At 75.7% G+C, this 56,688-nt stretch carries 55 protein-coding genes (1 of these 55 only partly in view); 19 read left to right on the top strand and 36 right to left on the bottom strand.

All coding sequences use genetic code 11. The features are described from left to right. The 7 genes from AAHH18_RS01770 to AAHH18_RS01740 form a co-directional block, all read right to left on the bottom strand. Positions 1–1,233: the 5' portion of an MFS transporter gene (locus tag AAHH18_RS01770; RefSeq protein WP_343300349.1), read on the bottom strand. It extends 96 nt beyond the left edge of the window; the window shows 1,233 of its 1,329 coding nt (coding positions 1–1,233); it begins with the start codon at positions 1,231–1,233; its stop codon lies beyond the left edge, outside the window. A gap of 87 nt (positions 1,234–1,320) precedes the next feature. Continuing rightward, on the bottom strand, positions 1,321–3,366 hold the full coding sequence (locus AAHH18_RS01765) for an ABC transporter ATP-binding protein (protein ID WP_459349061.1): 2,046 nt from the start codon (positions 3,364–3,366) through the stop codon (positions 1,321–1,323). Continuing rightward, complete coding sequence (locus AAHH18_RS01760) at positions 3,363–5,096, bottom strand: ABC transporter ATP-binding protein (RefSeq protein ID WP_343300348.1); 1,734 nt, start codon at positions 5,094–5,096, stop codon at positions 3,363–3,365. Before AAHH18_RS01760 ends, AAHH18_RS01765 begins: the two co-directional genes overlap by 4 nt. 136 nt (positions 5,097–5,232) lie before the next feature. Further along, positions 5,233–5,970, bottom strand: coding sequence for a TetR/AcrR family transcriptional regulator (locus AAHH18_RS01755; protein WP_343300347.1), 738 nt, complete (start codon positions 5,968–5,970; stop codon positions 5,233–5,235). A gap of 484 nt (positions 5,971–6,454) precedes the next feature. Further along, positions 6,455–7,651, bottom strand: coding sequence for an SPFH domain-containing protein (locus AAHH18_RS01750; RefSeq protein ID WP_283320142.1), 1,197 nt, complete (start codon positions 7,649–7,651; stop codon positions 6,455–6,457). Positions 7,652–7,777: 126 nt separating this feature from the next. Continuing rightward, the gene (locus tag AAHH18_RS01745) at positions 7,778–8,296 is read right to left on the bottom strand and encodes an NfeD family protein (RefSeq protein WP_283320141.1); all 519 of its coding nucleotides are present in this window, start codon (positions 8,294–8,296) and stop codon (positions 7,778–7,780) included. Between the two features lie 168 nt (positions 8,297–8,464). Continuing rightward, a complete protein-coding gene (locus AAHH18_RS01740) occupies positions 8,465–9,250 on the bottom strand; it encodes an ABC transporter ATP-binding protein (RefSeq protein WP_283320140.1) in 786 nt (261 codons plus the stop codon). 55 nt (positions 9,251–9,305) lie between these two features. Between AAHH18_RS01740 and AAHH18_RS01735 the strand changes: the two genes are divergently transcribed. Next, a complete protein-coding gene (locus AAHH18_RS01735; RefSeq protein WP_343300346.1) occupies positions 9,306–10,112 on the top strand; it encodes a hypothetical protein in 807 nt (268 codons plus the stop codon). Positions 10,113–10,145: 33 nt separating this feature from the next. Here AAHH18_RS01735 and glgA read toward each other — a convergent pair whose 3' ends face one another. After that, positions 10,146–11,366 carry a glycogen synthase gene (gene glgA, locus AAHH18_RS01730; RefSeq protein ID WP_343300345.1) on the bottom strand — a complete coding sequence of 407 codons (1,221 nt, stop codon included), beginning with the start codon at positions 11,364–11,366 and terminating at the stop codon, positions 10,146–10,148. Between the two features lie 71 nt (positions 11,367–11,437). On the opposite strand from glgA, the gene AAHH18_RS01725 reads away from it, so the two are divergent. Further along, positions 11,438–12,679, top strand: a complete 1,242-nt coding sequence (locus AAHH18_RS01725) for a glucose-1-phosphate adenylyltransferase (RefSeq protein ID WP_283320137.1) — start codon at positions 11,438–11,440, stop codon at positions 12,677–12,679. A gap of 79 nt (positions 12,680–12,758) precedes the next feature. Beyond that, positions 12,759–13,394 carry a phosphoserine phosphatase SerB gene (serB, locus tag AAHH18_RS01720; protein ID WP_343300344.1) on the top strand — a complete coding sequence of 212 codons (636 nt, stop codon included), beginning with the start codon at positions 12,759–12,761 and terminating at the stop codon, positions 13,392–13,394. A gap of 15 nt (positions 13,395–13,409) precedes the next feature. On the opposite strand, the gene AAHH18_RS01715 is transcribed toward serB, so the two are convergent. From AAHH18_RS01715 to fabG, 3 genes are read right to left on the bottom strand one after another with little or no spacing between them, the layout of a single operon-like run. Then, entirely contained in the window at positions 13,410–13,925 is a 516-nt protein-coding gene (locus AAHH18_RS01715; RefSeq protein ID WP_343300343.1) for a SixA phosphatase family protein, read from the bottom strand. A 19-nt stretch (positions 13,926–13,944) separates the two neighbouring features. Beyond that, positions 13,945–14,712, bottom strand: a complete 768-nt coding sequence (gene fabI / locus AAHH18_RS01710; protein WP_283320134.1) for an enoyl-ACP reductase FabI — start codon at positions 14,710–14,712, stop codon at positions 13,945–13,947. Positions 14,713–14,745: 33 nt separating this feature from the next. After that, positions 14,746–15,480, bottom strand: a complete 735-nt coding sequence (fabG, locus tag AAHH18_RS01705; protein WP_343300342.1) for a 3-oxoacyl-ACP reductase FabG — start codon at positions 15,478–15,480, stop codon at positions 14,746–14,748. A gap of 287 nt (positions 15,481–15,767) precedes the next feature. Here fabG and AAHH18_RS01700 point away from each other — a divergent pair, with 287 nt between their 5' ends. Genes AAHH18_RS01700 through AAHH18_RS01690 form a run of 3 tightly spaced genes read left to right on the top strand, consistent with a single transcriptional unit; the run spans position 15,768 to position 17,427 of the window. Further along, on the top strand, positions 15,768–16,160 hold the full coding sequence (locus tag AAHH18_RS01700) for a DUF3099 domain-containing protein (RefSeq protein WP_343300341.1): 393 nt from the start codon (positions 15,768–15,770) through the stop codon (positions 16,158–16,160). Then, positions 16,157–16,450, top strand: a complete 294-nt coding sequence (locus tag AAHH18_RS01695) for a hypothetical protein (protein ID WP_343300340.1) — start codon at positions 16,157–16,159, stop codon at positions 16,448–16,450. Before AAHH18_RS01700 ends, AAHH18_RS01695 begins: the two co-directional genes overlap by 4 nt. Beyond that, complete coding sequence (locus AAHH18_RS01690; RefSeq protein ID WP_343300339.1) at positions 16,447–17,427, top strand: SURF1 family cytochrome oxidase biogenesis protein; 981 nt, start codon at positions 16,447–16,449, stop codon at positions 17,425–17,427. Before AAHH18_RS01695 ends, AAHH18_RS01690 begins: the two co-directional genes overlap by 4 nt. A gap of 113 nt (positions 17,428–17,540) precedes the next feature. Here the strand turns inward: AAHH18_RS01690 and AAHH18_RS01685 are convergent, their stop codons facing one another. Next, positions 17,541–19,139 (bottom strand): ABC-F family ATP-binding cassette domain-containing protein, encoded by a 1,599-nt coding sequence (locus AAHH18_RS01685; protein ID WP_283320129.1) that lies wholly within the window; start codon positions 19,137–19,139, stop codon positions 17,541–17,543. A 375-nt stretch (positions 19,140–19,514) separates the two neighbouring features. On the opposite strand from AAHH18_RS01685, the gene AAHH18_RS01680 reads away from it, so the two are divergent. From AAHH18_RS01680 to AAHH18_RS01670, 3 genes are read left to right on the top strand one after another with little or no spacing between them, the layout of a single operon-like run. Continuing rightward, positions 19,515–20,216, top strand: coding sequence for a biotin transporter BioY (locus AAHH18_RS01680; RefSeq protein WP_343300338.1), 702 nt, complete (start codon positions 19,515–19,517; stop codon positions 20,214–20,216). Next, a complete protein-coding gene (locus tag AAHH18_RS01675) occupies positions 20,213–21,067 on the top strand; it encodes an energy-coupling factor ABC transporter ATP-binding protein (protein ID WP_459349060.1) in 855 nt (284 codons plus the stop codon). The genes AAHH18_RS01680 and AAHH18_RS01675 overlap by 4 nt, the downstream gene beginning before the upstream one ends. Next, positions 21,064–21,666 carry an energy-coupling factor transporter transmembrane component T gene (locus AAHH18_RS01670; protein WP_343300337.1) on the top strand — a complete coding sequence of 201 codons (603 nt, stop codon included), beginning with the start codon at positions 21,064–21,066 and terminating at the stop codon, positions 21,664–21,666. The genes AAHH18_RS01675 and AAHH18_RS01670 overlap by 4 nt, the downstream gene beginning before the upstream one ends. A 24-nt stretch (positions 21,667–21,690) precedes the next feature. On the opposite strand, the gene AAHH18_RS01665 is transcribed toward AAHH18_RS01670, so the two are convergent. After that, the gene (locus AAHH18_RS01665; protein WP_343300336.1) at positions 21,691–22,365 is read right to left on the bottom strand and encodes a hypothetical protein; all 675 of its coding nucleotides are present in this window, start codon (positions 22,363–22,365) and stop codon (positions 21,691–21,693) included. 273 nt (positions 22,366–22,638) lie between these two features. Between AAHH18_RS01665 and ypfJ the strand changes: the two genes are divergently transcribed. Further along, entirely contained in the window at positions 22,639–23,529 is an 891-nt protein-coding gene (gene ypfJ / locus AAHH18_RS01660) for a KPN_02809 family neutral zinc metallopeptidase (protein ID WP_343300335.1), read from the top strand. Between the two features lie 108 nt (positions 23,530–23,637). Here the strand turns inward: ypfJ and AAHH18_RS01655 are convergent, their stop codons facing one another. The 8 genes from AAHH18_RS01655 to AAHH18_RS01620 form a co-directional block, all read right to left on the bottom strand. Continuing rightward, positions 23,638–23,985 carry a metal-sulfur cluster assembly factor gene (locus AAHH18_RS01655; RefSeq protein ID WP_283320125.1) on the bottom strand — a complete coding sequence of 116 codons (348 nt, stop codon included), beginning with the start codon at positions 23,983–23,985 and terminating at the stop codon, positions 23,638–23,640. Next, on the bottom strand, positions 23,982–24,491 hold the full coding sequence (gene sufU / locus AAHH18_RS01650) for a Fe-S cluster assembly sulfur transfer protein SufU (RefSeq protein WP_343300334.1): 510 nt from the start codon (positions 24,489–24,491) through the stop codon (positions 23,982–23,984). The genes AAHH18_RS01655 and sufU overlap by 4 nt, the downstream gene beginning before the upstream one ends. Next, on the bottom strand, positions 24,488–25,852 hold the full coding sequence (locus AAHH18_RS01645; protein ID WP_343300333.1) for a SufS family cysteine desulfurase: 1,365 nt from the start codon (positions 25,850–25,852) through the stop codon (positions 24,488–24,490). The genes sufU and AAHH18_RS01645 overlap by 4 nt, the downstream gene beginning before the upstream one ends. Positions 25,853–25,954: 102 nt before the next feature. Then, positions 25,955–26,722, bottom strand: coding sequence for a Fe-S cluster assembly ATPase SufC (gene sufC, locus AAHH18_RS01640; RefSeq protein WP_343300332.1), 768 nt, complete (start codon positions 26,720–26,722; stop codon positions 25,955–25,957). Positions 26,723–26,745: 23 nt separating this feature from the next. Next, a complete protein-coding gene (locus tag AAHH18_RS01635; RefSeq protein WP_222169592.1) occupies positions 26,746–27,078 on the bottom strand; it encodes a non-heme iron oxygenase ferredoxin subunit in 333 nt (110 codons plus the stop codon). Continuing rightward, positions 27,075–28,436, bottom strand: a complete 1,362-nt coding sequence (sufD, locus tag AAHH18_RS01630) for a Fe-S cluster assembly protein SufD (RefSeq protein WP_343300331.1) — start codon at positions 28,434–28,436, stop codon at positions 27,075–27,077. The genes AAHH18_RS01635 and sufD overlap by 4 nt, the downstream gene beginning before the upstream one ends. Then, positions 28,436–29,878 carry a Fe-S cluster assembly protein SufB gene (gene sufB / locus AAHH18_RS01625; RefSeq protein ID WP_283320120.1) on the bottom strand — a complete coding sequence of 481 codons (1,443 nt, stop codon included), beginning with the start codon at positions 29,876–29,878 and terminating at the stop codon, positions 28,436–28,438. The genes sufD and sufB overlap by 1 nt, the downstream gene beginning before the upstream one ends. Before the next feature lies 1 nt (position 29,879). Then, positions 29,880–30,713, bottom strand: a complete 834-nt coding sequence (locus tag AAHH18_RS01620) for a helix-turn-helix transcriptional regulator (RefSeq protein WP_283320119.1) — start codon at positions 30,711–30,713, stop codon at positions 29,880–29,882. A gap of 160 nt (positions 30,714–30,873) precedes the next feature. Between AAHH18_RS01620 and AAHH18_RS01615 the strand changes: the two genes are divergently transcribed. The 4 genes from AAHH18_RS01615 to AAHH18_RS01600 all read left to right on the top strand — a co-directional run bounded on the left by AAHH18_RS01615 (position 30,874) and on the right by AAHH18_RS01600 (position 34,712). Next, positions 30,874–31,866: an ABC transporter ATP-binding protein gene (locus tag AAHH18_RS01615; RefSeq protein ID WP_343300330.1), complete on the top strand. Its 993-nt coding sequence runs from the start codon at positions 30,874–30,876 to the stop codon at positions 31,864–31,866. Beyond that, positions 31,863–32,663 carry an ABC transporter permease gene (locus AAHH18_RS01610; protein ID WP_343300329.1) on the top strand — a complete coding sequence of 267 codons (801 nt, stop codon included), beginning with the start codon at positions 31,863–31,865 and terminating at the stop codon, positions 32,661–32,663. Before AAHH18_RS01615 ends, AAHH18_RS01610 begins: the two co-directional genes overlap by 4 nt. Positions 32,664–33,049: 386 nt before the next feature. Further along, the gene (locus AAHH18_RS01605) at positions 33,050–34,036 is read left to right on the top strand and encodes a COX15/CtaA family protein (protein ID WP_459349059.1); all 987 of its coding nucleotides are present in this window, start codon (positions 33,050–33,052) and stop codon (positions 34,034–34,036) included. 19 nt (positions 34,037–34,055) lie between these two features. After that, entirely contained in the window at positions 34,056–34,712 is a 657-nt protein-coding gene (locus AAHH18_RS01600; protein WP_343300328.1) for a GAP family protein, read from the top strand. A gap of 18 nt (positions 34,713–34,730) precedes the next feature. On the opposite strand, the gene AAHH18_RS01595 is transcribed toward AAHH18_RS01600, so the two are convergent. Further along, positions 34,731–35,474, bottom strand: a complete 744-nt coding sequence (locus AAHH18_RS01595; protein ID WP_343300327.1) for a M15 family metallopeptidase — start codon at positions 35,472–35,474, stop codon at positions 34,731–34,733. Positions 35,475–35,679: 205 nt separating this feature from the next. On the opposite strand from AAHH18_RS01595, the gene AAHH18_RS01590 reads away from it, so the two are divergent. From AAHH18_RS01590 to AAHH18_RS01575, 4 genes are read left to right on the top strand one after another with little or no spacing between them, the layout of a single operon-like run. Beyond that, positions 35,680–36,909: a sensor histidine kinase gene (locus tag AAHH18_RS01590; RefSeq protein ID WP_343300326.1), complete on the top strand. Its 1,230-nt coding sequence runs from the start codon at positions 35,680–35,682 to the stop codon at positions 36,907–36,909. Beyond that, positions 36,906–37,604 carry a response regulator transcription factor gene (locus AAHH18_RS01585; protein WP_343300325.1) on the top strand — a complete coding sequence of 233 codons (699 nt, stop codon included), beginning with the start codon at positions 36,906–36,908 and terminating at the stop codon, positions 37,602–37,604. The genes AAHH18_RS01590 and AAHH18_RS01585 overlap by 4 nt, the downstream gene beginning before the upstream one ends. Before the next feature lie 38 nt (positions 37,605–37,642). Next, positions 37,643–38,614 (top strand): ATP-binding cassette domain-containing protein, encoded by a 972-nt coding sequence (locus AAHH18_RS01580; protein ID WP_283320112.1) that lies wholly within the window; start codon positions 37,643–37,645, stop codon positions 38,612–38,614. Next, the gene (locus AAHH18_RS01575) at positions 38,614–39,420 is read left to right on the top strand and encodes an ABC transporter permease (protein WP_283322026.1); all 807 of its coding nucleotides are present in this window, start codon (positions 38,614–38,616) and stop codon (positions 39,418–39,420) included. Before AAHH18_RS01580 ends, AAHH18_RS01575 begins: the two co-directional genes overlap by 1 nt. 34 nt (positions 39,421–39,454) lie before the next feature. Here AAHH18_RS01575 and AAHH18_RS01570 read toward each other — a convergent pair whose 3' ends face one another. From AAHH18_RS01570 to AAHH18_RS01505, 14 genes are all read right to left on the bottom strand, one after another. Then, positions 39,455–40,423 carry a GGDEF domain-containing protein gene (locus AAHH18_RS01570; RefSeq protein WP_343300324.1) on the bottom strand — a complete coding sequence of 323 codons (969 nt, stop codon included), beginning with the start codon at positions 40,421–40,423 and terminating at the stop codon, positions 39,455–39,457. A gap of 82 nt (positions 40,424–40,505) precedes the next feature. Next, positions 40,506–41,120, bottom strand: coding sequence for an NUDIX hydrolase (locus AAHH18_RS01565; protein WP_343300323.1), 615 nt, complete (start codon positions 41,118–41,120; stop codon positions 40,506–40,508). Next, complete coding sequence (locus AAHH18_RS01560) at positions 41,117–42,814, bottom strand: CTP synthase (RefSeq protein ID WP_283320109.1); 1,698 nt, start codon at positions 42,812–42,814, stop codon at positions 41,117–41,119. Before AAHH18_RS01560 ends, AAHH18_RS01565 begins: the two co-directional genes overlap by 4 nt. A gap of 102 nt (positions 42,815–42,916) precedes the next feature. Further along, on the bottom strand, positions 42,917–44,005 hold the full coding sequence (locus AAHH18_RS01555) for a glycosyltransferase family 4 protein (protein WP_343300322.1): 1,089 nt from the start codon (positions 44,003–44,005) through the stop codon (positions 42,917–42,919). Then, the gene (murJ, locus tag AAHH18_RS01550) at positions 44,002–45,828 is read right to left on the bottom strand and encodes a murein biosynthesis integral membrane protein MurJ (RefSeq protein ID WP_343300321.1); all 1,827 of its coding nucleotides are present in this window, start codon (positions 45,826–45,828) and stop codon (positions 44,002–44,004) included. The genes AAHH18_RS01555 and murJ overlap by 4 nt, the downstream gene beginning before the upstream one ends. Then, a complete protein-coding gene (locus tag AAHH18_RS01545) occupies positions 45,825–46,688 on the bottom strand; it encodes a hypothetical protein (protein WP_343300320.1) in 864 nt (287 codons plus the stop codon). The genes murJ and AAHH18_RS01545 overlap by 4 nt, the downstream gene beginning before the upstream one ends. A gap of 62 nt (positions 46,689–46,750) precedes the next feature. Further along, on the bottom strand, positions 46,751–47,815 hold the full coding sequence (locus AAHH18_RS01540; protein WP_343300319.1) for a copper transporter: 1,065 nt from the start codon (positions 47,813–47,815) through the stop codon (positions 46,751–46,753). Positions 47,816–47,930: 115 nt separating this feature from the next. Further along, positions 47,931–49,121: a putative cytokinetic ring protein SteA gene (steA, locus tag AAHH18_RS01535; RefSeq protein WP_343300318.1), complete on the bottom strand. Its 1,191-nt coding sequence runs from the start codon at positions 49,119–49,121 to the stop codon at positions 47,931–47,933. Between the two features lie 6 nt (positions 49,122–49,127). Next, positions 49,128–50,858 carry a DNA repair protein RecN gene (recN, locus tag AAHH18_RS01530; RefSeq protein WP_343300317.1) on the bottom strand — a complete coding sequence of 577 codons (1,731 nt, stop codon included), beginning with the start codon at positions 50,856–50,858 and terminating at the stop codon, positions 49,128–49,130. Positions 50,859–50,861: 3 nt separating this feature from the next. Continuing rightward, positions 50,862–51,902: an NAD kinase gene (locus tag AAHH18_RS01525; protein ID WP_283320102.1), complete on the bottom strand. Its 1,041-nt coding sequence runs from the start codon at positions 51,900–51,902 to the stop codon at positions 50,862–50,864. Next, the gene (locus AAHH18_RS01520) at positions 51,899–52,714 is read right to left on the bottom strand and encodes a TlyA family RNA methyltransferase (RefSeq protein WP_343300316.1); all 816 of its coding nucleotides are present in this window, start codon (positions 52,712–52,714) and stop codon (positions 51,899–51,901) included. Before AAHH18_RS01520 ends, AAHH18_RS01525 begins: the two co-directional genes overlap by 4 nt. A 5-nt stretch (positions 52,715–52,719) precedes the next feature. Continuing rightward, entirely contained in the window at positions 52,720–52,863 is a 144-nt protein-coding gene (locus AAHH18_RS01515) for a hypothetical protein (protein WP_343300315.1), read from the bottom strand. A 50-nt stretch (positions 52,864–52,913) separates the two neighbouring features. Continuing rightward, complete coding sequence (locus tag AAHH18_RS01510; RefSeq protein ID WP_343300314.1) at positions 52,914–53,963, bottom strand: HAD-IIA family hydrolase; 1,050 nt, start codon at positions 53,961–53,963, stop codon at positions 52,914–52,916. Beyond that, positions 53,960–54,742, bottom strand: coding sequence for a hypothetical protein (locus tag AAHH18_RS01505; protein ID WP_343300313.1), 783 nt, complete (start codon positions 54,740–54,742; stop codon positions 53,960–53,962). The genes AAHH18_RS01510 and AAHH18_RS01505 overlap by 4 nt, the downstream gene beginning before the upstream one ends. A 45-nt stretch (positions 54,743–54,787) precedes the next feature. Between AAHH18_RS01505 and AAHH18_RS01500 the strand changes: the two genes are divergently transcribed. Further along, a complete protein-coding gene (locus AAHH18_RS01500; protein WP_343300312.1) occupies positions 54,788–55,591 on the top strand; it encodes a hypothetical protein in 804 nt (267 codons plus the stop codon). Positions 55,592–56,688 lie beyond the last annotated feature (1,097 nt).

The raw sequence follows: 56,688 nt of genomic DNA, 5'->3' as shown, positions 1-56,688 counted from the left end.
GACGAACGCCGTGTGCGACCCGACGGCGTCGGCCAGCGCCCCCAGCAGGAACGGCGCGATGCCGATGGCCAGCCCGCCGGCCACCGTGGCGCGGGCCTGCGCGGAGTCGGTGGCGCCCGCGGACGCGCCGAGCAGCAGCGAGATGCCGAGGGGGTAGTGCGCGCCGTACCCGAGCCCCGCGAGGAACAGCCCCGCGAGCGCCACCGACGCGCTGGTGGCCGTCCACAGCACCGCCCAGCCGGCGACCGCGACGCCGAACGCCCCCGCCAGCAGCCGCGCCGGCGACACCCGCAGCGACAGCGGCCCGACGACGAACCGGATGAGGGTCATGCCGGCGACCAGGCCCGCGGTCGTGGCGGTCGCGATGCCCGCGCCGGCCCCGGTGCGCTCCCGCACGAGGTCGGTGGCCCAGTACGTGGTGGCGTTCTCGATCGCGATCGCGGCGACGATGGTGACGAGGAACCAGCGCGAGGCGTGCACGGCCCGCTGCGTCGCGGCGGCGGGGACGGCCCGGGCCGCGTCCGCGGCGGGTGCGGCGTCCGCGGCGGGTGCGGCAGCCGCGGCGGTCGCCGGCACGGCGTCCGCGTCCGGGTCCGTCGCGGGGGCGCCGGTCACGACCGCGGCCGGTGCGGTCCGGCCCCGGCCGAGCGCGCCGTCGGCGGGCAGGCGCCGGATGAGCAGCGCGGTCACCAGCGCGATCACGCCGGTCACGGCTACCGCCGGGCGCCAGCCCCAGCCGATCGCGACGCACGCGCCGACGGCGAGCGGCCCCAGCAGCCCGAGCCCCGACCCGACGCCGTTCGCCTCCGTCACCGCGGCGGACGCGGCGCGGCCGTGGTGGTCGGCCAGCCCGGTCTGCGAGGCGCTGATGAGCATGTTGCCGCCGACGGCCAGCACCACGACGGCGGCCAGGGTGAGGGCCAGCAGCGTCCCGGTCGTCAGCAGGGCGGTGCCCACGGCGACGACCGCGCCGGCGCCGACCGCGACCGCGCGACGCCCGAACCGCCGCACGGCGCGCGGCGTGAGGGCCGCGGCCACCACCGCCCCGACGGCCATCGCGGTGCCGTGCAGACCCGCCTGGGCGTGGGACACGTCGAGCTCGCGCGCGAGCAACGGCACGCTCGGGTTGAACGAGTAGAGGAACCAGCCCCACGTGACGAACGACCCGTAGAGGGTGAGCGTGAACCGGTCCCGGTGGAGCCGCGGCGCGTCCGCCGCGGTGCGTGTCGTCACGCGCCGACCCTACTGGTCACGGCCGGGCGGGCGGCGGGCCCTCCGGCCCGGTGGCACGTGGGCGCCACCGGGCCGGGAGCGGTCGGCTCAGTCCTCGACGGACGCGGCCGCCGCGGCGAACTGGCTGGCGTACAGCCGGGCGTACGCCCCGCCCGCGGCCAGCAGCTCGTCGTGCGAGCCCTGCTCGACGATGGCGCCGCGCTCCATCACGAGGATCACGTCGGCGTCGCGGATCGTCGACAGCCGGTGCGCGATGACGAACGACGTCCGCCCGGAGCGCAGCGCGTTCATCGCCTGCTGCACGAGCACCTCGGTGCGGGTGTCCACCGACGACGTCGCCTCGTCGAGCACGAGGATCGCCGGGTCCGCCAGGAACGCCCGGGCGATCGTCAGCAGCTGCTTCTCGCCGGCCGAGAGGTTCGCGGCCTCGTCGTCGATCACGGTGTCGTAGCCGTCGGGCAGCGCCCGCACGAACTGGTCGACGTGCGTGGCGACCGCGGCCTCGACCAGCCGGTCCTCGTCCACGTCCTCGACCCCGTAGGCGATGTTGTCGCGGATCGTGCCGCCGAACAGCCACGTGTCCTGCAGCACCATGCCGACCTGCGAGCGCAGGTCGTCCCGGGTGAGGCTCCGGGTGTCGACGCCGTCGAGCGTGATCCGGCCGCCGTCGATCTCGTAGAACCGCATGAGCAGGTTGACCAGCGTGGTCTTGCCCGCCCCGGTCGGGCCGACGATCGCGACCGTCCGCCCCGGCTCGGCGACCAGCGACAGGTCGTCGATGAGCGGCGTCTCCGGCACGTACCGGAACGACACGTCCTCGAAGACGACGCGCCCCGCGACGCGCTCCGGCAGCCGCTCGGGCCGGGCCGGGTCCGGGTCCTGCTCCGGCGCGTCGAGCAGGTCGAACACCCGCTCCGCCGACGCGACGCCGGACTGCAGCAGGTTCATCATCGACGCGATCTGCGTGATGGGCTGCGTGAACTGCCGCGAGTACTGGATGAACGCCTGGACGTCGCCGAGCGTCATGGACCCGGACGCGACCCGCAGGCCGCCGACCACCGCGACGATCACGTAGTTGAGGTTCGCGATGAACCCCATCGCCGGCTGGATCACGCCCGAGATGAACTGCGCCCGGAACGACGCGGCGTACAGGTCGGCGTTCTGGTCGTGGAACTCCTGCACCGCCTGCTGCTGCCGCCCGAACACCTTCACCAGCGCGTGACCGGTGTACATCTCCTCGATGTGGGCGTTCAGCGTGCCGGTCACCCGCCACTGCCGGACGAACTGCGGCTGCGAGCGCTTGGCGATCGCCGTGGTCACGACCACCGACAGCGGGATCGTCACCAGCGCCACCACCGCGAGCAGCGGCGAGATCCAGAACATCATCGCCAGCACACCGAGCACCGTCAGCACGGAGGTGATGAGCTGCGACAGGGTCTGCTGGAGGGTCTGCGCGACGTTGTCGATGTCGTTGGTGACCCGGCTCAGCACCTCGCCGCGCGGCTGCCCGTCGAAGTACTTCAGGGGCAGCCGGCCGAGCTTGGCCTCGACGTCGCGCCGCAGGCCCGCGACGGTGCGCTGGACGGCACCGGTGGTGATGTAGCCCTGCAGCCAGCTGAACAGCGCCGACCCGACGTAGATCGCGACGACCGCCAGCAGCAGCGTGCGCAGCCGGGTGAAGTCGACGCCCTGGCCGGGGACCACCTGCATGGCGCCGAGCATGTCGGCGAGCCGGTCCTGCCCCTGGGCGCGCAGCCCCTCGACGGCCTGGGCCTGCGTGGTACCCGCCGGCAGCCGCTGGCCGATGATGCCCTCGAAGATGACGTTCGTGGCGTTGCCCAGCACCTTCGGCCCGGTGACCGCGAGGGCCACCGAGACGACGCCGAGCACCATGACGAGCGCCAGGCGCCACCGCTCGGGCCGCAGGACGCCCAGCAGGCGGCGGCCCGAGGCCTTGAAGTCGAGGGACTTCTCCCCCGGCATCCCCATGCCGCCCATCGGACCCATGCCGCCGCCGCGGGGGCGGGGCAGGCGCGCCGCCGGTGCCGCCGCGGCGGACGCCTGGGCGGGCGGCTCGGTGGCGGTGTCGGGGGCGGTCCCGGCGGGCCCGCGGCCCTCGTTCTCGGCGCTCATGCCGCCTCCTCCGCGCTGATCTGCGAGTACACGATCTCCTGGTAGGTGCGGCAGCTCTCCATCAGCTCCGTGTGCGTGCCGGTGCCGACCACCGCGCCCTCGTCGAGCACGACGATGCGGTCGGCGTCGCGGATCGTCGCGACGCGCTGCGCGACCACGACCACCGCCGAGCGCCGCGTCTCCGGCACCAGGGCGGCCCGCAGCGCGGCGTCCGTGGCGAAGTCGAGCGCGGAGAACGAGTCGTCGAACAGGTAGACGGCCGGCCGGCGGACCAGCGCCCGCGCGATCGCGAGCCGCTGCCGCTGACCTCCGGAGACGTTCGTGCCGCCCTGGGCGATCGGGGCGTCCAGGCCACCGGGCATCTCGGCGACGAACGACCGCGCCTGCGCCACCTCGAGCGCGTGCCACAGCTCCTCGTCGGTGGCGTCGGGGTTGCCGTACCGCAGGTTCGAGGCGACCGTCCCGCTGAACAGGTACGGGCGCTGCGGCACCAGCCCGATCAGGCTCCACAGCGTGTCCGGCGCGAGCTCGCGCACGTCGACGCCGTCGATGTGCACCGAGCCGCCGGTCACGTCGAAGAGCCGCGGCACGAGGTTCACCAGGGTCGTCTTCCCGGAACCGGTCGAGCCGATCACGGCAGTGGTCTGCCCCGGCTCGGCCACCAGGTCGACGCCGTGCAGCACGGCCCGCTCGGCCCCCGGGTAGCGGAACTCGACGTCCCGCAGCTCGAGGCGGCCCTCCGGGCGGAGGAGCTCGACGGGCGCGGCGGGCGGGACGACCGAGCTCTCGGTGTCGAGCACCTCGGTGATGCGCTCCGAGGACACCACGGCGCGCGGCACCATGACGAACATCATCGAGGCCATCATCACGGCCATGAGGATGTACATGATGTAGGACAGGAACGCCGTCAGGGCGCCGATCTGCATGTCCCCCGCGTCGATGCGCTGGGCGCCGAACCACAGCACCCCGACGCTCGTCACGTTCATGATGAGCATGACGACCGGGAACATCAGCGCCATCAGCCGGCCGGCGCGCAGCGACGTGTCGAACAGCGCGTCGTTCGCGACCTCGAACCGCTCCGCCTCCCGGCGCTCGCGCACGAACGCCCGGATGACGCGCAGGCCGGTGATCTGCTCGCGCATGACCCGGTTGATCGCGTCGATGCGCTGCTGCATCGTGCGGAAGTACGGGACCATCCGCGACACGATGAAGCCGACCACCGCGGCGAGCACCGGCACGACCACCAGCAGCAGGCTCGACAGCGCGACGTCCTGCTGCAGGGCGAGCACGATGCCGCCGACCAGCATGATCGGCGCCATCAGCATGATGGTGAAGGACAGCAGCGCCACCATCTGCACCTGCTGCACGTCGTTGGTGGTGCGGGTGATGAGCGACGGCGCGCCGAACTGCCCGACCTCGCGCGCCGAGAACGTCTGCACGTGGGTGAACAGTCGCTCGCGCACGTCGCGGCCGAACGACATCGCCACCTGCGCGCCGAAGTAGACGGCGCTGACGGAGCAGATCACCTGGAGCAGGCTGATGCCGAGCATGACGGCGCCGATGCGCATGATGTAGCCGGTGTCGCCGACGGCGACGCCCTTGTCGATGATGTCCGCGTTGAGCGTGGGCAGGTACAGGGTGGCGACGGTCTGCGCGAGCTGGAGCAGCAGCACGGCGGCCACCTGGGCTCGGTACGGCCGCAGGTGCTCGCGGAGCAGGCGGAGCAGCATGGGACTCCTGAGGTTCCGGACGGGGTGGGGGCGGGTCGTCCGGCACGGCGGCCGGGCGGTTCGGCGTCCGCGGGCGGGCGTCGTGAGGTCGCGTCGACGGGGGCGAGCCCGGCACGACAGGGGGTGCGACGTGCCGTCAGGTGCGGGCGGCGCCGTGCAGCAGGACCTCGACGAGGTCGGCGACCATGGCGTCGGCGTCCTCGGGCAGGAACGGGAAGCCGTGACCCATCACGGCGGCCAGGAGGACCCCGGCGAGCCGCTCGGGCTCCACGCGCAGGTCGTCGGCGTACGCCGCGAGCCGCCTCGTGACGACCGCCTTCTCCTCGGCGAGCGCGCGCGTGAGGGCGTCGCGTCCCGGCATCGCGGGGTGGCCGCGGCCGTGCGGGACCGGCGGGCGGAACGCACCGGTCTCGGCGTCCGGCCCGGTCGCGCGGCCGGCGTGGCGCGGGGCGTCCCGGCCGGTGACGTCCGCACCGCGCGCCTCCCGGATCCGCTCCGCCCGCCGGCCCTCGTCCGACGCGAGCAGCGTGTGCAGCCCGACCATGACGCGCCGCGCGCGACGGCCGTGGTCGAGGACGACCCGGGCGACCTGCGCCAGCTCGTCCGCGAGCGACGCCGCCTGCGGCAGCGCCTCGATCTCCCGGACGCCGACCTGCGGGTCCAGCGCTCGCTCGGCGGCGGTGCGCAGCAGCTCGACCTTGTCGTCGAACGCGCGGAACAGGGTGCCCTCCGCGACGCCGGCCGCGAGGGCGATCTGCCGGGTGGAGACCTGCGAGCCGTGCTCGACGAGCAGGGGGATGGTCGCGGTCGCGATGGCGTCGCGACGCTCCTCGCGGCTCATCGGCCGCGCGCGCCCGGTCCTGGTCTCCTCCACGCCGCCGATCGTAAATGAGTGAGCACTCACTCGTCCAATCCGCCGCGCCCGCATCCCGCGCCCACCCGCACCCGCCCGTGCACCCGCACCCCACGCTCACCCGCGCCCGCACCCGCAACCCGCGCTCATCCGCGCCCGCCCGCGCTTGCCCCGGCCCGTTCGCCGAGAGGCCAGGACACGCCCGGGAACCGCGCTCAGCCTCGGCGTGTCCTGGACTCTCGCCGCGCGGAGCACCCGGGACCGCGACGCACGCCGAACCCGCGCGCACGCCCCAGCGCGGTCAGCCGCCTGCGCTCGCGTCCTCTCCCCGCACCGAGATGCCAGGACACGCCCAGGCCCCGCGCACGACCGTGGGCGTGTCCTGGACTCTCGGCGGGCGGACGCGGGCGGACGCGGGCGGACGCGGCGACGCCCGCCGGGCCGGAGCACGACGGGCGTCGACGGGTCCCCCGGACCGCCTCGCGACGGGCCGGGTCGGGTCAGGTCAGGGCTGGGCGGGCGGCGGGGTCGTCCCGGCGTCCGGCTCGACCGGCGGCGGGGGCGTCGGCGGCACCGAACCGTGCCGCGGGCGCTGACCGGCCTCCGCGACCGGGTCGAACGGCCGGCCGCTGAACGTGCCCGCGCTGGTCGCGTCCGCGGTGGCCGCCTCGGACTCGCGCCGGGCCTCGGCCAGCGCCTCCTTCGGGTCGGTCAGCGCGACCGGCGGCAGGTCCTCCGCGGACAGCGGCGACTCCCCCGCGCGACGCCCGGACGACGGCGCCTCGCCCTCGGCACCCGGCACCACGCCGCCGAACGCCCCCGCGAACCCCTGCGCGAACTGGCTGAGCGCGCCCGTGAGCTCGGACGGGACGATCCACACCTTGTTCGCCGGGGTCGACGCGAGCTTCGGCAGCGCCTGCAGGTACTGGTAGGCCAGCAGCTTCGGGTCGGCGTCGCCGCGGTGCACGGCGTCGAACACCTGGAGGATCGCCCGCGACTCGCCCTCGGCGGTGAGGATCGCCGACTGCGCGGCACCCTCGGCCCGCAGGATCGCCGCCTGCTTCTCACCCTCGGCGGTGAGGATCTGCGACTGCTTGACGCCCTCCGCGGTGAGGATCGCGGCGCGGCGGTCGCGCTCGGCGCGCATCTGCTGCTCCATCGCGCCCTGCACCGAGGCCGGCGGGTCGATGCTCTTCAGCTCGACGCGGTTCACGCGGATCCCCCACTTGCCGGTCGCCTCGTCGAGGACGCCGCGGAGCTGGCCGTTGATCTGGTCGCGGCTGGTCAGCGTCTGCTCGAGGTCCATCGAACCGATGACGTTGCGGAGCGTCGTGACGGTGAGCTGCTCGATGCCGGTGATGTAGTTGGCGATCTCGTAGACCGCCGACTTCGGCTCGGTCACCTGGAAGTAGATGACCGTGTCGATGCTGACCACGAGGTTGTCCGAGGTGATCACCGGCTGGGGCGGGAACGACACCACCTGCTCGCGCAGGTCGACGCCGGCGCGGACCCGGTCGATGAACGGGACGATCAGGTGCAGGCCGGCGTCCATCGTGCGGTGGTACCGGCCGAGGCGCTCGACGAGCAGCGCGACGGTCTGCGGCACGATCCGCACGGCGCGGACCAGGGTCACCACCACGAAGATCGCCAGGACGGCGATGAACGCCCACCCCACGATCGTGCCGATGTTCGGGTCGTCCACAGCCGTCCTCCCACCTCGGCCCGCTCGGGCCGTCGTCGTGCTCCGCGGCGGCCGGTCGGCCACCGCCTCCCCCGGCCACCGGGCGTGCCCGGCGGCCGTCGAGGGTCCGTGCAGTGCGTGGAGCCGTCAGGCCCCGGCGGGCGTCCCGGGCAGCGGGCCCCCGGCCGGGCCGTCGGCGGTCCCTGGCGTCGTGCCTCCCGCCGGGCCCGCCACCCGGGGCACGGCCGCGATCACCGCCGTCGCCCCGTCGATCCGCGTCACGCGGACCTCCGTCCCGGTCGGGAACGACACGCCGACGTCCTCCGCGCGCGCCGACCAGACCTCGCCCGCCAGCTTCACGCGGCCCCCGACGCCGTCGGTCGGGGCGACCACCACGGCCGGCCGCCCGACGAGGGCGGCGGAGTTGGTCTCGACCAGCTCGGTCCGCTCGCGGAGCCGGCGCAGCAGGAACGGCCGCAGCGCGAACAGCAGCAGCAGCGACGCGACCGCGGCCGTCACGATCTGCACGGCGAGCGGGGCGCCGAACGCCGCCGCGATCGTGCCGGCCAGGGCACCGCCCGCGAGCATGAGGAAGATCAGGTCGAGCGTGAACATCTCGGCCACGCCCAGCAGCAGCGCGCCGCCGAGCCACCACAGCCAGCCCATCGTCGGCCCCCTTCCCTGCGGGTGCCCGCGGTCCGGGCACCGTCGTCGTCGGCGGCGACCACGGCCGCTCTCCCACCGATCCTAGACGATCCCTTGACTTCTCTGTGAGGGATACGGTCCGGATCGCCCGCTCGAGCGGCCGGGCGACGGCGCGGGCTCAGCCCCGCCTCACGCCCGCCCGCGGGCCGTCCAGCGCTCCCCGGAGCGCTCCACCGTCAGCGGTGTGCCGAACGCGTCCGACAGGTTCTCGGCGGTCAGCACCTCGTCCACCGGGCCGGCGGCGTGCACCCGGCCGTCCGCGAGCAGCAGCAGGTGCGTGAACCCCGGCGGGATCTCCTCGACGTGGTGCGTGACCAGCACCAGCACCGGCGAGCGGCGGTCGGCGGCCAGCTCGGCCAGGGCGGCCACCAGCTCCTCGCGCCCGCCCAGGTCCAGCCCCGCGGCCGGCTCGTCGAGCAGCAGCAGCTCCGGGTCGCTCATCAGCGCCCGGGCGATCTGGACGCGCTTGCGCTCCCCCTCGCTGAGCGTCCCGTACCGGCGGTCCGCGAACCGGGCCACGCCGAACGCCGCCATCAGGTCGGCCGCCCGGGCCTCGTCCACGTCCTCGTACGACTCGCGCCACCGGCCGGTCATGCCGTAGGCGGCGGTCAGCACGACGTCGCGCACGACCTCCCCGCCGGGGATCCGCTCCGCGAGCGCCGCGCTGGCCAGGCCGATGCGCGGCCGGAGCTCGAACACGTCGACCCGCCCGAGCCGCGAGCCGAGCAGGTCCGCGGTGCCGGACGTCGGGTGCATCCGCCCGGACGCGACCTGGAGCACGGTGGTCTTGCCCGCGCCGTTGCGCCCGAGCACCACCCAGCGCTCGCCCTCCCGGACCGTCCACGAGAGCCGGTCGAGGATCGTCGTCGTCCCGCGCCGGATGGTCACGTCCTGGAGGTGGAGCACGTCGGTCATGGACACCAGACCCTAGTCGCCCGGGACCGCCCGGACGTGGTCGTACGTTGGTGCGGTGGACCACGCACCCGCCCTGCCGCGCTCCGTGCTGCTCGCCCTGTGGCTCGCCGAACCCGGGCCCGGCTCGGGTCCCGTGCAGCGCACGCTCGACGCGGTGCAGGGGGACGACGAACCGCACCGCGTCCTCGTGGGCGACGCCGCCGTCCCCGGTCTGACCGACGCCGCCGCCGAGCCGGGCGGGCCCACGCTGGCGGACCTCGTCGCGGCGTGGGGCAGCGGGCCGCGGACGGTCGCCGCGGTGCTGCCGGCCCCGGGCGACCCGGCCGGGGCGCCCGCGGCTGTGGCCGGTCCCGCCCAGGCGGCCGGTGAGGCCGTGCTGGTCAGCACCCCGGGCGGCGACTTCGCCGCGGTGCCGGAGGTCGAGCGGTTCGGCAGCGTGTACGAGGCCGGGCACCTGGTGACGTGGCGGGTGCACGCCGTGCCCGCCTGGCGCACCGCGCTGGTGGGGCACGTCGGCACGCTCGCGGACGCCGAGCGCGACCTCGCCTCGGCGCTGACGCGGGCGACGGAGGCCCTGGTCGCCCTGGACGTGGCCCGCTGGCGGGAGGACGCCGCCGAGCGGATCGCCGCGCTGCGGACGCCGCCCGACCTGCGCCCGCTGGTGCCCCCGGGGCTCGAGCCGCGCCGCGTCCGCGTGCTCGGGACGGCGCTGCGCCTGCGCGCGATCATCGACCTCGCGACCGCCGACGACGGCGCGGCGGTCAACCTCTGGCAGGCCGACCAGCGCTCCACGGCGCTGCGGGACGTCGACCGGGCGGCCCGCCGGGCGCTGGCCGCCGCGACGCACCCCGGCCCGGGCTGAGGCGGCCCCGCCCCGCACGCGCCGCGCACGGCCTCAGGCCAGGACGGACCGGTAGACGTCGAGCGTGCGCTCCGCCACGGCGTCCCACGAGAAGTGGTCCTCGACGCGCCGGCGTGCCGCGACGCCCCACTCCCGCGCGCGCACCGGGTCCGACACGGCCCCCGCGAGCGCCGCGCCCAGGTCGGCGACGAACCGGTCGGGGTCGACGGGGGTGCCCGTGCCGTCCTGCACCTGCTCGATCGGCACCAGCCAGCCGGTGGCCCCCTCGTCGACGACCTCGGGGATGCCGCCGGTCGCCGTGCCCACCACGGGGAGCCCGACGGCCATGGCCTCCAGGTTCACGATGCCGAGCGGCTCGTACACCGACGGGCAGGCGAACACGGTGCCCGTCGCGAGCACGGCCACCAGCTCCTCGCGCGGCAGCATGCGCTCGATCCAGACCACGCCGTCCCGCTGCGCGCGCAGGTCGCCGACCAGCTCGGTGACCTCCACGAGGATCTCGGGCGTGTCGGGCGCCCCCGCGCACAGCACGAGCTGCACCTCCGGCGGCAGCGACTCGGCCGCGCGCAGCAGGTACGGCAGGCCCTTCTGCCGGGTGATCCGCCCGACGAACACCACGGCCGGCCGGTCCGGGTCGATGCCGTTGGCCTCGGCGACCCGCCGGGCGGCCGCCCACTGCTCGTCGCCCTCGGGCCGGCGCCACCCGGACAGGTCGATGCCGTTGTGCACGACGCGCACCCGCTCGGGGTCGATCGCCGGGTAGCTGCGCAGGATGTCCGCCCGCATGCCGGCGCTCACCGCGATCACCGCCGCCGCCGACTCGAAGGCCGTCCGCTCCGCCCACGACGACAGCGCGTAGCCGCCGCCGAGCTGCTCGGCCTTCCACGGCCGCAGCGGCTCCAGGCTGTGCGCCGACACCACGTGCGGGACGCCGTGCAGCAGCGAGGCGAGGTGCCCCGCGAGGTTCGCGTACCAGGTGTGCGAGTGCACCAGGTCGGTCGCCGGCCCGTCGCCGCGCCCCACCCCGTCGACGATCGACAGGTCCACCCCGAGCGTCGCCAGGGCGGGATTCGCGCCTGCGAGGTCGGCGGGCACGTCGTAGCCCGTCACGCCCGGCTCGTCGCGGCGGCCGTCGAAGCAGTGGACCCGCACGTCGACGCTGCGCCGCAGCACCGCGGCGAGCTCGGCGACGTGCACGCCGGCCCCGCCGTAGACGTGGGGCGGGTACTCGCGGGTCAGCAGGTCGACTCTCACCTCGGACACGCTAGCGCCACTCCGGGGGTTCGCCTCGCCGTCGGGGCCGTCCTGCCTCTAGGGTTCGGGTCATGGCAGCGCCGCGCATCCTGGCAATCGTCCTCGCAGGTGGAGAGGGCAAGCGGCTGATGCCGCTCACCGAGGCCCGCGCCAAGCCCGCCGTCCCGTTCGGCGGCATCTACCGGCTCGTCGACTTCGCGCTGTCGAACCTCGTGAACTCGCGGTACCTGCACATCATCGTGCTGACGCAGTACAAGTCCCACAGCCTCGACCGGCACGTGTCCAAGACGTGGCGGATGTCGACCCTCCTGGGCAACTACGTCTCCCCCGTGCCCGCGCAGCAGCGGGTCGGCAAGCACTGGTACCTCGGCAGCGCCGACGCGATCTACCAGTGCCTCAACATCCTCGACGACGAGCGGCCGGACATCGTCGTGGTCGTCGGCGCGGACCACGTGTACCGCATGGACTTCTCGCAGATGGTCGACCAGCACATCGCGACCGGCGCGGAGATCACGGTGGCCGGCATCCGGCAGCCGATCGGGATGGCCGACCAGTTCGGCGTCATCGAGACCGACCCGTCCGACCCCACGAAGATCGCCGCGTTCCGCGAGAAGCCGACCGACCCGGTCGCGCTGCCGGACTCCCCCGGCGAGATCCTCGCGTCGATGGGCAACTACGTCATCAACACCGACGCCCTGCGCCGCGCGGTCACCGAGGACGCCGAGAACCCCACCAGCCGGCACGACATGGGCGGGGACCTGGTGCCGGCGTTCGTCGAGCGCGGCACCGCGTCGGTGTACGACTTCATCCACAACGACGTGCCGGGCTCCACGGACCGCGACCGCCAGTACTGGCGGGACGTCGGGACGCTCGACTCGTACTACGAGGCCAACCAGGACCTCATCTCGATCGAGCCGGTGTTCAACCTCTACAACGACGCGTGGCCCGTGTACACCGGCTACACCGGCCTGCCGCCGGCGAAGTTCGTGCACGCCGGCGCGGGACGCCTCGGGCACGCCGCGGACTCGATCGTGTCGCCCGGCGTGATCGTCTCCGGCGCGACGGTGTCGGGGTCGGTCCTCTCGCCGGGCGTGTACCTGCACTCGTGGGCCCAGGTCACGGACTCGGTGCTCATGGACGGCGTCGTCGTCAACCGGTACGCGCAGGTGCACCGGGCGATCCTCGACAAGAACGTCGTCGTGCACGAGCGGGCGCGGGTCGGCATCGACCGGGAGCAGGACCTGGCGCGCGGCTTCACGGTCACGGAGTCGGGGATCACCGTGGTGCCGAAGGGCGCGGTCGTCAGCCTCTGACCCGGGCCCCGCGGCTCCCGGCGGTGCCGGGCGTGGACGCGTCCGGCGCCGGGCGCGCGCGTCCGGCTAGCCTGCCCGCGTGACACCCACCCGCCTCGTCGTCATGGACGTCGACTCGACGCTCATCACCCAGGAGGTCGTCGAGCTGCTCGCGGCCCACGCCGGGTCGCGGGACGAGGTCGCCGCGATCACCGAGCGGGCGATGCGCGGCGACCTGGACTTCACCGCGTCCCTGCGGGCGCGCGTCGCGACCCTCGCGGGGCTGCCCGTCTCCGTGTTCGCCGAGGTGCTCGAGGAGGTCGTCGTCACGCCGGGCGCCGTCGAGCTCCTGGCCGAGCTCGACCGCCGCGGCTGGCCCGTCGGGCTGGTCTCCGGCGGGTTCGTGGAGGTCGTCGGCCCGCTCGCCGCGCGCCTCGGGATCCCGCGGTACCGGGCGAACGCGCTGGAGGTCTCCGGCGGCGCGCTCACCGGCCGGGTCGCCGGCGAGGTCGTGGACCGGGCCGTGAAGGCGCGCACGCTCCGCGAGTACGCCGCCGAGACCGGGGTCCCGCTGGAGCGCACGGTCGCGATCGGCGACGGCGCGAACGACCTCGACATGCTGGCCGCCGCGGGGCTCGGCGTGGCGTTCAACGCCAAGCCCGTGGTCTGCGAGCAGGCCGACGCCGTGGTGCGCGGCCGGCTGGACGCCGTGCTGGAGCTGCCCCAGCTCCGCTGACCGGGGCACGGGTCGTCAGGCCGGGCTGACCACCCGCACGAGCCGCGCCGCGTCGGGGACCAGGTCGGCCCAGGCGCCATCGACCTCCAGCACGCTGTAGGTGGCGGTCGGCACGCCCACCCGCACGCGGGCCGTCGCCGCGTCGTCCGACCCGGGGCCCGCGAGCGCCGCGGCGGTCTGCGACACCGTCGGCTCGTGGCCGACGACCAGCACCGTCGCCGCCTGCTCCTCGACCTCGCGCAGCAGCCCGATGAGCGACCGGACCCCCGCCGCGTACAGCTCGTCGCTCAGGCGCGCGACGTCGGCGGGCAGGCCCAGGCCCGCGCGCACCAGGTCCCACGTCTGCCGGGTCCGCAGCGCGGACGAGACGAGCACCAGGTCGGGCACCAGGCCGGCGGCCCCCATCCCGGTGCCGACCTCCGACGCCTGGCGACGTCCGGTGAGCGCCAGCGGGCGCAGGTGGTCCTCCAGGGAGGCGGAGTGCTCCGCCTTGGCGTGGCGGAGCAGGACGAGGCGGTGCGGGTGGGTCACGCGCACCAGAGTCGCACGACTACTGGCCCATCGCGTGCACGCCGCCGTCGACGTGGATCATCTCGCCGGTGGTCTTGGGGAACCAGTCGGACAGCAGCGCGGCCACCGCGCGGGCGGTCGGCTCCGGGTCGGTGACGTCCCACCCCAGCGGCGCGCGACCGTCCCAGCCACCCTCCATCGCCTCGAAGCCGGGGATCGACTTCGCGGCGGTGGTGCGGATCGGGCCCGCGGACACGACGTTGACGCGCACGCCGGACGGCCCGAGGTCGCGGGCGAGGTAGCGCGAGGTCGCCTCGAAGGCGGCCTTCGCGACACCCATCCAGTCGTACACCGGCCACGCGAAGCGCGCGTCGAACGTCAGGCCGACGATCGAGCCGCCCTCCGTCAGCAGCGGCTGCGCCGCCACCGCCAGCGACTTCAGGGAGAACGCCGAGACCTCCAGGGCGGTGGCGACGTCGGCCCACTCGCCGGACAGGAAGTTGCCGCCCATCACCGACTGCGGCGCGAAGCCGATGGAGTGCACGACGCCGTCCAGGTGGTCGACGTGCTCGCGCACGCGGTCCGCGAGCGCCGCCAGGTCCTCGGCGTCGGTGACGTCGAGCTGCACGACGGGGGCCTCCTTCGGGAGGCGGCGGGCGATCGCCTGGGTGAGGCGGAACTGCCGGCCGAACGAGCTCAGCACGACCTCGGCGCCCTCCTCCTGCGCGAGGCGCGCGACGTGGAAGGCGATCGAGCCGTCGGTGAGGACGCCGGTGACGAGGAGCTTCTTGCCGTCGAGGAGGCCCATGGGGTGTTCCGTTCCGTTCGTGGGGGCGGGAGGTCAGTGGCCCATGCCGAGGCCGCCGTCGACCGGCAGCACGGCGCCGGAGATGTACCCGGCGGCGGGCGAGGCGAGGAACTCGACGGCAGCGGCGATCTCGTCGACCGCGCCGAACCGGCCGGCGGGGATCGACGACAGGTACGCGTCCTGACGGTCCTGGGGCAGCTCGGCGGTCATCTGCGTCTCGATGAAGCCGGGCGCGACGACGTTGGCGGTGATGCCGCGCCCGCCGAGCTCGCGCGTCACCGAGCGGGCCATGCCGACGAGGCCGGCCTTCGTGGCGGTGTAGTTGACCTGACCCGCGTTGCCGTACAGCCCGACCACCGAGCCGATCATGACGATGCGGCCGCGGCGCAGGCGGATCATGCCCTTCGACGCCCGGCGCACGCAGCGGAAGACGCCGGTGAGGTTGACGTCGAGCACCTGCTCGAAGTCCTCGTCGGTCATCCGCATCAGCAGGCCGTCGCGCGTGACGCCGGCGTTGGCGACCAGCACCTCGACGGGCCCGTGCTGCGCCTCGACCTCGGCGAACGCGGCGTCGACGGACGCCGTGTCGGTGACGTCACCGGTGACGGCGAGCACGCCGTCGGGCGCCCCGCCGCTGCGGACCAGGGTGGCGACCTTGTCGCCGTTCGCCACGAACCGCTCGGCGATCGCACGGCCGATGCCGCGGTTCGCGCCGGTCACCAGGACGCTGCGCGGCTCCGGGCGGGAGGTCTGGGAGTTCTCGGACACGGAAGTCGACGCTATCCGACCGCCTCGCGCCCCCGGTGCACCGCCGCGGCACAGGATGGCGCGCACCAGTTGTGCGGATCGCACAATCCCCACCCTCACCACCCCGCTCTCCCCCACCCTCCCCATCCCCTCGGAGGCTCCGAACGTGGTCGGAGGCGTGCGCGCGGCATCGGAGGGCCCCGCGGACACCTCCGACCGCACGTCGGAGCCTCCGAGTCGTCCCGGACGGCTGCGCGAGGGGGTGGGTGGCCGGGGGCGGGGTGGGCGAGGGGCGCCTACGATCAGGTGTGAGCAGGCGGACCCCCGACGAGGCGCAGAGCATCACCAGCGCCCCCGAGCCCCTGGGCGCCGACCAGGCGCGCCGGGCACGCCGCTACCTGATCCAGATGGGCGTCCGGGTGGCGTGCTTCGTGCTCGCGGTGCTCACCTGGACGCACGTCCCGCTCTGGCTGAGCCTCGTGCTGATCGTCGGCGCCGTCGTGCTGCCGTACATCGCGGTGCTGTTCGCCAACGCCGGGCGGGAGCGGCGCGACGACGCGCCCGCGGGCTACGTGCCCCACCTGATCGACGCCGCTCCACCCGTGCGGCCGGTCGGGCCCCCGCCGCCGGGCGCGCCCCGCGGGGACCAGCACAGGCCCGACGACGACCACCACGACGGCACCCCCGGAGGACCCCGATGACCGCCCCCGCACCCGACCCCGTCGGCGACGAGCTCGGCTGCAGCGCCCGCGGCTGCCGCGCCGAGGCGTCGTGGGGCGTGCTGTGGAACAACCCGCGCCTGCACACGCCGGAGCGTCGCAAGGTGTGGCTCGCGTGCGACGAGCACCGCGCGCACCTCGAGGAGTACCTCGGCGTCCGGGCGTTCTGGAAGCAGACCGTGCCGGTCGACGAGCTGCCGCGGCTGGAGCTCGGCGCACGGCCGGGGCTGCCGGGGGCGCCGGGGTCGCCGGGGCTGCCGGGGCTGCGATGACCGCGGCACCCACGAGCCCGGCGCCGACCTCCGAGGGCGGGCGGGTGCGGCTGCGCGGCAACCCCGCCGCGAGGCGCGCGGTCGGCCTGCTGGTGCTCGCGGTGGTGCTGGCCGTCGCGTGCGTGTTCCTCGGGCGGTGGCAGTGGCACCGGCACGTCGCGCGCGACGCGGCGATCCGGCTGGTCGAGCAGAACTACGAGGCCGGCCCGGTACCGCTCGCCGAGCTGCTCCCCGACGCCGGTGCCACGCTCGACCCGTCCGACGTGTGGCGGCAGGCCACCGTCACCGGCACCTACGACGCCGACGCCGCCGTGCTGCTGCGGAACCGGCCGGTCGACGGGCAGCCCGGTTTCCACGTGCTCGTGCCGCTCGTGCAGGACGACGGCACCGTCCTGGTCGTCGACCGCGGCTGGGTCGCCTGGGACCGGGACGCGAGCGGTGAGGTCGACGTGCCGCAGCCGCCCCCGAGCGAGGTCGAGGTCACCGTGCACCTGCGGCCGGACGAGCCCGCGAGCACCCGCGAGGCGCCGGCGGGGCAGGTGCAGGCCGTGAACGTGGCGCAGGTGCTCGCCGCGGGAGGCGTCACGGCGCCGTCCTACGCGGCGTACGGCGGCGCGGTCGCCGAGGCGCCCGCCGCGGCCACGACGCTCGGCGCGCTGCCCGCCCCCAGCACGGACCCCGGGTCGCACCTGTCGTACGCGTTCCAGTGGTGGACGTTCGCGGCGGGGTCGCTCGTCGCGTTCACGTGGCTCGCCCGGCGCGAGCTGCTGGAGGGCGCGGCACCGGGCGGGTCGAGCGGACCGGCCGGACCGGTCGAGCCCGTCGGCCCGGCGGAGGGACCCGGCACGGGCACCTCAGCGGGCGGCGCCACGGACCGCGACCCCGGCCGTCCCGCCGCCCAGCCAGGGCGGGCACGCCGACGCCGGCCGTCCGACGAGGAGACTGAGGACGCGCTCATCGACTCCCAGCTGGGCTGACCGGTGCGACGCGACCCGGGCCGGTCGGTGCCGTCGGTGCCGGTCGGTTCGGATCCGAACGGACGGGCACGCCGAGCGCGCCGGTGCGTTCGGATCCGAACGCCGAACGCAGGTCAGGCCAGCGTCACCAGATCCAGGTACGACGGGTTCCACAGGTCCTCGTCGCCGTCGGGCAGCAGGACGACCCGCTCCGGGTTGAGCGCCTCGACGGCCCCCTCGTCGTGGCTGACCAGCACGACCGCGCCCGTGTAGCCGCGCAGCGCCGCGAGGATCTCCTCACGGCTGGCGGGGTCGAGATTGTTGGTCGGCTCGTCGAGCAGCAGCACGTTCGCGCTCGACACGACCAGGGCCGCGAGCGCCAGGCGGGTCTTCTCGCCGCCGGACAGCACCTTCGCGGGCTTGTCGGCGTCGTCCCCGGAGAACAGGAACGACCCGAGCACGGAACGGACCTGCGTGTCGGTGAGGTCCGGGGCCGACGACCGGAGGTTCTCCACGACGGTGCGGTCGAGGTCGAGGGTCTCGTGCTCCTGGGCGTAGTACCCGAGCTTGAGGCCGTGCCCCGGGGTGACCTCGCCGGTGTCGGACTGCGCCAGCCCCGCGAGGATGCGCAGCAGCGTCGTCTTGCCGGCGCCGTTCAGGCCGAGCACCACGACGCGGGAGCCTCGGTCGATCGCCAGGTCCACGCCCGCGAAGACCTCCTGCGACCCGTACGACTTCGACAGGTCGGAGGCGGTGAGCGGCGTGCGGCCGCACGGCGCCGGCTCGGGGAACCGCAGCTTGGCGACCTTGTCCGACACCCGGACCTCGTCGAGCCCCGACAGCATCCGCTCGGCACGCCGCGCCATGTTCTGCGCCGCGACCGCCTTGGTGGCCTTCGCGCGCATCTTGTCGGCCTGGGCGAGCAGCGCGGAGGCCTTCTTCTCGGCGTTCGCCCGCTCGCGCCGGCGTCGCTTCTCGTCCGTCTCGCGCTGCAGCACGTAGGCGTCCCAGCCGAGGTTGTACTGGTCGAGCTCGCCCCGGTTGGCGTCCAGGTGGAACACCTTGTTCACGGTGGCGCGCAGCAGCTCGACGTCGTGGCTGATGACCACGAACCCGCCCGGGTACACCTTGAGGTAGTCGCGCAGCCAGGCGATCGAGTCGGCGTCGAGGTGGTTCGTCGGCTCGTCGAGCAGGAGCGTCTCGGAGCCCGAGAACAGGATGCGGGCCAGCTCGACGCGCCGGCGCTGCCCACCGGACAGCGTGCCGATCTCCTGGGCGAGCACCCGGTCGTCCAGCCCGAGGTTCGACGTGATGCGGTGCGCCTCGGACTCCGCCGCGTACCCGCCGGCCGCCAGGAAGCGGGCCTCGAGCCGGGCGTACCGCTCCATCGCGGCCTCCCGCGTGGCGTCGTCCACCGACGCCATCGCGCCCTCGGTCTCCCGCATCGCGGCGACGATCTGGTCGAGGCCGCGCGCCGACAGCACCCGGTGCAGGGCGAGCGTCGACAGGTCGCCCGAGCGGGGGTCCTGCGGCAGGTACCCGACGTCGCCGCTGCGGGACACCTGCCCGCCGGTCGGCTGCGACTCCCCGGCGAGCGTCTTGGTCAGCGTGGTCTTGCCGGCGCCGTTGCGACCGACGAGGCCGATCCGGTCGCCCGGCGCCACGCGGAACGTCGCCGCCGACAGCAGCACGCGCGCACCGACGCGCAGCTCGACGCCCTGGGCTGTGATCACTCTGGTCCCTGTCCCTCCACCGTGCCCGGACGTGGCTCGACCCGGCTGCTTGCCGCGCGCCCCGTCGCCGACCCGGCACAAACGCCGGCCATTCTACGAGCCCCAGCGTCCGCCCGCCGACGAGAATTCCGCCCGCCCCCTCGGGTGCCCCGTCCGCGAGCTCGGCACTTCCCGTCGAGTTCGGCAGCTCCAGGTGCCGAGCTCGACACCGGACTGCCGAACTCGCGGGTGGGGCGGGTGGGGTGGAGGGGGTGTCGGGTGCGGAAACCTCCAGCGGGGTGGGGGGAGTGTTGGGCGGGTCGACCGGCGACCGCGTCGGGTGGGGCGAACTAGCGTGACGGCAGCACACCCGTCCGCCCCGTCCCGCGAGGTCCCATGTCCGAGCAGCACCGCCCCGAGCACGACCCGACGGCACGACCCGCCACGTCCGCCGACTCCCGGCGCGCCGAACCCCGCTCGCCGGGCGCCCCGGCGTTCGGCGCCGCCGCGACGGCCGCGTCCCCCGCTCCCGTGGCCCGCGCGTCCGTCGCGACCGACCTCGCCCTGGTGGCGACGTTCGCCGCGTTCGTCGCGGTGTGCGCGGTGCTGCCGGCGATCCCGACGGGCGGCGCCGTGCCGATCACGCTGCAGACGTTCGGCGTGGTGCTGACCGGGCTGGTGCTCGGGCCGCGCCGCGGCTTCCTCGCGCTGCTGCTGTACGTCGCCGTCGGGCTCGCGGGGCTGCCCGTGTTCGCCGGGGCGACCGGCGGGCTGGGCGTGCTGGCGGGGCCGTCGGCCGGGTACCTGCTCGCGTTCCCCGCGGCGGCGGCCGTCGCCGGCGCGCTCGGCCTGCTGGCGCGCCGGGCCGCTCCGCGCTGGCGCGTCCCCGCGCTGTTCGGCGCCGCCGCGGCGGCCACGCTGCTGACGGTCCACCCGCTGGGCATCGCCGTCATGGGCTGGCGGCTCGGGCTGTCGCCGTCGGAGGCGATCACCGCGGGCGCCGTGTTCCTGCCGGGCGACGCGATCAAGAACCTCCTCGCCGCCGTCGTCGCGGCCGCCGCGCTGCGCGCGTTCCCCGACCTGCTGCGCGGCCGGTGATCGAGCTCGACGGCGCGGTCGTCACCGCGTACGCCCCCGGTGCGGCCCGGCGGGGGCAGGAGCGGGTGGTCACGCTGCTCGGCCCGGTGACCTGCACGCTGACCGAGCGCCGCGTCGCGGTGGTCGGCGCGAACGGCTCGGGCAAGTCGACGTTCGCCCGCCTGCTGAACGGTCTGACGCTCCCGTCGGCCGGGACGGTCCGGGTGGACGGCCTGGACACCGCCCGGGACGGTGCGGCCGTGCGGCGGCGCGTCGGCTTCCTGTTCACGGACCCGGACGCCCAGGTCGTCATGCCGACCCCCGTCGAGGACGTCGCGCTGTCCCTGCGGCGCCGCGGGGTGCCGGCGCGCGAGCGGGACGCGCGGGCGCGGGAGGCGCTGGCCCGGGTGGGTCTCGCGGAGCGCGCGGACGTCCCCGTGCGGGCGCTGTCCGGGGGCCAGCGGCAGCTCCTGGCCCTCGCGGCCGTGCTCGCGACGGAGCCGGACGTGCTGGTCTGCGACGAGCCGACGACGCTGCTCGACCTGCGCTGGCGCGGCGTGGTGGACGCGCTGCTCGCGGACCTGCCGCAGCAGGTGGTGCAGGTCACGCACGACCTGGAGGCGGCGGCGCGCGCCGACCGGGTGCTCGTCGTCGACGAGGGCCACGTCGTCCACGACGGCCCGCCCGCGGCGGCCCTGGCGGCGTACCGCGCCCTCATGGCCACCCCGCCCCCCGCGGTCCCCGACGTCGCCGCCGACGCGAGCGAGGTCGTCACCTCCGGCCGAGGTCGTCAGGCCGGACGCACGACCTCGGACCGGGGTGACGACCTCGGCGCCGAGCGCGCGCAGGCCACCGGCGGGGACCGGCCGTGACGCTGCTCGGCGCGCACCGGACCGCGCGCACGCCGCTCGACCGGGCTCCCGCGGGCGCGAAGCTCGCAGGGCTCGCCGTGCTGGGCGTCGCGGTGGTGGTGACCGGCGGCGTCGTGCCCTCGCTCGCCCTGCTGGTGCTGACGGTCGCCCTCGCGGCGGTGGCCGCCCTGCCGCCGGGCCCGACGCTGCGCGGGATGCTGCCGGTCCTCGTGACGGCCGCGCTGGCGGGCGGCTACCAGGCCTGGGCCCGTGGCTGGGGTCCGGCCGTCGAGGTGGTGGCGGACCTGCTCACGCTGGTGCTCGCCGCCGCCGTCGTCACGGCCACGACCCCCGCCGACCGGCTGCTCGACGGCATCACGCGCGCGGTGCGCCCGCTGCGGCGGGTGGGCGTCCGCCCCGACGTCGTCGCGCTCGCCGTCGCGCTGGTGCTGCGGACCGTGCCGGAGATCGCCCGGACGGTGCACGAGGTGCGCGACGCGGCCCGGGCGCGGGGCGCCGAGAGGGACCCGCGGGTGTGGCTGACGCCGGCCGTCCTGCGGGTGCTCGGGCGGGCGCGCGACCTCGGCGAGGCGCTGGCCGCCCGCGGGATCGTCGAGTAGAGACGACCTCAACTGGACGAGAGCTCACCAGATCGGTTCGCCAAAATCCGACTTCGCGATGTCGACTTCGGCTCGGTGATCCGAGTTCTGCGTGCAAACAGCGTGCGGCCGACGTGACGTGATCTCTCGCGTGCGACGCCCGTCAGCGTGCCTCCAGTCGATCCACGCGATCGGCATGTCGTAGAACCGCATTCTCCCTCCGCATTCGCGGCAGCGAGCGGTCAGCCTGACAAGGAGAGGCCTGGTCCTCCCGTCTGGTCCGCGACCGCCCACGAAGACGGGTAGTGCACTCCAGCGGGGAAAGCACATCACGTGTCGACGCAGGAACCGACCCAGGCAGTACACGGTCGCCGCAGACGCGGCGAAGACGACGAAGGCGACGGCCATCCACACCAGACGAGGTACGTCGAACCAGCCCGAAGCAGAGAAGACGTCGCTCAAGCGGTCGGAGCTTCGCACGAGGTCGTATCCGCGCCAGCCCGTGACGAACGTGAGGACCGCAAGGGCAGACGCCAGGCCGTTGATCCACTCCACTGTCAGTGGGACCTTGCGCACTCGCTTGATCTGGATCGACTGGGAAGAGCCCTCAGCCGTGCGCGCACCGGCATAGATATGTATCCCCCCCGAGTTCGTCCCGCCTCCGACAAACTGCACTCCGCTGTTAAGGCCGGTGACGCTGGCAATCTCCTGATCAGGCACGAAACGACTCCCCGGTAGATCTTCTCCAGAGCGAACAACTCTGGTCGAGACGAACCGTAGGTGCGGGGTCTGACACGCTTCGACCCGCGCCGGCCTCGACTAGAGCGACAATCTCCGCATATCCATTCGAATCACCCAACAGGCTCCGACCGCTGAGTCACGGTTGATGGCGCCGCCACCGACGTCGACTGCCCGCGTGCGACGCTGCTCCCGGTTGCCGCGCCCACCTGCCTCCCCGCGCGCACCGACCCGCGCGGCGCTACCGTCCCGGCCATGACGTTCCAGGGTGGCGGCCGGTTCGAGGGCGGGCGCGTCGAGTCCCGCCGGGGTGGTCGCGGGCGCGGCGTCGCGGTGGGCGGCGGCATCGGTGGCCTGGTGCTCGTGGCCCTGGTCGTGCTGCTGGGCGGGGACCCGTCGCAGCTCCTCCAGGGCTCGACGGACGGCGGCGGCGAGCAGGTGTCGCAGGTCGGCGACTGCTCGGCCGAGCAGGCCAACAGCGACCGCGCGTGCCGGCTGTCGGCCACCGTGCAGTCGCTGGACGCGTACTGGGAGCAGGCGCTGCCGGCCGCCGGCGTGCAGGCGTCGGCGGAGCAGGTGCAGCCGGGCGTGGTCGAGTTCGCCCAGGCCACCGACACCGGCTGCGGCGCGGCGTCCGCGAGCACCGGCCCGTTCTACTGCCCGCCGGACCGCACCATCTACCTGGACCTGTCGTTCTACGACCTGCTGGCGTCGCGGTACGGGTCCTCGGGCGGCCCGCTCGCGGAGATGTACGTGGTGGCGCACGAGTACGGGCACCACGTCCAGAGCCTCACCGGCGTGTTCGACCGGACGGACCGCTCCGGCACCGGGGACGACTCCGACTCGGTGCGCGTCGAGCTGCAGGCCGACTGCTACGCGGGGCTGTGGGCCGGGCACGCGGCGACGACGGTCGACCCGGACACCGGCGTGACGTTCCTGGAGCCGGTGACGCGCGGGCAGCTCGCCGACGCGCTGTCCGCCGCGGCGGCCGTCGGGGACGACCACATCCAGCAGCAGTCGGGCGGCGGCGTGGACCCGGACACCTGGACGCACGGGTCGAGCGAGCAGCGGCAGCGCTGGTTCACGACGGGCTACGAGCAGGGCACCCTCGCGGCGTGCGACACGTTCGCGGTGGCGGAGCCGTAGCCCCGGGCGGACGTCCGGCCCGGCGCGCCCGCGCGCCGCTCCCCCGCACGACGACGGCCGGCCACCCCCCGGAGGGGCGACCGGCCGTGACGTCCGCGACGGGAGGGGTCAGATGTTGAACCCCAGCGCCCGCATCTGCGCGCGCCCGTCGTCGGTGATGCGCTCCGGCCCCCACGGCGGCATCCACACCCAGTTGATGCGGAACGAGTCGACGAGCCCCTCGAGCGACGAGCCCGCCTGGTCCTCGATCACGTCCGTCAGCGGGCAGGCCGCCGAGGTCAGGGTCATGTCGATCGTGACGTGCCGGTTCGGCTCCAGCGCGATGCCGTAGACGAGGCCGAGGTCGACCACGTTGATGCCGAGCTCGGGGTCGATGACGTCGCGCAGCGCCTCCTCGACGTCGGCGGCGTTCGCGGGTGCCTGGTCCGGCTGGCCCGAGACGGTGGTGTCGCTCATCGGCCCTCCTCCTGCGTGGTGGTGGTCGTCGCCGCGGCGGCCTGCGCCACGGCGTCCTTCATCGCGGCCCAGCCGAGCAGGGCGCACTTGATGCGGGCGGGGTAGCGCGCGACGCCGACGAACGCGACGGCGTCCTCCAGCGACTCGTCGAGCGCGTCGCCCTCGAACTTCTCCGGCAGAACGCCGCGGGAGTCCATGAGCTCGCGGAAGTCCGCGGACAGGGCGAGCGCGTCCGTCACGGAGCGCCCGGAGACGGCCTGCGACATCACCGAGGCGGACGCCTGGGAGATCGAGCAGCCCTGCCCGGTCCAGGTCAGCTCCCCGATCACCGGGCCGCCGCCGGAGTCCCCCGCGTCGAGCCGCACCCGCAGCGTGACCTCGTCGCCGCACGTGGGGTTCACGTGGTGGACCTCGACGTCGTACGCGTCCTGCGCGCCGCGGTGGGCGGGGTGCTTCGCGTGGTCGAGAATCAGCTGCTGGTACAGCTGCTCCATGCCGGTGCTCATCGGGTGCCGTCCTCGCTCGCGGGGGTCGTCGGGGTGCTCTCCAGTCCGAAGAACGCCCGGACCCCCGCCAGTGCTTCCCGGAACACCGCGATCTCCTCGTCCGTGGTGTAGACCGCCGCCGACGCGCGGGCGGTGGCGGCGACGCCGAACCGTCGGTGCAGCGGCTGCGCGCAGTGGTGCCCGACGCGGACGGCCACGCCGGCGTCGTCGAGCACCTGGCCGACGTCGTGCGCGTGGACTCCGTCGACGACGAAGGACACCGTGGCGAGGCGGTCGACGTTCTCGGTCGGCCCGATCACCCGCACGCCGGGGACGGACGCGACCGCGTCGAGCAGCAGACCGGCCAGGTGCCGCTCGTGCGCGGCGACGGCGTCCATGCCGAGCTCGGCCAGGTAGGTCGCGGCGGCGCCCATGCCCACGGCCTGGGACACCATCTGGGTGCCGGCCTCGAACCGGCGCGGCGGCGGGGCGTAGGTGGTGGCCTCCATCGTGACGACCTCGACCATCGACCCGCCGGTGGTGACGGGCGGCATCGCCTCGAGCAGCTCGCGGCGGCCGTACAGCGCGCCGACGCCGGTGGGCCCGAGCATCTTGTGCCCGGAGAACGCGGCGAAGTCCACGCCGAGCGCGGCCAGGTCCACCGGCAGGTGCGGCACGCTCTGGCAGGCGTCGAGCACCGTGAGCGCCCCGACCTCCCGCGCCCGCGCGACGAACGGCGCGACCGGGGTGATCGCCCCGGTCACGTTCGAGGCGTGCGTGAACGCCAGCACCTTGGTGCGCTCCGTGACGACCGTGCCGAGCTCGTCCACCCGGATCCGCCCGGAGTCGTCGACGCCGAGCCAGCGCAGCGTGGCGCCGGTGCGGGCGGCGAGCTCCTGCCACGGGACGAGGTTCGCGTGGTGCTCGGCCTCGGTGACGACGATCTCGTCGCCGGGCGCGAGGGCGAACCGGCGCGCGGCGTCCCCGCCCCGGCCGAGCGTCGCGTTGGACATCGCGTACGCGACGAGGTTGAGGCCCGCGGTCGCGTTCGACGTCCACACCAGCTCGTCGTCGCGGACGCCCACGAACGACGCGACCTGGGTCCGCGCGGTCTCGAACGCCTCCGTCGCCTCCTCGGCGAGCTGGTGCGCGCCGCGGTGCACGGCGGCGTTGCGCTGCGCGTAGAAGTCCTGCTCGGCGTCGAGGACGACCTCGGGCTTCTGCGAGGTGGCGCCGGAGTCGAGGTAGACCAGCGGGCGGCCGCCGCGGACGGTCCGTGCCAGCAGCGGGAAGTCCGCGCGCACCGCCGCCAGCTCGGTGGCGCCGAGCGTCCGGCCCTCCTCGGGCGTCGCGCCCTGGGCCGCGTCCAGCGTGTCCGTCATCTCGTCGTCCCTCGTGCTCGTGCCGTCGCGGGTGCAGCCCCGTCGCCCCGGGGTGGGGCCGGGGGCGGCGGTGCGTCGCCCCCGGCCCGGTGTGCCGTGCCGTCAGGCGCCGGCGGCCGCGCCGGTGAGGAACCGGTCGTAGCCCTCGTTCTCCAGGCGCTCGGCGAGCTCCGGCCCGCCCTCCTCGGCCACGCGGCCGTCCACGAACACGTGGACGAAGTCCGGCGTGATGTAGCGCAGGATGCGCGTGTAGTGGGTGATGAGCAGCACGCCCACGTCGGTGGTCTCGCGGACGCGGTTCACGCCCTCGGAGACGATGCGCAGCGCGTCGACGTCGAGGCCGGAGTCGGTCTCGTCGAGGATGGCGAACCGCGGCTTGAGCAGCTCCATCTGGAGGATCTCGTGGCGCTTCTTCTCGCCGCCGGAGAAGCCCTCGTTGACGGACCGCTCCGCGAAGGTGGCGTCCATGCGCAGGCGCTCCATGGCGCTGTTGACGTCCTTGACCCACGTCCGCAGGGCCGGGGCCTCGCCGTCGATCGCGGTCTTCGCGGTGCGCAGGAAGTTCGACACCGACACGCCCGGCACCTCGACGGGGTACTGCATCGCCAGGAACATCCCGGCGCGCGCCCGCTCGTCGACGGACATCGCGAGGACGTCCTCGCCGTCGAGCGTCACGGTGCCCGACGTGATCGTGTACTTGGGGTGACCGGCCAGCGAGTACGCCAGCGTCGACTTGCCGGAGCCGTTCGGGCCCATGATCGCGTGGGTCTCGCCGCTGTTGATGGTCAGGTCGACGCCGCGCAGGATCGGCTTCGGACCCTCCTTGGTCTCGACGCTGACGTGCAGGTCGCGGATCTCCAGGGTGGACATGCTTCGTTCTCCTCGCAGCAGGCTCAGGCGGCGCCGTCGACGTCGACGAGCACGCGCTCGCCGTCGACGGTCAGGGGGTAGACGGGGACGGGGCGGACGGCCGGGGGGCCCAGCGGCTCGCCGGTGCGCAGGTCGAACCGCGACCCGTGCAGCCAGCACTCCACGGTGCAGCCCTCGACCTCCCCGTCGGACAGCGACACGGCGCCGTGCGAGCAGATGTCGCTGATGGCGTGCAGCGCGCCGTCCTCGTCGCGGACGACCGCGACCTCGACGACGCCCGACTCCCCCTCGAGCTCGACGCGCAGGGCGCCGGCCTCGGGGACGTCGGAGGTCATGCAGGCGAGCTGGGCGGTCATGCGGGCTCGTCCCGGCTGGTGACCGAGGCGGGCTCGACGAGGATCGCGCGGGCGCCGTCGGTCTGCGGCGTGACGGCGGACGCGTGGTCACCGCCGGCGGGCGCCGCGACGGCCGGGGCGCCCGCCGTGGTCGCCGGGGCGAACTCCGTCATCGACCGGGCCAGCTCGGCCTCGATCGCCGCGATGAGCCGCTCCTCGACCTCGGGGACGCCGATCTGCCCGATCAGCTCCGCGAAGAACCCGCGCACCACCAGGCGGCGGGCGTCGGTCTCCGGGATGCCACGGGCGCGCAGGTAGAACAGCTGCTCGTCGTCGAACCGGCCGGTGGCCGACGCGTGGCCGGCGCCCTCGATGAGGCCGGTCTCGATCTCGAGGTTCGGCACCGAGTCCGCGCGCGCGCCGTCCGTGAGGACCAGGTTGCGGTTGAGCTCGTAGGTGTCGGTGCCCTCGGCCTCCTTGCGGATCAGCACGTCGCCGACCCACACGGTGTGCGCGCCCTCGCCCTGCAGCGCGCCCTTGTAGGTGACGCGGCTGGTGCAGGACGGCACGGCGTGGTCGACGAACAGCCGCTGCTCCTGGTGCTGGCCGGCGTCCGCGAAGTACACGCCGAGCATCTCGACCGAGCCGCCCTCGCCGGCGAACTCGGCGTCCGGCGTGATGCGCACGACGTCGCCGCCGAGCGTCACGACGATGTGCTTGACGGTGGCGTCCCGTCCCAGGCGCACCCGGTGGGCGGCGTTGTGCACCGAGCCCTCGGCCCAGTCCTGCACCGACACGACCGTCAGGTGGGCGCCGTCCTCGGCCACGACCTCGACCGTCTCGGTCAGCAGCGCCGACCCGACGTGGTCGATGACGACCGTGGCCTGCGACATCGGCTCGGCGTGCACCAGCAGGTGCGACGCGGTCGGCTCGAGCTGGCCCTCGACGCCCTCGACGCGCACCGAGGTGACCGTCGACGCGACGGCCTCGCGCGGGATCGTGACGACCGTGGCGCGCGGGAACGACGCCCACGCGACGGCCGCGGCCCGGTCCCCCGGCTGCCCGGCGCGACCCAGGCGCGCGTCGCCGCGGTCGACGATCTCGACCTCGACCTCGGGCGCGTCCACGACCGTGGTCAGGACGCCGTGCCCGGTCAGCGTGCCGGTCTCCGGTGCGAACAGCGGCGCCAGCCGGTCCACGGGCGAGAACCGCCACTCCTCCTCGCGGCCCGTCGGCACGGCGAAGTCCGCGACCTCGAACGAGGTCGGGCGCGCGGCGCGGGACGCCTCCGGGACGGTGCCGACGCCGTGGCTGTGCGCCTCGTCGGCGGTGGCCCTGGAGTGGTCGGTCGACAGACCCTGCTCTGCGGTGGTCGACATCAGCCGACGGCCCCTTCCATCTGCAGCTCGATCAGGCGGTTCAGCTCGAGGGCGTACTCCATGGGGAGCTCGCGCGCGATGGGCTCCACGAACCCGCGCACGATCATCGCCATGGCCTCCGTCTCGGGCATGCCGCGGGACATCAGGTAGAACAGCTGGTCCTCGCTGACGCGGGACACCGTGGCCTCGTGGCCCATCGACACGTCGTCCTCGCGGACGTCGACGTACGGGTAGGTGTCCGACCGGGAGATCTGGTCGACCAGCAGGGCGTCGCACAGCACGTTCGATGCCGAGTGCGAGGCGCCCTCGAGCACCTGCACGAGGCCGCGGTACGACGTGCGGCCACCGCCGCGCGCCACCGACTTCGACACGATCGAGGACGACGTGTGCGGCGCGGCGTGCACCATCTTCGAGCCGGCGTCCTGGTGCTGGCCCTCGCCCGCGAAGGCGATGGACAGCGTCTCGCCGCGGGCGTGCTCGCCCAGCAGGTAGATCGCCGGGTACTTCATGGTGACCTTGGAGCCGATGTTGCCGTCGACCCACTCCATCGTCGCGCCCTCGGCGGCGGTCGCCCGCTTCGTCACGAGGTTGTAGACGTTGTTCGACCAGTTCTGGATCGTCGTGTACCGCACGCGGGCGTTCTTCTTCACGATGATCTCGACCACCGCGGAGTGCAGCGAGTCCGACTGGTAGATCGGCGCGGTGCAGCCCTCGACGTAGTGCACGTACGAGCCCTCGTCCGCGATGATCAGCGTCCGCTCGAACTGGCCCATGTTCTCGGTGTTGATCCGGAAGTACGCCTGCAGCGGGATCTCGACGTGCACGCCCGGCGGGACGTACACGAACGAGCCGCCCGACCACACGGCGGTGTTGAGCGACGCGAACTTGTTGTCCCCCGGCGGGATGACCGAGCCGAAGTACTGCTCGAACAGCTCGGGGTACTCGCGCAGGCCGGTGTCGGTGTCGACGAAGATGACGCCCTGCGCCTCGAGCGACTCCTGGATCTGGTGGTAGACGACCTCGGACTCGTACTGCGCGGCGACGCCCGCGACGAGGCGCTGCTTCTCCGCCTCCGGGATGCCGAGCCGGTCGTAGGTGTTCCGGATGTCCTCGGGCAGCTCCTCCCAGGAGGTCGCCTGCTTCTCCGTGGACCGCACGAAGTACTTGATGTTGTCGAAGTCGATGCCCGACAGGTCCGCGCCCCACCAGGGCATCGGCTTCTTGTCGAACAGGCGCAGCGCCTTGAGGCGGGTCTTGAGCATCCACTCCGGCTCGTTCTTCAGCGCGGAGATGTTGCGCACGACCGCCTCGGACAGGCCGCGCTGGGCGGAGGCGCCCGCGGAGTCCGGGTCGTGCCAGCCGTAGCCGTACGCACCGATCGAGGCGATCGCCTCGTCCTGGGTCATCGGCTCGGCCGTGCGGCCGGGGTCCGTCGTGGTCATCTCATCGTCCTTCCGTGTACGCCGCGGGGGCGGTGGCGTCGGGTCGCTCGGGGGGTGCTGCCGGTCGGCCAGGCGGGGGCCCGGAGGTGCCGGCGGGCGGGTCGGTCGCGGTCGGTCGCCGCACCGGGGTGATCGGGATGTTGGTCGTGCAGACGTGACCGCCGCGCGCGAGGGTCGCGAGCCGCTGCACGTGGACGCCGAGCATCCGGGAGAACGCGTGCGCCTCCGCCTCGCAGAGCTCGGGGAACTCCGAGGCGACGTCCTGCACCGGGCAGTGGCCCTGGCAGAGTTGGATCGCGTGGCCGCCGGGCACCGGCCGGGCGGTGGCGGCGAAGCCGTCGTCCGCGAGCGCCTCCGCCAGCACCCGGGCGCGACGGGCGGGGTCGTCGCCGGCCTCGGCGAGCGCGCCGGCGTGCCGCTGCTCCAGCTCGTGCACCCGCCGCTCGGCGAAGCTGCGCACCGCGTCAGCGCCGCCGATCTCGGCGACGAACCGCAGGGCCTGCGCCGCGAGCTCGGAGTACTGCTGGCTGAGCGCCGCCTGCCCCTCGGCGGTGACGACGTAGCGCTTGGCGGGCCGGCCGCGGCGCGCGGGCCCGACCTGGCCGCGGCCGTCGTGGACCCCGATCTGGCCCTCGGCCTCGAGCGTCGCGAGGTGCCGGCGGACGGCCGCCGCGGTGAGCGAGAGCTCCGCGGCGAGCTCGGCGGCCGAGACCGGTCCGTCGGCGGCGATGAGGTCCAGCACGCGGCGGCGCGTGCCCGCCTCGAGGTCGTGCTCGCCCGGGACCGGTGCGACGCCCGGCGGCACCGCGGGGAGGCTCGGCGTCGTGGGACCCATGCACCCTCCTCCGGTTCGCTGCTGCGCGGCTGACGGCGGTCCCCGGGAGGCACGCCAGGACGCCACGAGGGCATCCGATATCGGCAACATCTTTGTTGCCGAATTCAGTCCCCGCAAGCAAGGTCTGCCTCACACCGGGCACGGCACCTACACTCGCGGGGTGCTCGGCCCGACTCCCACCCCGCTCGCCGTCGAGGTCCGCGGGCTCGTCAAGCGGTACGACGGCCGGGCGGTCGTCGACGGCCTCGACCTGCAGGCCGCACCCGGACGGGTGACGGCCGTGCTCGGCCCGAACGGTGCCGGCAAGACCACCACCGTCGAGTGCTGCGAGGGGCTGCGCACACCCGACGGCGGCGCGGTCCGGGTGCTGGGGCTCGATCCGGTCGCCGACGCGCGCGCCCTGCGGCCCCGCGTCGGGGTGATGCTCCAGGACGCCGGCCTGCCGACCGGCGTCCCCGCGCTCGGCGTGCTGCGGCACGTCGCCGCGATGTACGCCGACCCGCGGGACGTCGGCGAGCTCGCCGACCGCCTCGGCCTGCACCCGTTCGCCCGCACCACCGTCCGGCGGCTGTCCGGCGGGCAGCGCCAGCGGCTCGCGCTCGCGACCGCCGTCGTCGGCCGGCCCGACGTCGTGTTCCTCGACGAGCCGTCCGCCGGCATGGACCCGCAGGCCCGCCGCGCCGTGTGGGACCTCGTGGCCGAGCTGCGGGCCGACGGGGTGGCCGTCCTGCTCACCACGCACCTCATGGACGAGGCGGAGGCGCTGGCCGACGAGGTCGCCGTGGTCGACCACGGTCGGGTCATCGCCCGCGGCTCCGTCCCGGACCTCCTCGCGGGTGCCGACGGGTCGACCCTGACGTTCCGGGCCACGCCCGGGTTGCCCGTCGACGACCTCGGCCGGGCGCTGGCGGCGGGCGGCGCGGCGGATGCGGCGGGCGCGGGCGGCACGGCGGGCGCGGCGGACGCGCGCCGCCCGGTCGTGCGGGAGACGGGACCCGGCGCGTACGTCGTGGACGCCCCCGCCGACCCCCGGCTGCTCGCGGCGCTCGCCGCGTGGTGCGCCGACCGCGACGTGCTGCTCGCCCACGTGGACGTCGGACGGCGCACGCTCGAGGACGTGTTCCTGGACCTCACCGGACGGACCCTGCGATGACCGCGACCACGCCGGACGCCCGCGCCTCAGCACCCGCGCCGGACGCACCGGACCGCGCGGCGCCCGCCGCACGCCGCGTGCTCGCGCAGGCGCGGTTCGAGACGCTGGCCGTGCTCCGCAACGGCGAGCAGCTGCTCGTCACGCTCGTCATCCCCGTGGTGGCGCTCGTCGCCCTGGGGCGGTCGTCGTTCGTCGAGCTCGACACCGGGGGCGCCGCGCGGCTCGACGTCGTCACGCCCGGGGTGCTCGGCCTGGCCGTGATGGCGGGGTCGCTGACCTCGCAGGCGATCGCGACGGCGTTCGACCGGCGCAACGGCGTCCTGCGCCTGCTCGCCACGACGCCGCTCGGACGCGGCGGCCTGCTCGCCGGCAAGGTGCTCGCCGTGCTCGCCGTCGCGGCGCTGCAGGTGCTCGTCGTCGGCGCCACGGCGCTCGTCCTCGGCTGGCGCCCCGACCCCGCCGGCCTCGTCCCCGCCGCGCTGGCCCTGCTGCTGGGCGTCGCGGCGTTCACCGCGCTCGCGCTGCTGCTCGCCGGGACGCTGCGCGCGGAGGCGGTCCTCGCGGTGGCGAACCTGCTGCTCGTGGTGCTCGCCGTGGTCGGGGGTGTCGTGCTGCCCGTCGCCGAGCTGCCCGACGGCTGGGCGTCGGTGGCCCGCTGGTTGCCGCCGGGTGCCCTCGGCGAGGCGCTGCGCACGTCCCTGGTCGACGGCGACTTCCCCGCGGCCCCGCTCGCGGCGCTGGCGGCCTGGGCGCTGCTGCTGGCCGCGGCCGTGCGGCGCTGGTTCCGCTGGGACTGACGCGCCCGAGCGGACGAGCGCACCCGAGCGCACCCGGACCTCCCCCGGACCGGGCCTATCCGCCCGACCGCCCCGTCCGTCGCGTCCGCCCCTGCCCCCACCCCCCTAGCCCGTCGAGAGTGCAGTAGATGCGGGCTTCGGGCGCTGGAACCCCGCATCTACTGCACTCTCGACGCGCCTGCGCCGGCGAGCGACGCGGGCGGGCTCCCGCACGCATGCACGCGGGGGCGAGCGAGCGAGGCGGGCGGGCTCGGTCGGACGAGGACGGGCTCGGCAAGGAGGCGCGGAGGGACGTGGGCGGGCCGGAGCGGCGCGGTCGCGGGCGTGAGCAAGGACTCGCGCGCACGCGCACCCGCGGGTCCTGCCGCGACCGTAGGCTGGCCCCCGTGAGCTCCGACGTCGCCGCCGTGCCCGCGCCCCGCCCCGCACCGACCCGGTCGGCCGGCTGGCGCGAGCGGCTGGCGCACCCGGTGCTCGTGGCGAACCTGGTCGGGCAGATCGGCATCGTCGTCACGGGCGGCGCCGTGCGGCTCACCGGGTCCGGGCTGGGCTGCTCGACGTGGCCGCAGTGCGAGCCCGGGCAGTTCGCGCCGGTGTTCCACGAGGCCGCGACCTACCACCGGTTCGTGGAGTTCGGGAACCGCACCCTGACGGGTGTCCTCTCGGTGCTGGCCGTGCTCGTGATCCTCGTCGTCTGGCCGGACCGCCGGCGCGCCCGCTCGTACCGGCTGCTGGGCTTCGCGCCGCTGCTCGGCGTCGCGGCACAGGCGGTCATCGGCGGGGTCATCGTGCTGCTGCACCTGCACCCGGCCTGGGTGAGCCTGCACTTCCTGGTGTCGATGCTGCTCGTGGTGCTGTCCACGCTGCTCGTCCACCGCGGGCGCGAGGGCGACGCGGCGCCGGTGCCCGTCGTGCCCCCTGCGGCCCGGGCGCTCGTCCCGGTCCTGGCGGTGCTGCTGGCGGTCGTGCTGGTGCTCGGCGCCGTCACGACCGGCGCCGGCCCGCACTCCGGCGACGAGGAGGTCGGGTACCGGTTCGCGGTCGACCCCTACCTGATGGCCCGCGTGCACGCCGCCTCGGTGTGGCTGTTCGTCGCCGTGCTGGTGGCGCTGCTCGTGCTCAACCGCCGCGGGCCGCAGGTGCTGCGCCGCCGCGGCCGGGTGATGGTCGCGCTGGTCGCCCTCCAGGGGCTCATCGGGTACGTGCAGGTCGCGACCGACCTGCCGGTGCTGCTCGTCCTGCTGCACATGCTCGGCGCCGCGCTGCTCGCGGCCGGCACCACCCGCTACCTGCTGACGTTCCGCACCCGGGACGTCGACGCCCCCGGCGCGACCGCCTCGGCGGCGACCGCGCCGACGGCACCCCCCGCCTGACCCGTCCTCGGAGGCCGCCGTGCTCGACGCGATCGGCTCGTTCCTGCCCGTGGCGCTCGCCGTCGCCCTGAGCCCGTTCCCGCTGGTGGCGACGACGCTGCTGCTGACCGGCCCGCGGGCACGCACGTCGGGGTGGCTGTTCCTCGCCGGCTGGGTCGTGGGCCTCGGCGCCCTGACCGCGGTCGCGCTCCTCGTCGTCGGCGGCGTGGAGTCGGTGGACGGCGGGCCCCGCGCCGTCGCGTGGCTCCGCGTGCTGCTCGGTGCCGCGCTCGTCGTGCTCGCCGTGCGGAAGGTCGTCGCGGCGCGCGGGTCCGGGACGTCCGACGCCCCGGGCTGGCTGTCGGCCTTCGACGACCCGGCACCCGCCCGGACGCTGGGACTGGGCGCGGCGCTGGGCGGCGCCAACCCGAAGAACATCGCGCTCACCGCGTCCGCCGCGGCCACGGTGCAGGAGGTCGCCCCGGACGCCGTCGTCGCCTCCGGCGCCGTGTTCGTGCTGCTCGGGTCGGCGAGCGTCCTCGCCGCGGTCGCGGCCCACGCCGTGGCGGGGGCGCGGGCCGAGCCGGTGCTGACCCGGGTCCGCGACCTCATGACACGGCACAGCGCGGTCCTCACCGCGGCGGTCCTGCTCCTGATCGGCGGGAAGATCCTCGGCGACGGCCTCGCGGCGCTGTAGCCGCCCCGGCGTGCCCGCTCACCAGGCCCACGACGAGTCCGGGCGTTGCTCGGGGCACGTGGTGGCACCGTCGGGGAGCATCTCGAAGTGCCACATCTCGTTGGCGTACGTGCGGCACAGCCCGAGCTCCTCGCCGTGCTCCCCCAGCCACAGCGCACCGTCGGTCGGGCCCACGTCGACAGCCAGCCCCTGGACGTGGGCGGACCGGTCCGGCGGCAGCACCCAGCGGTACGCCTCGGGGACGCCGTAGCGCTCCACCGCCTGGTCGACGAGCCGCTGCTGCTCCTCCGGGGTGCGGCGGCCGGACGTCAACGCCAGCTCGATCCCGTCGGCCGCCGCGGCGGCGACGGCGGCGTCGAGCCGTCGCTGCAGCTCGGGGTCGAGGCCGACGGCGTCGCCCGCACCGGCCGGATCGCCCGCGCCGGCCGGGTCGGACGCGCGGGGCGGCTCGGACGCGGGGACGGTGCCCGTCGGCGTGCCCGGGCCGCGCGCCGCGCCGGACAGCAGCCGGTCGGCGGCCGCGGACAGGTCCACGCCCTGCACCGCCCAGGCGCCGGCCGCGAGCACGAGCAGCGCCACGACGCCCCACCGCCGCCACGCCCGGCCGCCGTGTCCGCCGTGGCCCCCGTGTCCGCCGGGCCGGCGCCCGCGGGTGCCGCGTGCGTCCGCGTGCCCGACGTCCGCACCCCGCACGCCCGCGGGCGCCGGGCTCGTGCGGTCGGGGTCTGCCGTGAGCCGGTCGGGCCGGCGGGTCGTCGTCATGCCTCCACCGTCCCCGCGACCACCCCCGCGGGGCGTCGGACGCCGGGTCGATCGCCGCGGCCGCACCGGACCGCCCTCGGGTGGTGGGCGTCCGCTCCAGGTCCGACGCCGCACCGCGGACCTCCACCCGAGGGTGGTGCCGGCCCTCGCACGATCCGCCCAGCCGCTGACGCCCCGGCCGGAGCCGCCGCCCTAGGCTCGCCGCATGCCCGGGACCGACCACCGTCACGACGCGCTCGTCGACGGCCTCGTCGCGCTCGGCGTGCTGCTGGGGTGGACGCTCGCGGTCACCCTGCTCGCGCGCACCGGGCTGTGGAGCCCGCGCTGGCAGGAGGCGCACCTGTGGGCCGGCGTCGGCCTGGCGGTACCGCTGGCGCTGCGCCGCGCGGCCCCGGCGGCCGGGCTGTGGCTGACGGTCCTCGTCTACCCGCTCGGCTACGCGGTGCTGACCTACGGGGCCACGGTGCAGGCCGACCTGCACGCGGCGCCCCTCCTCGTGGCGGCCTACGCGGCGACGCGCGCCCGGGCGGTGCACCCGGTGCTCGCCGGGGCGGCGGGGGCGGCCGCGACCGCGGTGCTCGCGACGGGGACCGACAACCTCCGCCTGCTGCTGTCCGGGGCGGCGGGGCCCGCGAACCCCGCGCTCGGCGATCCCTCGGACACGCTGCTGCTGGTGCTGCTCGTCCTCGCGGCGACGACGCTCGGCACCGTGGCGGGGCGGCTGGCGGCCACCACCCGCTCGCTCGAGCTCCGCAACGCCGAGCTGCACGCCCTGCAGGCGGAGCGCGAGCGGGCCGCGGTCCGGGCCGAGCGCACCCGCATCGCCCGGGAGCTGCACGACGTCGTCGCGCACCACGTCAGCGCGATCGTGGTGCGGGCCCAGGCCGCGGACCGCGTCGGCGACCGCCACCCCGAGGAGTACCGGGACGCGGTGCGGTGGATCGCGCCGGCCGGCAAGGAGGCGCTGACGGCGATGCGGTCGGTCGTGCGCGTGCTGCGGGCCGCGGACCGGCCGGACGTCCCGCTGTCCCCCCTGCCCGGGCTGACGGAGCTGCAGGACGTGCTCGAGCGCGTGCGGGGGTCGGGCCTCGCGGTCGAGGCGGTGCTGCCCGACCCGCTGCCGCCGTGCCCGCCGGAGGTCGGGCTGGCGGTGGTCCGCGTCGCGCAGGAGGCGCTGACGAACGTGCTGGTGCACTCGGACGCCGCCCGCGCCCGGGTCGAGCTGAGCGGTCGCCCGGGCCGCCTCGCGCTGCGGGTCGAGGACGACGGTCCGGCGCGCGCCGGCACCGAGGGCACCGGGAGCACCGGGGGCGGCGGCAACGGGGTCGTCCACATGCGCGAGCGCGCGGCGGCGTGCGGCGGGACCCTGGCGGCGGGTCCGGCAGGTCCTGCCGGGCGCGGCTGGGTCGTCGCCCTGGAGGTGCCGGTGCCGTGACCGACGCCCCCGAGGTCCGCGTGCTCGTGGCGGACGACCAGGCGATGATCCGCTTCGGCCTGCGGCTGATCATCGACCACGAGCCCGGGCTGACGACCGTCGCGGAGGCCGCCGACGGCGCGCAGGCCGTCGAGCTCGCCGCCCGGCACCGCCCCGCCGTCGTGCTCATGGACATCCGCATGCCGGTGCTCGACGGGATCGAGGCGACCCGGCGGCTGCGCGCCGACCCCGCGCTCGACGCCGTGCGGGTGCTCGTGCTCACCACGTTCGACGACGAGGAGTACGTCACCCGGGCGCTGCACGCCGGCGCGGACGGGTTCCTGCTCAAGGACACGGACCCGGCGGCGCTGGTCACGGCGGTCCGGCGGGTGCACCAGGGCGGCTCGGTGCTCGACCCGGCGATCGCGCCCCTGGTGCTGGAGCAGTGGCGGCGCTGGGGCCGCTCCCGCCCGCAGGTGGCGGCCGACCCGTCGGGGCCCGGCGGCCTGAGCCCGCGCGAGCGGGACGTGCTGCTGGCCGTGGCGCGCGGGCGGTCGAACCAGGAGGCCGCGGACGAGCTCGGCCTGGCCGTCGCCACGGTCAAGGCGCACGTCCACGGCCTGCTCGCGAAGACCGGCACGACCTCGCGGACCCAGCTCGTGGTGCTCGCGTACGAGTCGGGCCTGGTGGTGCCGGGCGGCGATCTTCCCCGCTGATCTTCTGGTGTGTCGTAGGTCACATCTACGCTCGCACCATGGAACAGGCGATCGAGGCCCGCGGGCTCGCGAAGCGCTACAAGGGCGTCACCGCCCTGGACGGCGTGGACCTCACGGTGCCGGCCGGCACCGTGCTCGGTCTGCTCGGCCCGAACGGGGCCGGCAAGACCACCATCGTGCGGATCCTGTCGACGCTGCTGCGCCCGGACAGCGGGACCGCGCACGTCATGGGCGTCGACGTCCTGGCCCGCCCCGCGGAGGTCCGTCGCCGCATCGGGCTGTCGGGGCAGTACGCCGCGGTCGACGAGTACCTCTCGGGGTACGAGAACCTCGAGATGATCGGGCGCCTCTACCACCTCGGCGCGCGGCGGGCCCGGGCCCGGGCGCGCGAGCTGCTCGCGTCGTTCCGCCTGGAGGACGCCGCCGACCGTCCCACGCGCACGTACTCCGGCGGCATGCGGCGACGGCTCGACCTCGCCGGCGCCCTGGTGGCCGACCCGCCGGTCATCTTCCTCGACGAGCCGACCACGGGCCTGGACCCCCGCGGCCGCACCGACATGTGGGAGGTCATCCAGCAGCTCGTGGCCGGGGGCACCACCCTGCTGCTCACCACGCAGTACCTCGAGGAGGCCGACATGCTCGCCGACGAGATCGTCGTGATCGACCACGGGCGGATCATCGCGCAGGGCACCGCGGACCAGCTCAAGCGCCAGGTCGGCGGCGAGCGCCTCGAGCTCACCGTCGCCGACGCCGCCCGGCTCGCCGACGTCACGGAGGCACTCGCCCCGCTGGGCGTCGGGGCCCCCGCCGTCGACGAGTCCCGCCGGTCGTTCGTCATGCCGGTGTCCGGCGGCCCCGAGGTGCTCGGGGAGGCGCTGCGCCGCCTCGACGCCCAGGACGTCCGTCTCGAGGACGTGGGCCTGCGCAGGCCCACCCTCGACGACGTGTTCCTCGCCCTCACCGGGCGCCCGACCGAGCAGGACGACGCCCCGCAGGAAGGAGGCGCGTGATGCGGTTCCCCGCCGTGCTGGCCGACGCGTCCGTCGTCGCCAAGCGCAACATCATCAAGATCAAGCGGGTCCCCGACCTGCTGGTGTTCACCACGCTGTCGCCGATCATGTTCGTGCTGCTGTTCTCGTACGTCTTCGGCGGCGCGATCGACCAGCAGGGCGGCGGGTCCGCCTACCGGGAGTTCCTCATCGCGGGGATCTTCGCCCAGACGGTCATCTTCGGCGCGACCGTCACCGGGGCGGCGCTCGCCGAGGACCTCAAGAAGGGCATCCTCGACCGGTTCCGGTCGCTGCCGATGGCGCCGTCCGCCGTCCTCACCGGCCGCACGTTCTCCGACGTCGTCAACAACGTCATCGTGCTGGTCGTCATGGGGCTGACCGGCCTCGTCGTCGGCTGGCGCATCCGGTCGTCGTGGCTCGACGCGCTCGCCGGGTTCGGGCTGCTGCTGGCGTTCGCCTACGCGATCTCCTGGATCATGGCGTGGGTCGGGATGCTGGTGCCGAGCCCGGAGGTCGTGAACAACGCGTCGTTCATCATCATCTTCCCGCTGACGTTCGTGGCCAACACGTTCGTCCCGCTGGAGACGCTGCCGACGCCGCTGCAGACGTTCGCGGAGTGGAACCCCGTCTCCGCGGTCACGCAGGCCGCACGGGAGCTGTTCGGCAACATCCCACCGGGCGTGCCCGAACCCACGGCGTGGCCGCTGCAGAACCCCGAGCTCTACACGCTGATCTGGTCCGCGCTGTTCCTGGCGATCTTCGTGCCGCTCGCGAACGCGCAGTACCGGGTGTCCACCAGCCGCTGACGTCGGCGGGTCCCCGACGTGGCGGGGCCGGCGGTCAGGCGAGGCCCTCCGCCATGCGGTCGCCCTTGCGCGCGTACAGGGCGGCGTCCGCGCGGGCGAGCACCTCGCGGACGGGCTCGTCCCGGCGCGCCTGGGCGACGCCGTGGCTCCACGTCGGGTCCCCCGGCGCCCGCACCGCGTCGGCCTGCAGCGCCCACACCTCGGCGTCCTCCGCGGTGCGCCCGGCCAGCACCACCGCGAACTCGTCGCCGCCCCGCCTGCCGATGACGTCGTGCCGCCCGAGCGTGCCCCGCCAGGCGTCGACGAGCCGCACCAGGACGTCGTCGCCCGCCTGGTGCCCCTGGGTGTCGTTGACCTCCTTGAAGTCGTCGACGTCGAGGCACACCAGGCTCACCGGCCGGCCGTCGCGGGTGGTCCGCGCCACCACGGCGGCGGCGCGCTCGTCGAACGCCGCGCGGGTCAGGACCCCGGTCAGGTCGTCCGTCGTGGCGAGCTCCCGCAGCCGCGACAGCAGATACGTCACCAGCTCGCTCGTCACGACCGTCATCACGGCCAGCACGACCCAGCTCGCCGGGCGGAACGGCACCGGGGCCGCGGCCATCGCCCCGGCGAGCGTGACGACGACGAGCAGCAGCAGGCCACGCGCCAGCCGCCGGCTGCCGAGCAGCGCGGCGGCCTGCCCGGCGACGACCAGGCCGAGCGACGTCGTCACCACCCCGGCTGCGGTGCGGCAGACGGCAACCATCGCCGCCCCGACGGCGATCCCGAGCAGCACGGCCACCAGCGGCGTGCGCGGGTGGTGCCGCCAGACGACCGCGGCGACCGTCGCGACGGCCAGCACCGCCCCGCCGGCGTACCAGTACCCGACCCGCGTCAGCGGCGACGGCGGCCAGACGGCGCCCGCCAGGCACAGCACGGCGCACAGGCCGAGCACCACCGCCGCGTGCGTCCCGGCCAGGACGACCCCGGCCGGCGAGGGCGGCGGGGGGCTGGCGTCGGGCACACCCGTGTCATCGGCGCTCCCCGGCTCTCCCTGACCTGTCAGGCTCGACGTCCACCGATCGGGCGAAGGGTGAACACCCAGGTCACACGGGGCGCAGCGTGCTCCAGCCCCGGTCGCGCGACGCGGCAGCCGCCAGGACGCCGACCACCGCGCTCGGGCTGTGCAGCCGGCCCTCGAGCACGGCCGTGACCGCGTCGTCGAGCGGCAGCCACAGCGGGACCATGCCCGCCTCCTCGTCCTCGCGGGCGAACCGCTCGGCCTCGGGCACCTGCGACAGGTCGCGGGCCAGGTACACGACGATCCGCTCGGTGGACCCGCCCGGGGACGTGGCGAAACCCGTGAGCTCGTGCCACGAGCCGGCCCGCAGGTCGGCCTCCTCGGCGAGCTCGCGGGCGGCGGTGACGTGCGGCGGTTCCCCGTCGACGTCCCGCAGGCCGGCCGGCGGCTCCCAGAGCTCGGCCCGCACCGGGTGCCGGTACTGGCGCAGCAGCAGCACGCGGTCGTCCTCGTCGAGCGCGATCACCGCGACGGCACCGGGGTGGTCGACGAACTCGCGGACCACCTGCGACTCCCCCAGGTCCACGGTCTCGGACACCAGGTCCCAGATCTTGCCGTGGTGCAGGTCCGTGTGCTCCAGGACGGGGCGGGGGGCCGGCCGGTCGGCCGGCCCCCCGCTCGTCGCGTCGGCGACCGTCACGCCTCGACCGTGGCGCGGCGCCCGGCCGGGGCCGCCTGCTGCGCGGCCAGGGCGGCGGCCACCAGGCCCGAGAACAGCGGGTGCGCGCGGGTGGGCCGGGACTTGAACTCCGGGTGCGCCTGCGTCGACACGTAGTACGGGTGCACGTCGCGCGGCAGCTCGACGAACTCCACCAGCGACGAGTCCGGCGACACCCCGGAGATGACCAGGCCGGCCTCCTCGAGCTTGTCGCGGTACGCGTTGTTGACCTCGTACCGGTGGCGGTGCCGCTCGGTGACACGGGTCGTGCCGTACGCCTCCGCCACGACGGACCCCTCGGTGAGCACGGCCTCGTACGAGCCGAGCCGCATCGTGCCGCCGAGGTCGCCCTCGCCGCCCACGATCGCGAGCTGCTCCGCCATGGTCGCGACCACCGGGTCGGCCGGGTCCGCGTCGAACTCCGACGACGACGCCCCGGGCAGGCCCAGCACGTTGCGCGCGTACTCGATCACCATGGTCTGCAGGCCCAGGCAGATGCCGAGCGTCGGCACCCGGTTCTCGCGCGACCACCGCAGGGCGCCGAGCTTGCCCTCGATGCCCCGCACGCCGAAGCCGCCGGGGATGAGCACCGCGTCCACGCCGGACAGCGCGCGCTGCGCCCCGTCGGGCGTCTGGCAGTCGTCGGAGGTGACCCAGCGGATCCGCACCTTCGCGTCGTGGTGGAACCCTCCGGCGCGCAGCGCCTCGGTCACCGACAGGTACGCGTCGGGCAGGTCGATGTACTTGCCGACCAGCGCGATCTCGACGTGGTGGGCAGGCTGGTGCACGCGCTCCAGCAGGTCGTCCCACCCGCTCCAGTCCACGTCGCGGAACTGCAGGCCGAGCCGCTGCACCACGTACGCGTCGAGGCCCTCGGCGTGGATGACGCGCGGGATGTCGTAGATGCTCGGCGCGTCCTTGCAGGAGATGACGCCCTGCGTGTCGACGTCGCACATGAGCGCGATCTTCGCCTTGATCGACTGCGGCACCTCGCGGTCGGAGCGCAGCACGATCGCGTCCGGCTGGATGCCGATGCTGCGCAGCGCGGCCACGGAGTGCTGCGTCGGCTTGGTCTTCAGCTCACCCGACGGGCCGATGTACGGCACCAGCGAGACGTGCAGGAAGAACACGTTGTCGCGGCCGAGCTCGTGGCGCACCTGCCGGGCGGCCTCGAGGAACGGCTGCGACTCGATGTCGCCGACGGTGCCGCCGATCTCGGTGATGATGATGTCGACGTCGTCGGCGGCCTGCGACCGCATGCGCGTCTTGATCTCGTCGGTGATGTGCGGGATCACCTGGACCGTGTCGCCGAGGTACTCGCCGCGCCGCTCCTTCGCGATCACGTGCGAGTAGACCTGGCCGGTCGTGACGTTCGCCGACCCGACGAGGTCGACGTCGAGGAACCGCTCGTAGTGCCCGACGTCGAGGTCCGTCTCGGCGCCGTCCTCGGTGACGAAGACCTCGCCGTGCTGGAACGGGTTCATCGTCCCGGGGTCGACGTTGAGGTACGGGTCGAGCTTCTGCATCGTGACCCGCAGACCGCGGGAGCGGAGAAGTCGTCCCAGGCTGGAGGCGGTCAGGCCCTTGCCCAGTGAGGAGGCGACGCCTCCCGTGACGAAGATGTGCCGGGTCGTGGAGTCCGACCGCCCGGAGAGTCGATTTGCGCGCTCTGCCACGGGCTTCCACTGTACCCGACGCGAGCGGCCGGCGGGCCGACGCGCCGGGTGACGCCGGTGACACGCCGTCGGCGACCGACGTGCCGCCCGCCTCGGACCGGCTCAGCCCCGGTAGTGCGCCTCCAGCTGCGCCAGCACGTCCGGCAGCCGCGGGAGCCCGGCGGCCCGGGTGCGAGCGGCCTCCCGCAGCGCGTCGCGGCGGGAGGCGTCCGCGAGCACGCCCGCCACCGCCGCGCCGAGCGCCTCCGCGTCGCCGACGGGCACCAGCACCGCGGCGTCACCCGTCACCTCGCGCGTGCCGCCGGCGTCCGTGGCCACGAGCGCCGCGCCGAGCGCCAGCGCCTCCTGCACGGCGATCGGCTGCCCCTCCCACACCGCCGTGGACGCGACCACGTCCGCCGCGGCCACCAGGTCGGCGACGTCCTCGCGCCGCCCGAGCAGCGTCACGGGCGCACCGGCCGCACGGGCCGCGGCCTCGACCTCGTCATGCAGCGGACCGTCCCCCGCGACCACCCAGCGCAGCGCCGGGCGGGTCCGGACGGCCGCTGCCGCGGCGCGCACCAGGGTGTCCAGGCCCTTCTGCGGCGCCAGCCGGGCGACCGTGACGACCAGCTCGTCGGTGCTCGCGAGGCCCAGGTCCGCGCGTGTCTGCGCGGCCCCGCGCGACGGTGCCGGGCGGGCCGGCGCCGGGACGAGGGCGCGCTCGGCCGACCGGGCACCCTGCGCCCGGGTCAGCGCCACGAGGTCGCCCGAGACGCCGAGCACCACGTCGGCGCCGCGGGCGACCACCCGCCCGAGCACCGCCGACACCGCCCGGACCGCGCGGCCGCCGACGGGCAGGTTGTGCAGGGTGACGACGACGCGCGGCCGGCGCCCCGGCCGGGAGCGCACCGCCAGCACCGTCAGCGCACCCGCGCGCAGCCCGTGGGCGTGCACCGCGTCCGCGTCGCGGGACAGGCGCGCCAGGCGGGCGAGCGCGCGCAGGTCGGAGGCGTGCGGGCGGTCCGCGATCTCGACGGGCACGAACCGCGCCCCGCCGTCCGCCGGGGCGACGACCCCCGCCAACCCCGAGGGGCCGGCCACGACGACGCGGTCCCCCGCGTCGGACAGCGCGGCGGCCACCTGGGCGACGTGCCGGGCGACACCGCCCGCGCTCGACCCCAGCACCTGCAGCACCCGCTGTCCGGTCACCGCCCGGCCTCCTGCTCGTCCCGGCCGGCAGTGCCGGCTTCCGTCCCCGCGGCGTCGGCGGTGCCGGCGGTGCCGACGGCCTCCTTCGCTCCTGCGGCCGCACCGCCCGCGCCCGTCCCGGCCGCTGCGCCCGCCTGCCCCGGCGCCGCCGCGGCCCGGTCCCGCGCGCCGCCCGCGTGCGCCACGGACGGCGTCGCGCGGCGCCGCAGCAGCCCGGTCACCGTCGACCGGTCGAGCAGCCACACCGCCCCGACCACCACCGAGGCGGCGAGCGCCCCGCCGCCGGCCGCGGCCGCCACGGCCCCGCCCAGGCCGTCGGTGAACCGCTGCACCGCGTCCACGGTCCAGCGGCCCGCCGTCGCGCCGGCTGCTCCGCCGACCACGAGCACCGCGATCGTGCGGGCGGCCCCCGAGATCGCGTCCCGGCCCGCCGCAGCGCGCAGCGCCAGCAGCAGCACGGCCCCCGCGACGACCATGCCGACGGTGTTGCCGAGCGAGAGCGCCCGCAGGGTGGCCGGGCCGTCCTGCGCGCCGGGCACCAGCACGAGGCACGCGATCCACGACGCCACGACCACCGCGGCCCAGCCGCTGCTGACCGCGAGCACCGCGAGCCGTCCCCGCTCCAGCGCGTACAGCGCGCGCGACACGTGGAAGATCAGCCCGAGCCCGAGCAGCCCGGGGGCGATGAGCGTCAGCGCGACACCCACCGACGTGATGAGGCGCTCGTCGCCCGTGCCGATCGCCACGAACGCCCGCGCGACGGCCGGCGCGGCCGCGGCGAGCACCGCCGCGCCGACCGCCCCCGCGACCAGCACCGCCCGGGTGGTCACGGCGGCGAGCGGTGCGTACCCCTCGCGACCCGGCCGGGCCGCGCGTTCGGCGAGCCGCGGGAACGTGCTCGTCGCCAGCGGGACGGCGAGCACCGCGTACGGCAGCAGGTACACCGCCTGGACGACCTGCTGGTACGCCACCAGGGTGCCGTCACCGCCGAACCGGCGCGCCATCCACAGCGTCGTCACCAGCACGGCCACCTGCTGCGCCACGAGGCCGCCGACGCCCGCGAGCGCGAGCCCGCGCGCCCGCGCGGCGACTCCGTCGGGGAACCGCAGCGTCGGGCGCAGCCGGACGCCGGAGCGGTGCACGGGCACCAGCATGGGCAGGCCCATGGCGAGGACGCCCGCGGTCGTGCCCCACGCCAGCAGCGCGGTCGCACCGGCCGGCAGGACCCCGACGTCGCTCGACGCGGCGTCGACCTGGGCGTGCCGCAGCGCGGCCCCGTAGCCGAGGTAGGTCGCGATCACCACGAGGCTCGACAGCACGGGGGCGAACGCGGGCCAGAAGAACCGGCGCTGCGCCTGCAGGACCCCGGACAGCACCACGGCGAGCCCGTACAGCGGCAGCTGCGCGGCGAACACCCGCAGGAAGAACACCACGAGGTCGTGGCCGGCGTCCGACCGCGTCGTCGCCAGCAGCGCGATCGGCTCGGCCGCCAGCGCCAGCACCGCGGCGAGCAGCGTCAGGCCGCCCAGCGTCCAGCCGAGCATGGCCGAGGCGATGCGCGACACGTCGTCCCGCATCCCCCGGGCCAGCGGCGCCGCGAGCACCGGGATCAGGGCGCCGGCGAGCGCACCACCGGCCGCGACCTCGAACAGCACGTTCGGCAGGGTGTTCGCCCACGCGTAGGCGTCGCCCGCCGCGGTGATGCCGACGTTGCCGGTGAAGGCCAGCGTCCGTGCGAAGCCCAGCAGGCGGCTGACGACGGTCACGACCGAGATCAGGGCCGCCGCGCCCGCCAGACCCGACAGGACGCCCCGCCGGTTCACCGCCCGGGCACCCCGTCCGTCTCCGGGGCGCCGGGCGACGTCCGGGCGGGTCCCGGCACGTGCGCCGGACGTCGACCCCAGGCGTCGATCTCCCGCAGCACCGGGGTGCGCGCGATGACCTGCGTGAAGCTGATCCGCTCCGAGGCCACCGTCAGCGCCAGCACACCGGCCAGCAACGCGACGCGCACCGGGCGCGGGCACTGCTGGACCGCGACCACGCCGAGGGCGGCGCCGACGGCGTTCGCCCCGGAGTCGCCGAGCATGTCGCGCTCGGCCAGGTCGTCCGGGAGCTCCGCGACGACCGAGCCCAGGACCGCTGCGGCGGTCGCGCCGCCGCGGCCCCCGAGCACGCCCGCCGGGGCGGCGGCGAGCCCGGCGGCCTTGAGCGCGCGGCCCGGTCGCAGGTCGAGCAGGTTGACGAGGTTCGCGCTGGCGGCCACGAGGGCGCCGTCCACCGCGACGTCGACGAGCCGGGTCAGCACCGCGCGCCCGCGGCCGGCGACCGGGGCGTCGTGCGGCCTGCTCAGCGCCGCGGCGACCAGCGCGCCCGCGCCGATCCCCAGCACCTTCAGCCCGCCGGTCGTCACCTCGCCGCGCGCGAGCGCACCCAGGTGCCCCTTGAGGCCCTTGCGGACCGTGCCGTCACGGTCCTCCGTGAGGTCGTCGACGAGGCCGAACGCGGTCGCCGCGGTGGTCGCCACCGCCAGCGCCGCGCCGTCGCGGACCGACGGCGCACCGACGACGCCGCCGGCGAGCACGCCCGCGGCGACCGCCGGCCCGCCCAGCAGGCTGACGGGCTCGCCCCGGTGGTTCGTGCGCTCCCAGGTCCGGGCGCCGCCCGGCGGGTCGTCGTCGAGCACGCCGCGCACCAACGTGGTCGTGACCCGCGCGACCGCTGCCGCCGTGAGCCGGCGCGCGACGCTCACCCCTGGCCGCCCGCGTCGTCGGCGCCGTCCCCGGTGGTGTCGTCGGACGCGTCGTCCGACCCGGACGCGACGGGCGTGCGGTCCACCGGCGGCAGCACCGTCGTCTCGGGGAGCGTCGTCATGTCCTCCCCGTGGCCGTAGTGACCGCCGGAGCCGCCGATGCGCGCGTTGAGGGCGAGCGGCACGGAGACCTGCCCGGTCGCGGTGTCGGCGTCCGAGACGGTCGTGATCGCCCGGGACGCGTCCTCGTCGGCGAGGATCGCCTGCACCAGCGTGCCCTCGGCGAGCGGTCCGTCGACCACGACGGCGCCCTCGGACCGGGTCTGCGCGACCCGGGCCAGGGCGATCTGCGAGTCGAGCGCGGCCTGGAGCTCGTCGGCGTCGCCGCCCGCAGCGGCCTCCGCCTCCGCGGGTGCGACCGTCGGTGCGACGAGCACGACGGCGTCCGCGGGGGTCGTCACGTCGGCCCCGAAGGCGACCAGCGGGTCGTCGCCCGAGCTCAGCAGCTCCAGGAGCGTCGCCGCGTCGGTGCTCAGCTCGTCGGGCTGCGCCGGGTCGGCCCCGGTGAGGCCCTGGAGCAGCGCCTCCGCGAGCGCGGTGTCCGGCGTCGCGTCGTCGTCGGGCTGCGGGTCGAGGTACGCCTCGATGTTGCCGACCAGCGCGGAGCGGAACTGGCGCAGGTCCGTCGACGTCCACGCCGGGTTGAGCGTGACGTCCGCGCTCACGGTGGCGCCGGCGTCGGTGAGCTGGTCCTCGACCGCGGCGAGCGCGTCGCCGTCCACCGCGCCGAGCGCGACGACGGCGACCCGGCGGTCGTCGAGCGTGCCGTCGACCAGCTCGGCGCCCGCGGCGCGCACCCAGGCGTCGGCGGCGGCCAGGTCGGTGCCCGCGTCGTCGAGCTCAGCCCGCAGCGCGTCCTTCTCGGCGCGGAGCTGGTCGACCTGGCCGGTGAGCGTGTCGCCGATCGTCTCCTTGAGGGGTCCGGCCCCGAGCGCGATGCCGACGGCCAGCGCCAGGAACACCGAGATCAGGGAGACGAGGTGGTAGCGGAAGTCGATCACAGGGAGCGCTCTCGGTCGGGTGCCGGCACGAGGCGGGCACGGGCGGGACGGTCGGCGGGGCCGGGGGTCGCGCGGCGGGGCGGGACGTGCTCGGCCCGGGCGCGTCGGGCCGGCGTCACGGTGCGCCGCCGAACAGCGACCCGAGCCACGACACGAAGTCGTCCCAGCGGGCGCCGGTCAGCCCGATGAGGGTCTGGCCCGCGGTGGTCGAGGCCAGCGCGACGCCGAGCGCCAGCAGGCCGGCGAGCACCAGCAGCGTGAGCTGGAGGTTGGAGATCCGGTTGCGGTACAGCCGGGACACACCCTTGGCGTCGACGAGCTTGCCGCCCACGCGCAGCCGCGTGAGGAAGGTGCTGGCCATGCCGGAGCGGCCCTTGTCGAGGAACTCGACCAGCGTGGCGTGCGTGCCGACGGCGACGATGAGCTCGGCGCCCTTGTCGTCCGCCAGCAGCATGGCGACGTCCTCGCTGGTGCCCGTCGCCGGGAAGACGATGTGCGGCACGCCGAGCTGGTCCACGCGTGCGAGACCCGGCGCGCGGCCGTCCCGGTAGGCGTGCACGACGATCTCCGCGCCGCAGCGCAGCGCCCGGTCGGAGACGGAGTCCATGTCCCCGACGATCATGTCGGGCGTCCAGCCGGCCTCGAGGATCGCGTCCGCGCCGCCGTCCACCCCGATGAGCACCGGGCGGTACTCGCGGATGTACGGGCGCAGCGTGACCAGGTCCTCCTTGTAGTGGTACCCGCGCACGACGATGAGCACCTGCCGGCCGTCGATGACGGTCGCGATGTCGGGCACGCCGACGCCGTCGAGCAGCAGGTCCCGCTCCCGCCGCAGGTAGTCCATCGTGTTCGCCGCGAACGACTCGAGCTGCACCGACAGGCCCTCGCGCGCGGCGGCCTGGTCGGCCGCGACGGTCTCGGGGGTCTGCACGACGCCCTCCGCCACGAGCCGGTCGCCGTCGTGCACCGCGCCGCCGGTGATGCGCAGCGAGCGCCCCTCGCGCAGCGTCATGACGTCCGGGCCGAGGTCGTCGACCAGCGGGATGCCCGCGGACACCAGGATGTCCGGGCCGAGGTTCGGGTAGCGGCCCGACGTCGAGCGGGCGGCGTTCAGCACCGCCGCGGGCTGGCAGGCGACGAGCGCCTCGGCCGAGACCCGGTCGATGTCGACGTGGTCGATCACCGCGATCTCCCCGGGCCGCAGCCGCTTGGTCAGCGACTTCGTGCGGGGGTCGACCCGGGCCGGGCCGACGAGCTCGCCCCCGGGGGGCGCGGCGGGGCGTCTACGCGAGGGCAGGAGTTTCATCGGTGTTCATCGTGCCACGCTTCCCTGCTCCAGAAGCTCCGCTGCGTGCGCACGCGCCGCGTCGGAGTCCTCCTGGCCGGACAGCATGCGCGCGAGCTCGCGGACCCGGTCGTCGCCCGTGACCTCGCGCACGTCGGAGGCGGTCACGGCACCGTCGCGGGACTTCGTCACGACCAGGTGGCGGTCCGCGAAGGCGGCGACCTGCGCGAGGTGCGTGACGACCAGGACCTGGGAGTTCCGCGCCAGAGCGGCCAGGCGGCGGCCGACCTCCGTCGCCGCGCGGCCCCCGACGCCCGCGTCGACCTCGTCGAAGACGAACGTCCCCGGCCGGTGCTCGCCCTGGTCGGGCGACGTGGCGAGCGCCACCTCGAGCGCGAGCATCACGCGCGAGAGCTCGCCCCCGGAGGCCCCCCGGCCCAGCGGGCGCGCGGGCGCACCGGCGTGCGCGACCAGGAGCATCTCCACGACATCTCCACCGTGCGGACCCAGCTCGGACGCAGGCTCGACCCGCACCTCGAGGGACGCACCGGCCATCGCGAGGCCGGCGAGCTCCGCGGACACGGACTCGGCCAGCCGCGCACCGGCCTCCCGGCGGGCCTCCCCGACGCGGCGGGCCAGGTCGGCCAGACGGGCGTCGAGGGCGTCGCGCTGGCCGGCGAGCGCCGTGACGCGCTCGTCGCCGTCACCGATCTCGAGCAGCCGCCGGCCGCCCTCGTCCGCCCAGCGCAGCACCGCCTCGACGTCCTCGCCGTAGGACCGCGTGAGGGACGCGAGCTCCGCGCGGCGCGCCTGCGCCGTGTCGAGGCGCAGCGGGTCGGCCTGCAGGTCCTGGAGGTACGACGACAGCTCCGTGGCGGCGTCCGCCAGGAGGTACCCCGCCTCGGCCACCCGGTCGCGCAGCTCGGCGAGGCGGCCGTCGTGCGCGCCCGCGCCGTCCAGCAGCCGGCGTGCGTGCTCGACGGCCCCGGCCGCCGTGGCGGCGTCGTCCACCGCGTCGTCGTCGCCCACCAGCGCGGCATGGGCCCCGGACGCGGCCGCGCGCAGGTCCTCCGCGTGCTCCAGCCGCTCGATCTCCGCCGCGAGCTGGACGTCCTCCCCCGGCTGCGGGTCGACGCGCTCCACCTCCGCCAGCCCGAGCCGCAGCAGCTCCGCCTCCCGTGCGAGGTCCTGGCGCCGCGCCGTCAGGTCGTCGATCGTGGCCTGCAGCCGGGCGCGCTCCGCCCACGCCTCGCGGTACCGGCCGAGCAGCTCCTGGTGGGCCGCACCGGCGAACGCGTCGAGCGCCTCCCGCTGGTGCGCGGGCGACCGCAGGCGCGCCTGGTCCTGCTGGCCGTGCACGGTCACGAGGTGCTCCGCGAGCTCCCCCAGCACGGCCTGCGGCACGGACCGGCCGCCGAGGTGCGCGCGGGACCGGCCCGGGGCGTCCTCCGTCGGCGCCGTCACGGTGCGCACGAGCACGAGCCCGCCGTCGTCGTCGAGCGCGGCGCCCGCCTCCTGCGCGCGCGCCAGCACCGGCGACCCCGCCGCGACGAGCACCCGGCCCTCGACGACCGCCTGCGCAGCGCCGGTGCGGACGGTCGCGGGGTCGGCCTTGCCGCCCAGCAGCAGGTCGAGACCGGTGAGCACCATCGTCTTGCCGGCGCCGGTCTCGCCGGACAGCACGGTCAGCCCCGGGTGCAGCCGCACCTGGGCGCCGGTGATCACGCCGAGGTCGCTGATGGAGATCTCCTCGAACACCGGTCAGCTCCCGTCCGCGCCGCGGGTGCCGGGCGCACCGGGAGAACCAGGCGCACCGGGAGAGCCGGTCAGGTCGCCGTCGCCGGAGCGGGTCGGCGCGTCCGGTGGTGCCCCGTCCGCCCGGAGCGCGTCCTCGGGCCGGGGGCCGGCGTCGTGCCGGAGCGGGCCGTGCTCGTGCGGGCCGCGCTCGTGCGCGCGGCCCCGCCAGCCGGCGACCGGCAGCGCGAACTTGTTGACCAGGCGGTCCGTGAACGGCGCCGGCGTCAGACGCGCCAGCCGCACCGGCACGGGCGACCGGCGGACCTCCACGCGCGAGCCCGCCGGGACGTCGATGCGGCGGCGCCCGTCGCACACCAGCACCGCGGGCGACGGGGAGCGCGTCAGCACCTCGACGGCGACGACGCTGCGCGGGCCCACGACGAGCGGGCGCGCGAACAGGGCGTGCGCGGACAGCGGGACGACGATGAGGCTGTCGACCTCCGGCCACACCACCGGGCCCCCGGCGGAGAACGCGTGCGCGGTGGACCCGGTGGACGTCGCGAGCACCACGCCGTCGCACCCGAACGTCGACAGCGGCCGGTCGTCGACCTCGATGACCACCTCGACCATGCGCGCCGGCTCGGCCTTCTCCAGCGCGGCCTCGTTCAGCGCCCACGACGTCAGCGGGTCCGCCCGGCCGGGGACCTGCACCTGCACCTGCAGGGTGGTCCGCTCCTCGACCGTGTAGTCCCCCGCCGCGATGCGGCGCACGGCCTCCTTGATGTCGTCCCGCTCGCTCTCCGCGAGGAACCCGACGTGGCCGAGGTTGATCCCGAGCAGCGGCACGCCGGCTCCGCGTGCGAGCTCCGCCGCGCGCAGGATCGTCCCGTCGCCGCCGAGGATCATCGCGAGCTCGATGTCGTGGAACGCCATCCCGGGGACGTCCTCCCCGGCGAGGACGGGCGTGAACCCGGCCGCCGACAGCGCGGCGGCGGCCTCCTCGGTCGCCGTCACCGCCTCGGGCCGCCCGCTGTGCGTGACGACCAGGACCCTCCTGCTGCTCATGCCCCTGCACCCTCTCCGTCGTCCACGACCTCGTGCACCCGCGCGGCCAGGCGCTCGCCCACGAGGCCCGCCGGGCCCCGCCGCAGGTGCAGGAAGTACTCCACGTTGCCGCTCGGGCCGGGCAGCGGGCTGCGGGCCACGCCGAGCACCGCGAGACCGAGGTCGCCCGCCGCGGCGGCGACGTCGAGCACCGCCTGCGCGCGCTGCCCGGGCGACCGCACCACGCCACCGGCGCCGAGCCGCTCCCTCCCGACCTCGAACTGCGGCTTGACCAGCAGGATCAGGTCGGCGGCCGGCGCCGCGACCGCCACCAGGCCGGGGAGCACCAGCCGGAGCGAGATGAACGAGAGGTCGCCCACCACGAGCCCCGGCGCCGGCTCGACGTCGCCCGGGGCGAGGTACCGGACGTTGACGCCCTCGCGGGCCTCCACCCGCGGGTCCGCGCGCAGCCGGTCCACGAGCTGCCCGTGCCCGACGTCCACCGCGACCACCCGGCGCGCTCCCCCGCGCAGCAGCACGTCGGTGAACCCGCCGGTGCTCGCGCCCGCGTCCAGGCAGTCGCGACCGGTGACGTCCACCTCGAAGGCGGTGAGCGCACCCAGCAGCTTGTGCGCACCGCGCGACGCCCAGTCGTCGTCCGGCGTCCCGTCACCGACGACCTCCGGCCGCTGACCGTCCGCGAGCGGCAGCGCGGGCCTGCGGACGGCGGCGCCGTCCACGACCACGCGGCCGGCGGCGATCAGCTCTGCCGCGTGCCGGCGCGACCGGGCGAGCCCGTCGCGCACCAGCGCGGCGTCGACACGCGTCGCCACGCGCCTCAGCCCTCCGCGTCGGCGAGGCGGTCCTGGAGGGCGGCGTGGACGGCGTCGAAGACGGCGAGCTGCTCACGCAGCCCCAGCCCGGTGACGTCGGTCAGGCGCGACAGCGCCTCGTCCACCACCTGGTCGCCCGTCGGCTCCACGAGTCCCACTCTCCATCCACCGGTGCTGACGTGCCCCCGCCTCCGTCAGGCTACCGGCCTGCTCCGACGCCGGCCGCCTGCCCCGGACCGACACGCAGCTCCGGGACGGAGCCCGGGTCGACCGCCCGCCCGGCGTCGGCAGACTCCCACGCTGCCGCGCACGCCGCCCGCACCAGGTCGATGCCCGCGGGAGACGACCCGAGGTCGAGCCGGCCGTCCACCACGCGCGCCGCGGCCTCGCCGCAGGTCCACCACCCCTCGCCGCCGGGAACCGGCGCGGGGTGCGGGACCAGGAGCCCGCCGAGGTCCGCCGCGATGAAGTGGGGACGCAGCCCCGCGGGCGCGAGCACGTCGTCCCGCGCCGTGCTGACGCCCGTCAGCACGTGCAGCCCGTCGAACCCGCCCGACCGGGCGCCCGCCAGGTCGGTGTCGAGGCGGTCGCCGACCACCAGGGCCGCGCGGGCACCGGCGCGCTCGACCGCCATCTCGTACATGGTCGACGCCGGCTTGCCCGCGCTGTCCGGGACGACGCCGGTGGCCGCCGTGACCGCGCCCACGAGCGCGCCGTTCCCGGGCGCGAACCCGCGGGCGGTCGGCAGGCTCTTGTCGAGGTTGCTCGCCACGAACCAGGCGCCGCCGGCCACGGCGTACGCCGCCTCCGCCAGCTGGGCCCAGCCGAGCTCGGGCGCGAAGCCCTGCACGACGGCGTCGGGCCGGTCCTCCGCGGACGTCACGACCGTGAAGCCCGCCTCCCGCACCGCGGTCAGCAGGCCCGCGCCGCCCACCACGAGGACCGTGGCGCCACGCTCCAACCGGGTGGCCAGCAGCGACGCCGCGGCCTGCGCCGCCGTCATCACCTCGTCCGGCCGCGTCGGGATGTCCAGGGACGTGAGCTGCTCGGCCACGGACTCCGGCTCCCGCGACGCGTTGTTCGTCACGAACACCAGGCGCATGCCCGCGGCGCGCGCACCGGCGAGCCCGGCCGACGCCCCGTCGATGGGCTCGTGCCCCCGGTACGCGACGCCGTCCAGGTCGACGAGGGCCAGGTCGTAGCGCTCGGCCAGCGGGATGTCGCTGCCGAGCAGGCGTGCGTCGGTCACTCGTCCTCCGTGTCGGGCTCGGGGGTCGCCGCGTCGGCGGCCCCGGCGGGCTGGTCCGGCTCGACCCCGACCGCAGACTCGTCGGTGACGCCCTCGACCTCGTCGTCCTCCTCGAGGTCGAACACGACGACGTCCTCGTCCGGCTCGGGGTCCGCGACCTGCGCCATCAGCGCCGCGGGGACCGCGGCCTCGGCGGCGTCGGCCTCCGCGGTGCGGCCGGCTGCCCGCAGCGCCTCGGCCCGCGCCTGGACGACCCGGGCGCCCAGGACCGTCCGCACCGTCCCCGTCGCGATCCCCGACAGGGCCGCGAGGGCCGCGTCGGGGTCGCCCATGTCGAGCCGTGCCCCGCTGACCACCATCGCCAGCTCCACCCGGCCCTGCACGTCGAGCTGCTCCGCCTCGGGCTCGGCCGCGAGGGCGATCGCACGCTCGGGCCTCCCCAGGCCGCGCTCGCAGTCGGCCATCACGGCGAGGTGCTCCGACGACCCGTTCAGGCGCCGGACCGTGCGCAGCTCCCGCAGCGCCTCGGCGAAGCGGCCGGTCCGGTACGCCGCCAGACCGGCGGCCTCCCGCACCACGTCCACCCGGCCGCCGTGCCGCACCGCGGCCTGGGCGTGCTCGTACGCGAGCTCCGGGTCGACGTCGAGCAGCCGCCCGGTCATGACGAGGTGACGCCCGACGACGAACGCGTTGTCCTTGCTCAGGGTCCGCAGCCGCGCCCGGACCTCGCGGTCGAGCTGGCTGAACTCCACGTCGTCCGGGATGTCCGGGCCGTACACCCGGACGGGCTGGGGCGGTCGGGTGTCCCGCTGGTCGTCCCCGCGGTGCGGTCCACGACGCAGAGGCCGCCGCTCGTCCGAGCCACCCGGGCCCCGACGCTCGCCGTCGAACCCGCGACGACCCTCCCGCGGTCCACCGCGGTCGTCCCGGCCCCCGACCCGGTCACCCCGCGCACCGCCTCGGGGGTCACCGAACCCGGGCCGACCACCGCGCTCGTCACGCCGAGCACCCTCGTCACGACCGAACCCACCGGGACGACCAGCCCGCGCGCCACTCCGGGGGTCACCGAACCCGGACCGACCACCGCGCTCGTCACGCCGAGCACCCTCGTCACGACCGAACCCACCGGGACGACCAGCCCGCGCGCCACTCCGGGGGTCACCGAACCCGGACCGACCACCGCGCTCGTCACGCCGAGCACCCTCGTCACGACCGAACCCACCGGGACGACCAGCCCGCGCGCCACTCCGGGGGTCACCGAACCCGGACCGACCACCGCGCTCGTCACGCCGAGCACCCTCGTCACGACCGAACCCACCGGGACGACCAGCCCGCGCGCCACTCCGGGGGTCACCGAACCCGGACCGACCACCGCGCTCGTCACGCCGAGCACCCTCGTCCCGACCGAACCCACCGGGACGACCACCCCGCGCACCGTCGTTGCGCGCCCGGTCGCCGCCCGGGGCGGAGCCGTCCTGGTCCCGTCGTCGCCCGCGCTCCTGCCAGGTGCCACGCGGCCGGTCGCCGCTCTCGGAGCCACGACGGACGTCGCCACGATCGCCGCCGGCACGGGCACCGCCGCCCCGCCGGTCGTCCCCATCGCGCCGGAACCCACCGGACGCGCCTGAGCTGTCCCGGCGCGAGCCGTCACGCCCCGCGCCGTCCCGGTACCCGCCTCGTGCCTCGTCGCGCGAGCCGCGCGCATCACGGCGAGGACCTCCCCAGCCGGTGCCGGCCCCGCGCCCCTCACCCGTCCCGGACGGCCGACGCGCGCCACCGCGGTCGTCCCGACCTGAGCCGTCCCGCGCGCGGTCGCGTGTGAACCCGCCACCCGGTCGCGAGGAGCGCTCCCCCGCGAACCCGTCGGCGCGATCGCCACGGTCACGGCCCGCACCGGCCCGCTCACCTCGGTACCCACCACGCGACGAGTCACCCGCACCACGCGACGACTCACCCCGGTACCCACCACGCGACGAGTCCCGGTAGCCCTCGCTCGAACGGCTGCCGCGGTCACCCTGAGCCCCGCGACCCGATCGACCGCCCCGGTCGGATCCGCCCCACGACCCGCGCCCCGCGCTGCCGTCGGCCGACGGACGCCCGCCACGCTCGAACCCGTCGCGCCCGCGCGGAGCGTCGTTGCCCCCGCCCACGGCCCGCGAACCCGCGTACCCGCCGCGCGCACCGCCGCTACGGCCGCCGTCCTCGGCCTGCCCTCGTCCGCGCTGCCCCGCCACCCGCGGAGCGCGCGCCGGCCGTGCCCCGCCCGCGGGGCGTGCACCGTTCCGGTTGCCGTAGCGCCCGACGCCACCGCCGCGGCGATCGCCCTCGTCCGCCGAACGCGTCCCGCGCTCGTCGCTGCTCATGTCCTGCGTCTCCTCGTCATCCGACCGTTGACCATCGTCTCATCCAGCCACGCCCGTCCCCACATCCGGCCCCAGCCTGGGGACCATCGACCGTCACGTCACCTGGTCACCACCCGCCGGCCGCCTGGACCAGGACATGGCCCGGTGCCACCACCCACACCGGGCACCCCCATCCCGAGTGCCGACGGCACCCCCGAGCCACGAACGACCGGCGGCGACCGAGCGACCGATGATCGCCGGCTCGAGCCACCCGAGAGCGGCCACCGTCCATCGCAGGACCCCGCGCTCGCGAGCCGGGTCCGTCCGTCGAGGTTGCTGTAGATGCGGGGTTGCGAGTCGGCGGTTTCAGGCGGCGGTTGCAA

This window comes from Cellulomonas olei, assembly GCF_039548315.1.
Taxonomy (GTDB): domain Bacteria; phylum Actinomycetota; class Actinomycetes; order Actinomycetales; family Cellulomonadaceae; genus Cellulomonas.
Note: the sequence above shows the minus strand (reverse complement) of the source record. Positions and strands in the feature narration are given on the sequence as shown.

Bases quoted from the DNA above. Each gene is read 5' to 3' on its own strand.
- AAHH18_RS01655 (WP_283320125.1), bottom strand. From the start codon at position 23,985: ATGAGCGACACCACCGTCTCGGGCCAGCCGGACCAGGCACCCGCGAAC.
- AAHH18_RS01760 (WP_343300348.1), bottom strand. From the start codon at position 5,096: ATGCTGCTCCGCCTGCTCCGCGAGCACCTGCGGCCGTACCGAGCCCAG.
- AAHH18_RS01580 (WP_283320112.1), top strand. From the start codon at position 37,643: ATGGAACAGGCGATCGAGGCCCGCGGGCTCGCGAAGCGCTACAAGGGC.
- AAHH18_RS01765 (WP_459349061.1), bottom strand. From the start codon at position 3,366: ATGAGCGCCGAGAACGAGGGCCGCGGGCCCGCCGGGACCGCCCCCGAC.
- AAHH18_RS01695 (WP_343300340.1), top strand. From the start codon at position 16,157: ATGACCGCCCCCGCACCCGACCCCGTCGGCGACGAGCTCGGCTGCAGC.
- AAHH18_RS01595 (WP_343300327.1), bottom strand. From the start codon at position 35,474: ATGACGACGACCCGCCGGCCCGACCGGCTCACGGCAGACCCCGACCGC.
- AAHH18_RS01575 (WP_283322026.1), top strand. From the start codon at position 38,614: ATGCGGTTCCCCGCCGTGCTGGCCGACGCGTCCGTCGTCGCCAAGCGC.
- AAHH18_RS01725 (WP_283320137.1), top strand. From the start codon at position 11,438: ATGGCAGCGCCGCGCATCCTGGCAATCGTCCTCGCAGGTGGAGAGGGC.
- ypfJ (WP_343300335.1), top strand. From the start codon at position 22,639: ATGACGTTCCAGGGTGGCGGCCGGTTCGAGGGCGGGCGCGTCGAGTCC.
- sufC (WP_343300332.1), bottom strand. From the start codon at position 26,722: ATGTCCACCCTGGAGATCCGCGACCTGCACGTCAGCGTCGAGACCAAG.
- sufB (WP_283320120.1), bottom strand. From the start codon at position 29,878: ATGACCACGACGGACCCCGGCCGCACGGCCGAGCCGATGACCCAGGAC.
- AAHH18_RS01645 (WP_343300333.1), bottom strand. From the start codon at position 25,852: ATGACGGACACGCTGGACGCGGCCCAGGGCGCGACGCCCGAGGAGGGC.
- AAHH18_RS01690 (WP_343300339.1), top strand. From the start codon at position 16,447: ATGACCGCGGCACCCACGAGCCCGGCGCCGACCTCCGAGGGCGGGCGG.
- AAHH18_RS01610 (WP_343300329.1), top strand. From the start codon at position 31,863: ATGACCGCGACCACGCCGGACGCCCGCGCCTCAGCACCCGCGCCGGAC.
- AAHH18_RS01620 (WP_283320119.1), bottom strand. From the start codon at position 30,713: ATGGGTCCCACGACGCCGAGCCTCCCCGCGGTGCCGCCGGGCGTCGCA.
- fabI (WP_283320134.1), bottom strand. From the start codon at position 14,712: ATGGGCCTCCTCGACGGCAAGAAGCTCCTCGTCACCGGCGTCCTCACC.
- AAHH18_RS01590 (WP_343300326.1), top strand. From the start codon at position 35,680: ATGCCCGGGACCGACCACCGTCACGACGCGCTCGTCGACGGCCTCGTC.
- sufD (WP_343300331.1), bottom strand. From the start codon at position 28,436: ATGTCGACCACCGCAGAGCAGGGTCTGTCGACCGACCACTCCAGGGCC.
- steA (WP_343300318.1), bottom strand. From the start codon at position 49,121: ATGAAACTCCTGCCCTCGCGTAGACGCCCCGCCGCGCCCCCCGGGGGC.
- AAHH18_RS01635 (WP_222169592.1), bottom strand. From the start codon at position 27,078: ATGACCGCCCAGCTCGCCTGCATGACCTCCGACGTCCCCGAGGCCGGC.
- AAHH18_RS01525 (WP_283320102.1), bottom strand. From the start codon at position 51,902: ATGAGCAGCAGGAGGGTCCTGGTCGTCACGCACAGCGGGCGGCCCGAG.
- AAHH18_RS01680 (WP_343300338.1), top strand. From the start codon at position 19,515: ATGTCCGAGCAGCACCGCCCCGAGCACGACCCGACGGCACGACCCGCC.
- AAHH18_RS01740 (WP_283320140.1), bottom strand. From the start codon at position 9,250: ATGACCGACGTGCTCCACCTCCAGGACGTGACCATCCGGCGCGGGACG.
- sufU (WP_343300334.1), bottom strand. From the start codon at position 24,491: ATGAGCACCGGCATGGAGCAGCTGTACCAGCAGCTGATTCTCGACCAC.
- AAHH18_RS01745 (WP_283320141.1), bottom strand. From the start codon at position 8,296: ATGGGCTGGCTGTGGTGGCTCGGCGGCGCGCTGCTGCTGGGCGTGGCC.